The organism is Nesterenkonia sp. F, from assembly GCF_000220985.1.
Classification (GTDB): domain Bacteria; phylum Actinomycetota; class Actinomycetes; order Actinomycetales; family Micrococcaceae; genus Nesterenkonia.
Map to the genome: position 1 here is coordinate 1 of NZ_AFRW01000079.1, position 55,893 is coordinate 55,893.

Sequence of the window (55,893 nt, forward strand, 5' to 3'; positions counted from 1 at the left end):
CCGAGCACAGGATCAGGCACAGACCGATGGCGACGCGGCCGTTGTCCTCATGCTCCTGCGGGTGGCGGATGTAGCGCACGGCGGTGATGAACAGGATGACCGGCAGCACTGCGGCCGACCAGCCGAAGGTCCCGGCCACACCGCGATGGACGATCTCCACCGACCAGTGGTCGAGCTCGCGGGCTCCCCACCATTCGACGACGGCGGTGACCGCGGCCAGGAGGAGGAACACCAGGGCCGCGCCGTCGCGCCGGTCCTCGGGCTCGATGCGCACCTGACGTCCCAGGCCGCGGATCGCCGAGGCCGTGGGGGTCGCGAAGGCCATCCAGAGTCCGCGCAGAGCGGCGGCCAGCAGGTTGCCGCGCGGCGGCTCCTGCTGGGCCTTGGTGTTCTTCTTCGTCGACGTCGCGCGGCTTCCCGCACCCTTGGTGGTCTTCTTCTTGCCCGAGGTGCTGGCGGCGCGCGCGGGGGAAGTACGTGTCGCCATACCAGCCAACCTACCTCCACACGCGGAAGAACGCGCGCAGGGCCACACCTTCGGGGCGAATCGACGGCCCCGGAGGGCCGGCGCCGCGGTCGCGCGAGCAGGCGGACCGACGGCGGTCGGGCACCTCGGGCGCCCGACCGGAGAGGAGCCGGCGAGCGGATCAGGTCTCGACGACCACCGGCACGATCATCGGCTTGCGACGCAGCTTGCGGCTGACCCAGGAGCCGATGGTCCGCCGCACGATCTGCTGCAGCTGGTGGGTGGTGTGCTCCTTGGTGTCCTGGATGGCCTCGGTGAGGGCCTTGGCGATCTTCGGCTTGATGTCCTTGAAGACCTGGTCCTCCTCGGCCACGCCGCGGGCGTGGATGTCCGGGCCGGAGACGATCTGGCCGGTCTGGCGGTTGACCACCGTGACCACCGAGATGAAGCCCTCCTCGCCGAGCACGCGACGGTTCTTCAGGTCGGTCTCGGAGATCTCGCCGACCGAGGAGCCGTCGACATAGACGTAGCCGCACTCGATCTGGCCGGTCACCCGGGCGACGCCGTCGCGCAGGTCGACCACCGAGCCGTCCTCGCAGAGCAGCACGCGCTCCGGGTCGACGCCGGTCTCCTCGGCCAGCTTGCCGTTGGCGATCAGGTGCCGGGTCTCGCCGTGGACCGGCATCACGTTGTTCGGCCGGATGATGTTGTAGCAGTAGAGCAGCTCGCCGGCGGAGGCGTGTCCGGAGACGTGGACCTTGGCGGTGCCCTTGTGCACGACGTCGGCTCCGAGCTTCAGCAGACCGTTGATGACGCGGAAGACGGCGTTCTCGTTGCCAGGGATCATCGAGGAGGCGAGGATGACGGTGTCGCCGTCGCCGACCTGGATCTGGTGGTCGCCGTTGGCCATCCGGGACAGCGCGGCCATCGGCTCGCCCTGCGAGCCGGTGGACATCAGCACCACTTCATTGTCGGGGTAGTCGTCGACCTTCTTGATGTCGACAAGGATGCCCTCGGGCACGCTCAGGTAGCCCAGCTTCGCCGCGATGGACATGTTGCGCACCATCGATCGGCCCACGAAGGCGACCCGGCGGCCGTGCTTCTCGGCGGCGTCGAGGACCTGCTGGACGCGGTGGATGTGCGAGGAGAAGGAGGCCACGATGATCCGTCGCGTGGAGTTCGCGAAGTACTGGTCGATCGTCGGGCCGATCTCCTTCTCCGGCGTGGTGAAGCCCGGCACGTCGGCGTTGGTGGAGTCGGTCATGAACAGGTCCACGCCCTCCTCGCCGAGCTTGGCGAAGTGGCGCAGATCCGTGATCCGGCCGTCGAGCGGCAGCTGGTCCATCTTGAAGTCGCCGGTGTGCAGCACGCTGCCGGCCTCGGTGCGGATGTGCACCGCCAGCGCGTCCGGGATGGAGTGGTTGACCGCGACGAACTCGCATTCGAAGGGCGCGAGCTCCTCGATGTCGCCCTCCTTCACCGCCAGGGTGTAGGGCTTGATCTTGTGCTCGGCGAGCTTGGCCTCGACCAGCGCCAGCGTCAGCGTCGAGCCGATCAGCGGGATGTCGGGCTTGCGGCGCAGCAGGTAGGGCACCGCGCCGATGTGGTCCTCGTGCCCGTGGGTGAGCACCAGGCCGACGACGTCGTCGAGCCGGTCCTCGATGTAGCTGAAGTCCGGCAGGATCAGGTCGACGCCGGGCTGCTCCTCCTCCGGGAAGAGGACGCCGCAGTCGACGATGAGGATCTTGCCGTCGAGCTCGAACACCGCCATGTTGCGCCCGACCTCTCCCAGACCGCCGAGGGCCACGATGCGCATCGTGCCGTTCTTCAGCTTCGGCGGGGTCATCAGGCGCTGTGCAGCCAAGGGATAGTCCTCCTGTGTGGGGGTGTCATGCGATGCAGATCGTGCTTGTCTCAACCGTACTCGGTGCGTCGGGCGATCACCTAGACGATCGGAGCGGTGCGGGAGCGGCCACGACGCCACGTCGTCGGCCCCGCGTCCGCGAGCGTTCAGAGATCCCAGCCGGCCTCGCGGAGATCGGCGAGGATGAGCTCCTGCTCGGCGGCGTTGGCCCGCACCAGCGGCAGACGCACGTCGGTGCGGATGGGGAAGCTCAGCCAGTCCAGGACCAGCTTGGAGGAGACCGCGCCCTGCACGCGGGTCATCAGGGCGCGGATCACCGGGCCGAGCTCGCCGTGGACGATGCGGGCCTCCTTGAGGTCGTAGTCCAGCACCGCGTCGATCATCCGGCGGAAGTGCGGAGCGGCGACGTGGGAGGTGACCGAGACGACGCCCGCCGCGCCCATGGACATCCAGGCCAGGACGTTCTGGTCGTCGCCGGAGTAGACCTCCAGCTCGGTCTTGGTCAGCACCTCGGTGGTGGCGGTGATGTCGTTCTTGGCATCCTTCAGCGCCATGATCTTCGGGTGCTCGGCCAGCTGGAGCAGCGTGTCGGTGGCGATCGGGATGCCGGTCCGCCCCGGAATGTCATAGATCATCAGCGGCAGGTCCACCGCGTCGGCGACTGCGGTGTAGTGGGCCAGCACGCCGTCCTGGCTGGGCTTGTTGTAGTAGGGAGTGACCACCAGCTGGCCGTCGGCGCCGGCGCGCTCGGCGCGGCGGGCCATCTCCAGATCGTGGGAGGTGTGGTTCGTCGAGGTGCCGGCGATGATCTTCGCGCGGTCGCCGACGGCGGACTTCGCCGCGCGGACCAGCCCCTCCTTCTCGTGGTCCTCCAGCGTGGAGGTCTCACCGGTGGTGCCGGAGACGACCAGCGAGTCGTTGCCCTCGTCGACCAGCTTCTCGGCGAGCGCCTCGAAGGCCTCGTAGTCGACCCGGTCGTCCTCGGTGAACGGGGTGACCATCGCCGTGATCAGATGCCCGAAGTGCGGGTCGGTCTGGTCGGGGTGCTGGACCTCCCCCTCGGTGAGGTGCAGGTCGAACTCGTGTGTCAGCTCGGTGTCGCTCGCCATGGGCAGTAGCCTACCGCCCATGGACCCCGAGAGCACCGCCGCTTCCGCCTCGCGTCGCGGATCCGCACGCACGCGACCGACCGGCTCGGGGCGCCCCCGGCTGCGCGGCGTCGACGCCGCCCGCGGCCTGGCGCTGGTGGGCATGATGTCGGTGCACATCATCGACACGGTGGACTCCGGCGGGCAGGATCCCACCTGGGCAGGATGGCTGTTCACCGGACGGCCGTCGGCGCTCTTCGCGCTGCTGGCCGGCGTCGGACTGGTGCTGCTGGCCGGCGGACCGCGGCGACCGACGACGGCGGGCGCGCAGTGGGTGCGTTCAGTGGTGGCGGTGCGCGCCGGGCTTATCCTGCTCATCGGTCTGGCCTGCGGGTCGTTGGACGCCGGTGTGGCCGTGATCCTGGTGCACTACGGCGTGCTGTTCCTGCTGGCCCTGCCCTTCGTCCGGATGGGCGCGCGGGGACTGGGCGTGATCGCCGTCGGCTGGGTGGTGCTCGGACCGGTGGTCTATCGCGGCGTGTACCTCGGACTCTCCGGCGAGCTCGTCGACTTCGCGACGTCCTGGCGGCTGTGGCACTCCCCCGGCCTCGCGGATCTGGCCCAGCCGGAGCTGCTGGCGATGGATCTGGCGGTGACGGGCTACTACCCGCTGCTGATCTGGCCGGCTTACTTCTTCACCGGCATGGCGATCGCCCGTCTGGACCTCTCGCGCCGCACAGTCGCGGCCGCACTGACCGGCGTCGGCGCCGCCCTGGCGGCGGTGACCTACCTGATCGGCCGACTGACACTGGCGACGACGTCGATCGCCGCCGACGTCGCCGGCCCGTCCGGCGCGGGGGCCGCCCGGGCGGAACTGCTGACCGGCACGCTGCTGCCGATCATCGAGGACCCGCGCTGGTTCCTGCTGGCGACGCCGCATTCGGGGGCGACCGTGGATCTGCTGCACACCATCGGCTGCGCACTGCTGGTCCTGGGACTGTGCCTGCTGGCCGCGCCGGCGCTGCGCTGGCCGCTGGCGCCGCTGATCGGGGCTGGAGCGATGCCGCTGACGCTCTACGTGGGGCATCTGGTGGTGCTGCAGGACTGGCGTGCCGAGGACGGTCTGCTCACCGGGGCCTCTCCCGAGGCGATGTATCTGGGCCTGGTGATCGCGGTGCTGGCGGCCGGGCTGGTCAAGGAGCTGCTGAGCCGACGCGGGCCGCTGGAGTCGGCGATCCGCGCGGCCGGCGTGGCGGCGGCCGGGAAGCGGCCGGTCGAGCGCGGGTGAGGGCGTGCGTATCTGACCGGCCGACAGAGTAGCCCTGCACCCCGCCGTTCCCGTTGAGTTGGGAGGGAAACGAATCCGCCTCGTCCTGCTCCCTGCGCCCCGTCCAGTTGGAGAAGGCGAACGAAACACCCCGGGGCCGACCGCCGTGACGCACGACTGCTCCGCGCTGACCAGCCGTTTCCACAGCTCCACCATGGTCAGGTTGCAGTGTGGGCCACGCCATCTACACTGCTGACCCAGGCCGACGCTCTGCACTGCCGCGCACGTCGGCGACGACGACCTGCCGCCGACTGGATGGACACCTGTGCTCGCCGAATGCCGATCCCCCAATACCAACGTCCATACACATGGATCCGACCGCCCCCGAATCCTGTCGCTGGCCGGACTCACTCTCGCGGCGTCACTCGTCTTGACGGCATGTGGCGGGGACGCCGAAGAACCGGCCGGCGGCGATCCTACGGCCGCTGACGTGGCATCCGTTGACAAGTCGACCGACACATCCGGGGAGAATTCGCCGTCAGATGGACCCTCGACGAGCGAAGCCTCGGAAGAGACAGCCGAGACCTCGGAGAGCAGCGACGGCGAGTACGTTCCCGCGTCCGTCGACGGTCCGGCGAAGAACGTGCCTAAGCCTGAAGTGCCTGAAGGGATGACAGAGCAGACAGAGGAGGGAGTCAAGGCAGCGGTCGACTACTTCTGGCAAGCTATTTGGTACCTCAGCGTCACCGGAGACCCCTCAAACCTCAATAAGGTTGTCACAGACTCCTGCACATATTGCCAGGAAGAGGTCAACTACTTCACGACCATCTACCGCGAGGGGTCTTGGTACGTCACCACTCCCAGCACCGTCACAGATAGTTCGGCATCCCTCAGTGGTTCTTCTTCGGCAAATGCTTGGGTATCGCTGGATGCTCCTGCCACAACTATGTACTACTCTGATGGGTCGAAAGCTGGCTCTTCCTCCGGGACCAACGGCGCGGGATGGGAGATCCAGCTGAAGTTCGCTGACGGTCACTGGGTTATCGCAGAAGCCACGATTATCGGCGGCTCCGGCGCTCGCTCCAAGGACGGAGCAAGCGGATGAACAGAGGTAGGCACAACTTTGCCGCTCACACTCTCGGCTTCATCTTGCCGATGATCGTGGCGTCCATCGCGGGGCTCCCTGCTTCCGCCCATCCAGATCCTGCCCGAATCACCCTGGCTTCGCAGAGTGATAAGTCCGAATCACGGACAGGGTTCAGAGGCGACAACAACCAACGCGGATACGTTGTGTACGGGCACCGCCCCGATCGCTCAGAAGGATCGAGCGACCCTGGAGAATCAGACCCTTCAAGCGCGAACGAAGACCAGGATCGCACTGGTGGGGAGGCTTCAGAAGGAGATGACCCTCGGAAAAAACAATCCGATCCCCTAAAAATCTATATCGGAGATCCGATACTAGCGGAAAAGGGACAAGCCCCTGAGAACCTCTGTCGAGTTTCGCCAAATAGTGAGGAAATGGATCCTGGGTGCGCGCGAATTATGCGCACGACATGCGGCACAAGCGCCACAGTGTTCTCCTACGAACTTGGAAATGGCACAAGCACGGCCCGTTGCGTGAGCGAGGGCGACATCGAGCAGGCCATCCACGATCTGCAAGGCCAGGAAGAAGAGTCGCTGCCCGCTGCCGCATATAGAGCCTTCACGGACCTCACTCTCGAACCCGCGGTGGTGAAATTCGAGCCTGACCTGCTCGGGTTCGGATACGAGGGCCGAGACACGAACATGTATGCCGACGTTGACACGCAGACGGTCTCTCAGGAACTGCTGGGGGAGACCGTGGAACTTCGCGCCGCGCCGCAGGAGTTCCACTGGGACTATGGCGATGGGGCCACTCGTACGACCTACGAACCTGGCGAACCGCTCCCCGACTACGACGGAACCGGCCAGAAGATCGTCAAGACGGACTTCGAGACGGTGACCTCGCACGTCTACGAGGAGACCGGAATCTACCCGGTGACCGTCGAGACGGTCTACACCGGACAGTTCCGCGTGGGAGACGGGGGATGGCGCGACATCCCCGGCACGGTCGCGGTGGAATCCTCACCCGGTGAAGCCGACATCTGGACGCAGAACAGCCGCTGGGTCTCGGGAGCGTGCGAATCGACCGAGCAGTGGGGGTGCAACGGTCCCATCGAGTTCGACCCAGCCACCGATCGGCCGCCGAAGATCTATCAGGACCAGTACGACGAGAACGGCCGCTGGCTGGGCCCGGTCGAGTGATCGAGCCGACCGCCTGCTCTGAATCGTGAGCCGATTCAGAGCAGGTCGAAAGCCTTGTGCAGCCCTTCGTAGTGCACACGGCGCGCGACGACTGTGTCAGCGACGTGGTGGTCGAAGGCTCCGGTCCTGAACTGGTCGACCAACGTGATCGGCTCCGCCGCCCGCGCGGGATGGGGCGATGCCGCCAGCTCTTCGTCGAGGTCGAAGTACCGCAGGCCGAGCTCCTCGGCCAGCTCAGCGATCCCTGCTTTGAATGCCAGAGGCATCGCATTCTGCTCGTCCTCGGCCAGTACGTGCGGCCGCACCATGGGGACGACTTCCTTCCACGTCATGTCCCTGCGCTCGGTCACGATCCGTGACACGTACCGGAGGGTCTGCTGAAGGTCCAATATCTCACGCCGACAACGAAGTTCGCTTCGACTTCCGCACTGCCTTCAGCCGCCGCTTGAACTCGCGATCGGCCTTACGCCGCTCACGCACCCACTTCGGCGTCAGGAACGGCGGCATCGGAACTCCCAGGGTGGCGATGCAACCGATGAACAGCAGCAACGTGGCTGGAACGGCCAATCCATATGCGAGCCAATCCGGCCAGGGCATACCCATCGCTTCGAAGGAGGTGACTCCGCACGAGACGCCGGCGAAGAAGAAGAACGCCGGGAAGCAGTACAAATACAAGTACTCGCTGAACGTCCCATACCACCGCGCATCGTCGATGATCCGTGGATAGATGACGAACCACGCGGACAGCGGGAAGAACACGACCATGCCGATCAGTTTGAGAATTATCTCCAGCACACTTCCTCCTGCATCAGTTCGTTCATCTTCCCGGGTCTCCTCTGACTGTCAGAACAGTGACGTGACACTGTCCCAGGCCTTCTCCGCTCCATCAGACACGGCATCGGCAGCGTCTCCGGTGAAGTCTTTGAGCCCCTCTCCAAGGTCCTTACCTGCGGCGCTCCCCGCGATGCCTCCGATAAGGCCACCAGCGACGGCACCGATCGCCGTCCCCGGGCCGGGGAAGAACGACCCGATCGCCGCGCCTGCTGCGGCGCCGGCCTTCGCTCCGGCCCAACCACCGGCCATGGCAGAGAACCCGACGGTCCCGGCACGCGCGCCCTTCTCTTCCCACTCCATCCCTGGATGCGCCGCGGAATCTTCATTCCACTGTCCCACAGCACCTGTGGCGAAGCTCAGCACACCGCCGCCACCGGCCGCCCCCTTCGCGATCTTGCTCGCGACGTTGAACCGCCCGGACATCCCCGGCTTCGCCACGCGGTTCTGCTCCGACAGGGACGCGAAGAACCGTCCCCGCAGAGCCGAGGCCGTATCCTTGACTCCACGGGGCCGGCGGAATGGGTTCCGAGCATCGTCGGCGGCCAGGCGCCGGTCGGGAGAGGTCACCGAGGAGGCGTCCCACCCGGTCACCGCGGCCACCGCCCGACGGCTCCGGTCGCCCATCGCCGCCACGTCACGCAGCTTCGCAGGAGCCCACGCCTGCCGTGGCCGCATGGTCGACGCGCTCTTCGCCACCGCATCGGCCGTCGTGCCGACTGCGGACACGCCCTTCTGCACACCGAACGACACTGCATCGGCCGCCGACGCGCCGAACGCGCTACCCGTCGTCTGCGCGAGACGGCCCACCCGCTCCTGCAGAGTCGGCCCCGACGTCACGACGTCGTCGGCCTCGGCAGCCTCCGGCACCTGATGCCGACTCCCCCGAGCCGCCGAGACCGACGTCGTGATCGCCCCCAGCGCCGCGGCACACCGATTCTGCGCAGCATCCTTCTCTTCCGCGAGGAGCCGGCACTGCTGCTGCAGCTCGGTGATCTGCAGGTGGTGCGCCTCCCCGTCGTCCACGGCCGCGCCATCAGCACCCATCGTCCGGACGTCCTCGATGTCGGCCAGCAGCGCACGCCGGCGCCGGTGCAGGTCGCGCAGCTCAGCGGCATAGATCCGGACGGCGGACTCCGCCTCGTCCCCGGCTCGGGCCAGCTCTCCCGCCTTCTCGGCGGCCGGATCCAGTGCTGTCAGCAGCTCCCCGGTCTCCGGAGCCCGGTACGAGCTCTCCAACCTGCCCCAGGCGCTGACCGCCTCGCCCACCGTGCGTTCGACGTCGACGGTCGCAGTCGCCAGCGCCGTCGCCGATGTCTCGACGGTGTCGGGATCGTCCAGCTCCACCACGGTGAACAGTTCCTGGGACGTCGCCACGCTCATCGCCGCTCCCCTCCTCGGCCGCCTGCTCGACAATCTCCCGGGCGGTCGCTCGCCACATGTCCTGCCGGAAGCCTACGCAGATCCGCCCGGTCTCTGCAGACGTTCTCCACAAGCACCGCGAGCGGCACCGCGACCGATACCCTGGATCCATGAGTGATGCCGAAATTCGAGTCGCCGTGCTGGGCGCCCGCGGGCGCATGGGATCCGAGGCCGTGCAGGCCGTGACCGACGCCGAGGACATGCAGCTGGTGGCCGAGCTCGGCCGCGGCGATGCACGACAGACCGTCGTCGACGCCGGGGCGACCCACATCGTCGACCTCAGCGTCCCCGACGCCACCGAGGACAACGTCCGCTTCGCCGTCGAGCACGGGATCCACGCCGTCGTCGGCGCTACCGGCTGGGATGACGAGAAGCTCGCCCGGCTGCAGGCGCTGCTGGCCGAGCACCCGGAGGCCGGGGTGCTCATCGCTCCGAACTTCGCCCTCGGATCCGTGCTGGCCACCGCCTTCGCCGCCAAGGCGGCCCAGTACTTCGAGTCCGCCGAAGTCGTCGAGCTGCACCACCCGAACAAGGTGGACGCTCCCTCGGGCACCGCCGCGCGCACCGCCCAGCTGATGGGCCGCGCCCGGCGCGAGGCCGGCGTCGCCCCCAGCCCGGACGCCACGCAGAAGGACCCCGACGGCGCCCGCGGCGCCGTCGTCGAGGACATCCACGTCCACGCCGTGCGACTGCGCGGACTGGTCGCCCACCAGGAGGTGCTGCTGGGCTCGGCCGGCGAGCAGCTGACCATCCGCCACGACTCCTTCGACCGCACCTCCTTCATGCCCGGCGTGCTGCTGGGTCTGCGCACCGCCGCCTCCCGGCCGGGGCTGACCCACGGGCTGGACGGCTACCTGGACCTGGGGCTCTGAGCCGGTGCGCGGCAAACTCTTCGCCGGCGCCGTCGTCGCGCTGCTGCTGATCTTCCTCTCCGGCGCGGCGATCAGCGGGATCCGCTTCCTCACCGTCGACGACCTCGTCGCCCGACTGATCGGCGTCGGCACTCTGCTGCTGGTCGCCGTCGGCGTCTGGGTGCTGGTCCGCGAGCTGTGGTTCGGTTACCGCTCCGAGCAGCTGGGCCGCGAGCTCGACGCCGAAGGCGGGCTGCCCGAAGACACCGTCGACCGGTCCCCCGGCGGCCGCCCGGACCGCGAGCAGGCCGATGCCCAGTTCGCCCGGATCGCCGCCGAGACCGAGGAGAACCCCGACGACTGGCGCAGCTGGTTCCGGCTGTCGATCGGCTACGACGTCGCCTCCGACCGCAGTCGTGCACGCAAGACCATGCGCCGAGCGATAAGGATGCACAGCGCCGAGCGCCGCGCCGCGCGACGCGGCTGAGACCCGGCGGCTGGGAGGCGGTCCGGCGAGAGACCTGCTCAACGTCCGGCGGCGTAGCCCTGCGCCCCGCGCGGATTCGCCGCCGCGCCGAGCCGCCCGGTCGCCGGATCCCGCGTCACGCAGGACAGCCGGCCCAGCGCCCAGTCGCCGGCGCGGGTGATCCGGTGGCCGCGGGCGGTCAGTCCGGCGATGACCTCCTCGCCGAGTCGGTCCTCCACCACGGCCCCGCCGGGCTCCCAGGTGCGCGGGAAGAACGATCCGGGCATCGAGGTGGTGTGCAGCGTCGGCGCATCGATGGCCTGCTGCGGGGTGTGCCCGCCGACCAGCACGCGCAGCAGCATCGGCAGCTGCCACTGCTCCTGCTGATCACCTCCGGGAGTGCCCAGAGCCATGACCGGCTCGCCGTCCCGCAGCACCAGCGTCGGCGTCAGAGTGGTCCGCGGCCGACGTCCTGGGCGCAGCGCCGACGGCGAGGCCTCGTCCAGCCAGGTCATCTGCAGCCGGGTGCCCAAGCAGAAGCCCAGCCCCGGGATCGTCGGCGACGACTGCAGCCAGCCGCCCGAGGGCGTCGCGGAGATCATGGTGCCCCAGCGGTCGACGACGTCGAGGTGGCAGGTGTCCCCGCGGGGCTCGCCATCCCCGCGCACAGTCGGCTCGCCGGTCCCCGCGGCCGCGGCGTCGCCGTCAGAACCGGGCTCGTCCAGCGGCGGCGTCGCCGGCTCGACGCCGTCGACGACGCCGGGGCGGAAGGCGTGCGAGGCGGCCTCGGCGAGCTGCGCGCGGCGTGCGGCGGCGTACTCCTCCGAGAGCAGCACCTCCATCCGCCGGGCGGCCTCGGCCGGCTCGAGATCGCCGTAATAGGCGTCGCGGTCGGCCATCGCCAGCTTCAGCGCCTCCAGGATGAGATGCGCGCCGCGCTCGGTGCCGGGGTCGAGCTCGGCGTCGTCGAAGCCGGCGAGGATCATCAGCGCCTGCAGCAGCACCGGCCCCTGGCCCCAGGGGCCGATCTTGGCGATCGTGTGCCCGCGGAAGGTGATGGTCACCGGGTCCTCGACGCCGGCGGCCGGGGAGGCGAAGTCCTCCGCCCTGATCACTCCGGCATGGTCCCGCCCATCGGAGTGCCGATGCGGCACGGCCAGGAACTCGGTCGCGAGCCGCGCGACGTCGCCGGTGCGCCACTCATGCCGGGCCGCCTCGATGGCCGCCTCCCGGCTCGCGGCCCCCTCGCCGGCGGCGACCAGCGACCGCAGCACCCCGGCGTAGTCCGGGTTGGTCATCAGCGAGCCGGTCGCAGGGACCTGGCCGTCGGGCATCCACTGCGCGGCCGAGCTCGGCCAGTGCTCGCGGAAGAGCTCGGCGACGCCGCCGATGGTCGCCGCGATCGACGGCAGCACCGGCACGCCGGATTCGGCGTGGTGGATCGCGGCCTCCAGGACGTAGGCCAGCGGCCAGGTGCCGTGCTCGGCCAGCAGCAGCAACCAGGCGTCGACGGCGGCCGGCACCGCGGCGGCCAGTCCTCCGGCGCCGGGGACGCGCTGAAGTCCGAGTCGGCGGTACGCCTCGACCGAGGCTCCCTGCGGCGCTGCCCCCTGCCCCATGAGCACCTGCGGCTCCCCCGGCGCGTCAGCCGTGGCGAAGATAGCAGTCATGTCGCCGCCGGGACCGTTGAGGTGGGGCTCGGCCACGTGCAGGACGAAGGCCCCGGCGACGGCGGCGTCGACGGCGTTGCCGCCGCGCTCGAGCACCGACTGGGCGGCGCCGGTGGCCAGCCAGTGGGTCGAGGCGCTCATGCCGACGTCGCCGGTGAGCGTCGGCCGGGTAGTGACGTCCTCAGCGTGGGTGAACACGGGGCTCAGGGGATGCTCCTCTCCTCGGGGACGACGACGCTCAGCCGATGCCGACCCATTCGCGGGTGCCGTCGGCGAAGAACTGCTCCTTCCAGATCGGCACCTCGGCCTTGATGCGCTCGACGAGCGCGGCGCAGGCGGCGAAGGCCTCCTGCCGGTGCGCCGCCGCGGCGGCGGCGACCAGCGCGTGATCGCCGATCACCAGCGGGCCGGTCCGGTGGGCGGCCCAGAGCCGCACTCCCGGATGGTCCTCGGCCACGGCGCGGGCCGTCTCGGCCAGCATCCGCTCGGCGTCGGGATGGGCGGTGTAGCTCAGTCGCTCGACCGCCGTGCCGCCGTCGTGATCGCGGACGATCCCGGCGAAGTCGACCACCGCCCCCGCGGTGCTCGCCCAGACCTCGGCGTGGGCGGCGGCCACATCCAGCGGCTCGGCGGAGAGCCGGGCGTGGACCACCCGTTCGCCGGCGGGCGCCTCGGCCGCGTCCTGCGGTCTCCCGTCGCGGGTCAGCGGCGCCGACGCCTCGGCCCGGCCAGCATCCTGGACGCTCGACTCAGGCATCGTCGACGCTCCCCCATTCGTGCGAGGGCCGCAGGTCGGCGACCTGATCGCAGAGATGCGGCAGGATCTCCTCGAGCACCTCCATGCCCTCGCGCACGGCCTTCGGCGACCCGGGCAGGTTGATGATCACCGTGCCGCCCTCGGCGACGCCGGCCACTCCGCGGGAGAGCACCGCCAGCGGGCTCCGCTCCCGGCCGTGGGCGCGCAGCGCCTCCATGACGCCGGGGATCTCCTTGTCCAGCAGCGGCAGCGTGTACTCCGGGGTGAGATCGTCGGGCGTCATGCCCGTGCCGCCGGAGGTGATGATCACATTCGGCGAGATCTGGACGACCAGCTCGGAGAGCGCGGCCAGCACGCCCTCGCCGTCGGGGATGATCACCGGCGGACGGCAGGCGAAGCCGATGCGCTCGGCGGCCTCGGCGATCACCGGCGCGCTCTGGTCGGCGCGCCGGCCGTGGGCCGCGCGCGTGGAGACGATCACCGGGGCGATCACCCGGTCTCGCCACGGATGGTCGCCGCCCGTCCCGCCGTGATGGTGCGCGTGGTCGTCGGCGCCGTGCTCGGCATGATCATGAGTCTCAGGCATGTCTGCTCCATTCTCCGCTCCGGCCGCCGCTCTTGTGAACGACCCGCTGGTCGGTGATCTCGGCCGCGCGGTCGACGCCCTTGATCATGTCGTAGAGGGTCAGCGCGGCCACCGAGACCGCCGTGAGCGCCTCCATCTCCACTCCGGTGCGCGAGGTGGTCTTCACCTGTGCGGTCAGTCGCACCGCGCCGGGCTGAGGATCGTCGAGGGCGAGGTCGACGGTCACCGAGCTGATGTCCAGGGGATGGCACAGCGGCACGAGCTCGGAGGTCCGCTTGGCGCCCATGATGCCGGCGATCCGAGCGGTGGCCAGGGCGTCGCCCTTGGGCAGTGCGTCATCGGTCAGCATCGCGGTGACCTCGGCGGTGGTGCGCAGCACCGCCTCGGCCTCGGCGATCCGGGAAGTGACATCTTTCTGCGAGACGTCGACCATATGGGCGCTGCCGTCGGCCCGGACATGGGTCAGCCCGGCGTCGCCGGCGGGCTCCGACGCGGCCGCGGCCTCGTGATCTGCAGGGGTCATAGGTGCTCGGTCCTTCCGGCAGGGGGATCGGGTGCGGCGGTCCCCGGCAGCAGCACCGCCTCGCGGACGGTGTCGGCGGGGACCTCGACGTCGTCCTCGGTCAGCTGCAGCAGAGCCTCGGCGCGGGCCAGGTGCCCGAGCAGATGCGATCCCGGCCCGCCGACCAGCTCGACGTCGACGACGCCGGCCCCGTCCGGCGCGCCGGCCAGGCGCACGCGACGGTGCTGGCGCAGGCCCGACGGCGAGCTGCAGCTCTGACGCAGCCGCGCGCGGATCCGGCGCGGAGCCGGGCAGGCCGGGTCGACGGCGGCCAGCGGCTCGCGGAGGAGGGTCTCCAGGCTCACTGCCGTGCTCACCGGGTTGCCGGGCAGGCAGACGACGGCGACGACGCCGGCCTCTCCCCCGGCGGGGCTGTGCTCCCCGGCGACGCTCCGAGTGCCGGGCCCGCCGGAGAGCACGCCCACGCCCTGCGGGCCGCCCGGCTGCTGGGCCACCGGGCCGAAGCGCACGCCGCGGGCGGAGAGCACCTCGCGCACGACCTCGAAGGCGCCCGCGCTGATCCCGCCGGAGGTGACCACCAGCTGCGGGGACGTCGCGGCCAGCTGCGCGTCCAGGGCCGCGGCGAAGCGCGCGACGTCGTCGGTCGAGGCCGCCGCCGTGGTCACGCCGCAGCCGGCCTCGCGCAGCCAGGCGGCGATCAGCGGAGCGTTGGCATCGTGGATCTGCCCAGGAGCGAGCTCCTCGTCGGGGGCGCGCAGCTCATCGCCGGCGGTGAGCACCAGCGCGCGCAGCCGGGCGAAGACCTGGACCCGCGGGGCCCCGCAGGCGGCGGCCAGTCCGAGTCGCGCCGGGGTGAGCACCTGCCCGAGAGTCAGCACCGTCTCTCCGGCGGCGACGTCGTCGCCGGCCCGCCGGATGAAACGGCCGACGGCGACGTCCTGCGGCGTCAGCCCGGTGAAGACGACGTCCTCCCCCGCCGCGGCGCGCAGCTGCTCGGCGCCGGCGAAGGCTCCGGCGGCGGTCTTCTCCACCGGGAGGATGAGGTCCGCGCCCTCCGGGACGACGGCGCCGGTCATGATCGCCCGGCAGGTGCCCGGAGGCAGGGGCCCCGGGGAGGACCCGGCCGGGACCACGCCGTCGCAGGGCAGCCGCGCGACGTCGTCGCCGTCGTGCTCGGCCAGGGCGGCGGCCACGTCCGCGGCGCGCACCGCGTAGCCGTCCATCTGGGAGTCGTCGTGGCCGGGCAGCGGCCCCGGGGCGGTGACCTCGGCGGCGACCACCCGGCCGACCGCCTCGGCCTCGCCGACGGCGACGGCCTCTACCGCCCGCGCCGTCGTCGCGGTCTGCAGCGCCTCGCCGATCAGTGATCGGTGCTCCTCGACGGAGCGTCGGGCGGTGGTCTGGGTCATGCCCGCCAGTCTACTGACGGCCGGATCACCGCCGCATGCCGGGCGCCGGTGCGTCCGAGGCGGCGGGCGCATCGAGGATCAGCGGAGCCTCCCGGCTGGCCGGACATGTCCGCGGGCCGAGACCGGCCGCCCATGTGATGTGGACGAAACGCCGGACTACTACCCTGGAGACATGCAGGAAGCCGACCCCGCGCCGAGCACCTCGGCGCCGCGCGGAGGCTCGGCCCCGGTGTCGCTGGGCATGCCGAGCCTCTCCCGACCTGACGCCTCGGCGGGACTGATGGACACCTTCGGTCGCCGCGCCACCGATCTGCGCATCTCGCTGATCGACAAGTGCAATCTGCGCTGCACCTACTGCATGCCCGCCGAAGGTCTGCCGTGGCTGAAGAAGGAGTCGCTGCTCGGCGTCGAGGAGATCCGTCGACTGGTGCGCATCGGCGTAGAGACCCTGGGCATCCGCGAGCTGCGGCTGACCGGCGGCGAGCCGCTGGTCCGGGTCGACCTGGTCGACATCATCGCCGGCATCCGCGCCGACCACCCGCAACTGCCGATCTCGATGACGACCAACGCGATCGGCCTGGAGAAGAAGGCCGCGGCGCTGGCCGATGCCGGTCTGGACCGGATCAACGTCTCGCTCGACTCGCTGCATCGTGAGACTTTCGCGCAGCTGACCCGCCGGGACTCGCTGGACAAGGTGCTCACCGGTGTCTCTGCCGCCGCGGAGGCCGGGCTGACGCCGCTGAAGATCAATGCGGTGCTGATGCGCGGGATCAACGATCAGGAGGCCCCGCAGCTGCTCGACTGGGCGCTGCGGCAGGGCTTCGAGCTGCGCTTCATCGAGCAGATGCCGCTGGACGGCGACCAGAACTGGCGGCGCGACGGCACCGTCTCCGCCGCCGAGACCCGTGAGCTGCTCTCCGAGCACGTCACGCTGCGGGCCGCCGACGAGGACCGCGACGGCGCCCCGGCCGAACGCTTCGACGTCCTCGACGCCGAAGGAAGCCTCCGCGGCCGGGTCGGCGTCATCGCCTCGGTGACCGAGCCGTTCTGCGCGGACTGCCGGCGCACCCGGATCACCGCCGAGGGGCGGGTGATGAGCTGCCTGTTCTCCGCCGAGGAGGTGGATCTGGCCGATCTGCTCCGCGACCCGGAGGCCGACGACGACGCGGTCGCCCAGCGCTGGGCGGAGGCGATGTGGGCCAAACCGGCCGCCCACGGCACCGACAGGCCGGGCTTCGAGCTCGACAGCTTCCACCGACCCGGCCGGTCGATGTCGGCCATCGGCGGCTGAGCCGGCCCGGATGAGAGTCGAGACGACTGCCAGGACAACGGCCAGGACGACGGCAGGGAGGACAGGAGGACAGGTCCGATGAGCCCGGGGATCACGCTGCGGTTCTTCGCCGCCGCGGCCGAGGCGGCCGGCGTCGAGTCGCTGCGCCTGCCGCTGGAGGACGCGATCAGCCTGCCGGCGCTGCGCGACGAGCTGCCGCGGCTGCTGGCCGAGCGCACCGAGCGCGAGGCGGTCGCCGCGCCGTCGTCGGACGCGCCGTCGCTGGAGACGGTCCTGCCGCGGTGCTCGTTCCTGGTCGACGGCGTCCGGGCCGGGACCACGGAGGGCGCCGGAGCGACCGTGCTGCGCGGCGGCGAGACGGTGGACGTGCTGCCGCCCTTCGCCGGAGGCTGAGCAGGCGCCCCGGCACTCGCGGCGGACCGTGCGGACCTGGGTTGTCCCTGAGGCTCGGCTGCTCAGCCGGCGAGGCCGACGTTCTCCTCCTCCATCGGCACGACGTCCCGGTCGCCGAGAGGCTGCTCCAGCTCGACCACGAGCGAGACCATCCGGCCTTCGGCCGTGCAGGCGTCCAGCGTGTCCTGCAGGACGCCGCGGATGGTGGCCACGCGGACGGTCTGATCGTCCTCATCCACCTCGGCCCGGACGCCGAAGCAGTTCTCATTGCCGCTGACCAGCAGGAACTCCAGCTCGGTGGCCTGCTCCGGGCGTTCGCCCTCCTCGGTGACGGCGCGGTAGTCCTGCCAGCCGATCAGTCGCTCGGAGTTCATCCCGGCGCTGGGCTCGACGATGTGGGTGCGCTCCCAGGGGTCCTGCGGCATCTCCGAGGGATCGACCGACTCGGCGGTGGTCCCGTCGGGGATCGGAGAGTCGGGCTCGCCGGAGGCGTCGGAGGACTGGTCAGTGTCATCCGCGGCGTCGGCCGAGACATCGGCCGGCGCGTCCGTCGAGTCGTCGGCGGTCGCCTCGGACGATCCGGAGGCCGGGCCGGTGGGGTCGGCGTCCTCGGGCGGGTAGGTGCATCCCGCCCCGAGCGTCGCGGCCGTCAGCAACGCCACGGTCAGTGCCCCGAGCCGGTGCCGACGCTGGGGCAGACTCCGCCGTGCGAGGCCGCCGTTCGGTCGTTCCGGTCTCATCGTGTCCTCCTGGTCTGCTCAGCCGCGGCGGGGCAGACTCCGCCGGGGTTCTCTCCATCCTGGGGTCGAGACGACCGGGCGTCCAGTCGCCGCGCCCACCTCAGCCTGCCATACCGGCCGGTGACGCCGCGGACGGCCGTGGCGTCGCTCACGGTCCGACGACGGTCGTCGCCCGCGGCGAGTCGGCGAGTCGGCGCGCCACGCGGGCGACGTCGTCGGCGGTGACGGCCTCGATCTCGGCGAGCGTGTCGGAGATGTCGACGAACTCGCCGCGGACGAGCTCCGCGCGGCCCAGCCGGGACATCCGCGAGGAGGTCTCCTCCATGCCCAGCACCGTCGCGCCGCGCAGCTGGCCCTTCGCCCGGGCGAGTTCCTCGGCGTCGAGCGGCTCGGAGGCGATGCGCTCCAGCTCGGCGCTCATCACCTCGACGACGGTGTCGACCTTGTCCGGCAGGCAGCCGGCGTAGAGGCCGTAGGCGCCGGCGTCGGTGTAGGCCGCGGAGAAGGAGTAGGTCGAGTAGGCCAGCCCGCGCCGCTCGCGGATCTCCTGGAACAGCCGCGAGGACATCCCGCCGCCGAGGGCGGCGTGCATCACCGACAGCGCGAAGCGGTCCTCGTCGGAGGCCGACATTCCGCGGCCGCCGAGGATCACCTGCGTCTGTTCCACGGACTTGCGATGGTGCTCGACGCCGGTGCGCACCGGGATCTGCTCGTGGCCGCCGACGCGGAGCGCGGCCGGGTCGCGGCGGGAGGTCACGTCCCAGGAGGACTCGGCCAGCGCCGCGGAGATCATCCGGCACAGCTCGTCGTGGTCCAGCCCGCCGGCGGCGGTGATCACCAGCTCCTCGGGCCGGTACCAGCGGCGGAAGTGGTCGGCGACGTCGTCGCGGCTCGCCGCCCGGATGTCGTCGACCGTGCCGCCGATGGGCCGGCCGAGCGGGTGACCGTCCATGACCTGCTCGTGGAAGCGCTCCAGGGCGACGTCCATGGGGTCGTCCTCGGCCATCGCCAGCTCCTCGAGGATGACCCCGCGCTCGGTCTCCATCTCCTCGGGGTCCAGCGTCGCGGAGGTGACCATGTCGGTGAGCACGTCGACGGCCATGGGCAGGTCGCTGTCCAGCACGCGGGCGTAGTAGCAGGTGTGCTCCTTGCCGGTCAGCGCGTTGGACTCACCGCCGACGGCGTCGAAGGCCGCGGCGATGTCCAGCGGCGAGCGCTTCGCGGTGCCCTTGAACAGCAGGTGCTCGAGGAAGTGGGTGGAGCCGTGCTGGTGGTCGGCCTCGTCGCGGGAGCCGACGGCGATCCAGAAGCCGAGGGTCACCGAACGCTGGGCGGGCATGGACTCGGTGATGACGCGCACGCCGGAGGGCAGCACGCTGCGGCGCACCGTGGTGCCCTCGTCGGCGTTCAGCACGCCCTGGGTCCGGGGATCGATGGTCACGCGCATAGCTGGCGGCACTCCTGGAGTCGAGGCACTGGGGTCCGGGTCGAGTCGATTCGCCCGGCTCGTCAGCCTACCGTCTCGTCGGACGGCCCGCGCTGGTCGGTGCCGCCGTCGTCACGTGGTCCGGCGCCTCACCAGTCGGGCCCGCTCGCCCTACAGTCGCCCTACAGCTGGAGGGGGGGGGTCATCGACCCAGCACATGCCGCAGCGCCTCCTCCAGCGTCCGGTGCCTGAAGGCGTAACCGAGGCTCTCTGCCGTCGAGGAACTGACGCGCTGATCGGCCAGGGCCAGTTCACGCACTCCTTCGGCGCCCAGCAGAGCACGAGGTCCGACCGTCGGAACGGGCACCGCAGCCGGGCGGTGCAGCACCGCACCCAGGGTGGCGGCGTAACGCCGTGCGGTGACCGGCTCCGGGCCCACGGCGTTGACCGGCCCGGCCGCCTGGTCGGAGAGGGCCAGGTGGACGATGAGGGCCGCGACGTCGTCCAGGCTGATCCAGCTCTGGACCTGGTCGTCGCCGAGTCGACCGCCGACGCCTGCGACGAACAGCGGCGGCATCTGGGCGAGCACTCCCCCGGCGGGAGACTGGACGATGCCCGTGCGGACGGTGGCCACGCGCACCTCCGCCTCCGCGGCCCGACCGGCGGCCTCCTCCCATTCGGCGCAGACCTCCGCGAGGAAGTCCTCGCCGGCGGGGAGGTCCTCGGTGAGGATCTCCTGGTCGTGGGGGCGATCAGCCGCGGAGGCCCCATACCATCCGATCGCCGATCCGCTGATCAGCGCCCGGGCCCGCGGGGTGCGACGCTGTGCCTCGGAGAGCCCGCGGACGATGAGCTGAGTTCCGTCCCTGCGAGATGTCCGGATCCGCCGCTTGTGCTCCGCGGTGAACCGGCCGAACAGCGGGTGGCCGGCCAGGTGGATCACGGCGTCGACGTCGTCGAAGGCGTCCTCCGGCAGTCGGCCGGAGCTCGGGTCCCAGGGGATCCGGCCCGGCCCCTCCGCGTTGCGGTCGACGTCCTCGGGGCTGCGACGCACCAGGCGGCGCACGTCGATGCCGGCGCCGCCGAGCAGGGCGCAGACCTGGGTGCCGATCATCCCGGTGGCGCCGGAGACGGCCACCACCCTCGTCCGCGCCGACTCCCCGGTGCTCGACGTCTCGTCGGACAGCTGGGAGGCCAGTCGTCCGTGCTGGTGGTGGAAGGCCATGTCCGCCAGGGCCTGCCGCTCACGGTGCGCGACGACACGACGCATCTGCTGCGCGATCTGCCGATGGACGAGCCCGAGCACTCCGCGGGGAAGCCGGTGCTCGCCGGGCAGCCGATACGTGATCGTCTCGTCCAGCCGGGTTCCGGCCCCGTCGTCGGAGAGCACCCTGTCATGCCGCCAGGATCGGAGGGGTCCGGAGACCATGATGTCGGAGAAGCCCACGCCCGGACGATGGTCCACGTGGCGCGCCGTCCATCGCGTCCGACCGCTCACCGGCAGCCCGAGCTGGGACTTCAGCAGCCCTGCCGACGCCGCCAGCCCGGTGCCGAGCACCCCGGGCAGGGTGATCTCCAGGACCGACTCGGACCCGTCGACCGGTCCTTCGGGCGGCTCCTGGACCACAGCACCGGCGAACGCCGGGTGCAGCCGCGTCAGCGCGCCGGGACGCGTCAGCCAGTCGAAGACGTCCTCGCGTCGGAACGGCAGGTGGGTGGTGAATTCGAGGCTCGGCATCGGAGCTCCTCACGAGGATGGACGCGGTCGCGCTCCACGCTAGGCGGTCGATGCCGGGAGGGCCAGAGGGCGGCCCCCGATGCGTCGTCACTGTGGCAGAGTGTCCGGGATGACGATTCCTGACACCCACGGCCCCGAGGGGTCTGCGACGCCGCCCCCCGAGGTCTCCGCGACCTTCCGCGCCGAGGCCCAGGAGCGGCTCGCCGCGCTGACCGGCGGGGTGACCTCCTTCCGCGACGGGCAGCTGGAGGCGATCTCCGCACTCGTCGAGCAGCGCCGCCGGGTGCTGGTGGTCCAGCGCACCGGGTGGGGCAAGTCGGCGGTCTACTTCCTCGCCGCCCATCTGCTGCGCGCCCGCGGGCGCGGGGTCAGTCTGATCGTCTCGCCGCTGATCGCCCTGATGCGCGACCAGATCGCCGCCGCCGAGCGCGCCGGGGTCCGCGCGCGAGCGGTGAATTCGGCCAATGCCCATGCCTGGGACGAGGTGCTGGCCGAGCTGGCCGCCGATGAACTCGACGTGCTGCTGATCTCGCCGGAGCGGCTGGCCAACCCTCGCTTCCGCGATGAGGTGCTGCCCGGGCTGCTGTCCCGGCTGGGGATGCTGGTGGTCGACGAGGCGCACTGCATCTCCGACTGGGGCCATGACTTCCGGCCCGACTACCGGCGCATCGGCGAGATCGTCCACGCGTTGCCCGACGAGGTGCCGGTGCTGGCCACCACGGCGACGGCGAACGGCAGGGTGGTCGAGGACGTCGCCGCGCAGCTGGCCCCGGACGGCTCGTCGGGCCCCGAATCGGGCAGCGCATCGGGCAGCGATGACGTGATGATCCTGCGCGGACAGCTCAGCCGCGCCTCGCTGCGGCTGGGCGTGCTGACCCTGCCCGACGCCGCCGCACGCATCGCCTGGCTGTCCCAGCATCTGGGCGCGATGACCGGCAGCGGGATCGTCTATACGCTGACCGTCTCGCAGGCCGAGGACGTCGCCGCCCATCTGCGCGAGCAGGGCCACCAGGTGCTGGCCTACACCGGCCGCACCGACGCCGACGAGCGCGCCGAGCTGGAGCAGAAGCTCAAGGACAACCAGGTCAAGGCGCTCATCGCGACCTCGGCGCTGGGCATGGGCTTCGACAAGCCGGACCTGGGCTTCGTGATCCACCTGGGCGCACCGTCGTCGCCGGTCTCCTACTATCAGCAGATCGGCCGTGCCGGCCGTGCGGTGGACACCGCCGACGTGCTGCTGCTCCCCGGCGCGGAGGATGTGCGCATCTGGGAGCACTTCGCCCAGGCGTCGATGCCGACCCAGGACCGGGCCGACGCCGTGCTGTCAGCACTGTCGACCGAGGAGCCGATGTCTGTGGCGCGGCTGGAGGCGCTGGTCGAGATCCGCCGCTCCCCGCTGGAGCTGCTGCTGAAGGTCCTGGAGGTCGACGGCGCGGCCTCCCGCGTGCGCGGCGGCTGGCTGTCCACCGGACGCGGATGGACCTACGACGCCGACAGATATGACCGCATCCTGGCGCTGCGCCGGGCCGAGCAGCAGGCCATGCTCGACTACGAGGCGCTGCCGGTCGGCCCGGGCCGCCAGGACTCCTGCCGCATGATGGCCCTGGCGCAAGCCCTCGACGACGTCGACGCCGAGCCCTGCGGCCGATGCGACGCCTGCGCCGGCCCGTGGTATCCCACCGGCGTCGACCAGAGCTCGGTCGGCCAGGCGAAGGCCAGCCTGGACGCCGTCGGCGTGGAGATCCCGGCCCGCAAGCAGTGGCCCACCGGACTCGATGCTCTGGGCGTCGGCCTGAAGGGCAAGCTGAGCGCTGACGAGACGGCCGAGGACGGCCGGGTGCTCGCCCGGCTCAGCGACCTGGGCTGGGGCACCTCCGTACGTCAGGCGCTCTCCGGCGAGGACGGCCCCATCAGCCGCGAGCTGGTCCAGGCGGCAGTGCGAGTGCTCGCCGACTGGGACTGGCCGAAGCGTCCGGAGGCCGTCGTCGCCGTGCCCTCGCGCAGCAGGCCTCAGCTGGTGGAGTCGCTGGCCTCGGGCCTGGCCGAGATCGGCCGGCTGCCCTATGCCGGCGCTCTGGAGCTGGTCGGCTCGGGTCCGACGTCGACCCCGGAGTCCAACAGCGCCTTCCGCGTCTCGGGGCTGCTGGGCAGCTTCGCGGTGCCCGATCAGCTCGCCGAGCGGCTTCCCGGCCATTCGGTGCTGCTCGTCGACGACGAGGTCGTCTCGCGCTGGACGCTGACCCTCGCCGCCCGCGAGCTGCGCCGGGCCGGCGCGGAGTCGGTGCTGCCCTTCGCGCTGGGACTGCGCGGCTGAGCGAGCCCGGCGGACCGACAGTCCCGCCGCCTGGCTCGGCCGTCACACCTCGCGCACGGCGACGTCGGCGACCTGCCCGCGACCGAAGGCCCGGAGCGCCAGCTCGCCGGGCGCGCCCTCGACGATCTGCAGCGGATCGCGGCGCCGACCGTGGGTCACCGCGCCGAACCCGGGGCTGACCCAGGTCACCCGGCGGTGCTGCGAGCGCGCGGCGGCCAGGAACAGCGTCTTCGACGCGAAGGACCACAGCCGGGCCTCTACAGCCGGTGCGAGGTCACGCCGGGGCGAGGGTTCTTCAGGCCCGGCCCGCAGCACATCCTCGGCGTGGACGAAGAACTCCAGCGTGTTCATCGCATCGTCGACGACGCCGACGCGGGCCGGCGACCAGCGCGGCGCCCCGGCGGCGAATCGTTCGAGAAGCTCGGTGAAGTCCAGCACGCCCTCGGCCGGCGCCTCGCCGCGGAAGTGTGTGCCGGGCGTCGGAATGCGACGGCGAGCCAGCAGGTCCAGGTGGCCGTCGCGCATGACCAGGTGGGCGGCGAGGTCGTGGGCGTCCCAGCCGGCGCAGAGCGTGGGCGCATACGGGCCCGCCTCGCTCAGGGCTTGCACCAGAGCCTCACGTTCGACGGCGGCGGCGGAGGTCGTGCGAGCGGCGGGCGCCATGGGGGCTCCTCAGAGGTCGGGGCAGGTGTCGGACACTCTCGCCGGAGAGCCTAGCCCCCGCCGACACCACGACCGAGCCGTCACGGCCGGCGCATCCTGTCGCCGCATGATCCCCTCATGACCTCGACTACCTTGACACCTCACTGAATACGATGCGTATATAGAGGCATGGTCGACGATCCGAGTCCCGACTGGCCGGCGCCCTGGGTCCGCGCCGCACTGTCGACGGCCGTGCTGGCCGCGCTCCAGGAAGAGCCGCAGCACGGCTACGGGATCGCCGTCGCCCTCGAACGCCGCGGCTTCGGACGACCGCGCGGCGGGTCGCTGTATCCGCTGCTCGGCGGCCTGGAGGACGAGGGGCTCATCGCCGCGTCCTGGGCAGACGGGGCCGGCGGACCGCGCCGACGGGTGTACCGCCTCACCGACCCGGGGCATCGACGCCTGCAGGAGGATCGAGACCGCTGGCGCGCCCTCGTCGACGCGCTGGGCGATCACCCGCCGGCCCCAGCCGATGCCGACGAGCCGACCGACTCCGACGAGCCCAGGAGCCCGACACCCCGATGATGCAGACCGAACGCACCTCGCCCCGCCAGCTGGAGGACCTCCACCGTCGTTTCCGCAGCGCGCGTGGGCTGGCCAGAGACGAAAAGTGGGCTCAGGCCGCCGCGACCGTGCTGATCCTCGACGACGTCGCCGAATCGGCCGTCGTCGATCAGCTGGAGCAGCTCCTCGGCACGCTCCGAGCCTCCGAGGAACCCATCGAGGAGCTCTACGGCCCGGCCCGGCGCTGGGCGGAGGAGCAGCTGCCCCGGCTGCGTGAGGAGGGTACTGTCACCCCCGAGATCGCGCGACCGCGCAACTTCCGGGAAGCGGCAGTGATCACGCTGATCGGCACCTCGGGGTTCTCCGTGCTGCTGCTCGTCGTCGTCCTGGTCGCCGGCACCGCCACGATCTCGTTGCTTCCGCTGGTGACGCCGCCGACCCTCGCGCTGGCCATCGTGCTGCTCCAAGCACTGTTCGCGGCCGTGCTGCGCCGCCGACCCTTCGTCGTCGCCGTCGGCATCACCGCCGTGGCGTTGGGCGCGCTCAGCACCGCCGCTGGCTGGAGCCTGGTCACGCTCGCGGATCAGGCGACGCGCTCCCTCAGCGTCTGGTGGCACCTGCCCATCGCCGGGATCGCCGGACTCCTCGCCTGGGGCCTCGACCGCGCGACAGATCGTGCAACCTCCGTACGTGGTGACGCGACGCCGCCGGAGTCCGCCGCAGCGGACGCGCCGCTCGACGATGATCAGTGGCTCGACCAGGCAGCCGAAGCCCTGCGGATGCGCGGCGACATCTCCGATCGACGCATCCGACGACTGCTCGCCGAGGCCCGGACCCATGCCGACGACGCCGACGCCTCGCTGGTCGAGGAGTTCGGCTCCCCGCAGGACTACGCCCGGCGGCACCGCCCGCAGGCCGGCCTCCGCGCCCGGCGTCGTGCGTGGTGGATGGCCGGCGTTGCGCTGGTGGCGACGGTTCCGCTCGTCGACGATCTGGTCACCGAGGGAATCAGCTGGCGGGCAGACTCGATGATGCGCGCTGCACTGGTGGCGTTCCTCGCACTGGCCGCCGTCCTGGCCTGGCGGACGAGCCGCCGTGAGCAGCAGGCGACCCGGACCGCCTGACTCTCACCACGCGTCCGGATCGCCCCGCGGCTCAGGGCTTCAGAACAGCTGCCGGGCGTTGTTCCGGGCCAGGTCGATCAGCTCGTCGCCGCGGCCGGACATCACTGTGCGGATCGCGTAGAGCGTGAAGCCCTTGGCCTGCTCGGCGGTGATCGTCGGCGGCATGGACAGCTCCTGCCGCTCCGTGGTCACGTCCAGCAGCGCCGGTCCATCGTGGGCGAGGAACTCCTCGACCGCGGACGGCAGCTCCGCCGAGCTCTCCACCCGGATGCCGCGGATGCCGGTGGCCTCGGCGACGTCGGCGAAGTTCGGGTTCGCCAGCTCGGTGCCGTAGTTGACGAAGCCGGCGGCCTTCATCTCCACCTCGACGAAGTTCAGCGAGGAGTTGTTGAACACCACCGTCTTCACCGGCAGATCGTGCTGGGTCAGGCTCATCAGTTCGCCCATGAGCATCGCCAGCCCGCCGTCGCCGGCCATGGCGATGACCTGCCGGTTCGTGTCCACCGACTGCACGCCGATCGCCTGCGAGACCGCGTTGGCCATCGACCCGTGCGCGAAGGAGCCGATGAGCCGACGGCGGCCGTTCATGGTCAGATAGCGAGAGGCCCAGACCACCGGCGATCCGACGTCGGGCAGGAAGACCGCGTCGTCGTCGGCCTCCTCGTCGATCAGTCGCGCGAGGTACTGCGGGTGGATGGTGCGCTTCGACGGGCTGGCCAGCGAGTCCAGGTCCTTGCGGGCACGACGGTAGTGCTTGGTCATCGCGTCCAGGTGCTTGGAGCTGCGGTGCTCGCTCAGCCGCGGCAGCAGTGCATCGAGAGTCTCGGCCACTCCCCCGACCAGGCCGACATCGACGGCGGTGCGGCGGCCGATCTGCTCGCCGCGGATGTCCACCTGGACGACCTTCGCGTCCGGGTAGAACTGCTGGTACGGCAGGTCCGAGCCGAGCACCAGCAGCGTCTCGGCGTCCTCCATGGCGTGATAGCCGGAGGAGAAGCCGAGCAGCCCGGTCATGCCGACGTCGTAGGGGTTGTCGTACTCGATGTGCTCCTTGCCGCGCATGGCGTGGACGATCGGCGCCTGCAGCCGCTCGGCGGTCGCCAGGAGCTGGTCGTGGGCGTCGGCAGCGCCCGCCCCGGCGAGGATGGTGACCTTGCTGCGCTCGTTGAGGATCTCGGCGGCGGATTCCAGCTCGGTCTCGGCGGGGACCGTGGTGGAGAGTGCCGGCCGGATGGTCTCCGGCTCGGCCTCGATCTCCTGCAGGGCGACGTCGCCGGGGATGACCAGCACGGCCACGCCGCGCTTCTGGATGGCTTCGCGCATGGCCACGCGCAGCAGCCGCGGCATCTGCGCGGCGGTGGAGACGTGCTCGACGTAGACGCTGCACTCGCGGAAGAGCTCCTGCGGGTGGGTCTCCTGGAAGTAGCCGGAGCCGATCTCCTCGCTGGGGATGTGGGCGGCGATGGCCAGCACCGGGGTCCGCGAGCGCTGGGCGTCGTAGAGGCCGTTGATCAGGTGCAGGTTGCCCGGGCCGCAGCTGCCGGCGCAGACGGCGAGCTCGCCGGTGGTCTGCGCCTCGGCGCTGGCGGCGAAGGCGGCGGCCTCTTCGTGGCGGGTCTGGACCCAGTCGAGGGTGCCGGCGACGCGCAGCGCATCGGTGAAGCCGTTGAGCGAGTCGCCGGGGATCCCATAGACCCGCTGGACTCCCGAAGCGTGCAGTGTGTCGACGATGTTCCGCGCGACTGTGGGCATGACATCTCCTCTTCTGGAAAGACTCGCGGCCGTCGCGCCCGTGCTGCGACACGGCGGTCGCCTGCTGGCGAGTCTATGCCCGGGCCGCTGAGTTAGCCATGAAGTGCCTCACCGGGCGGGGAGAGTTCTGCCACGTGGAGGGGTGACGCGACATTGCGGAGCTCAAGTCCCGGCAGCGTCGACTCCTCAGGAGCGAGTCGTGGGGCTCACTGACGGCGATCTGTTGGAGTCACGACGTGCCGCACCCCTCGTCGTCTCCTCGATTGCACAGGTGGCCCAGATCCTCAGCGATCCAACGACCGTCGACGTAGGTGAGCTCAGCTTCCCATTGTTGGCCCGGAGTTCCTTCGTTCGACTGCACGGAGCCATCATCCGTGTAGCTCGTGAACGAACCGCCGTCCAGCTCGAAGGATCCCCGATAGGTTCCATCGCTCTGCTTCGCCAGGTCGATCCCCGAGAGGGTGTGGTTCTCCTGCCGCCACCGATCCCCCTGATCGTAGACGTCCGCAGTGTGTTCGACACGCTCCCTGCAGAACGTGCACGTAGACATCGACATACTCGCCTGTTTCACCGTATCCCCGGTGTTCCGGGCGTAGACGTCCAACTCCCACCAGTACTCGAGCGCTGCTTCAGCCCCTGCCTGACTCTTCTCCGCGATCCGCTCCGGCGCCTCTGGCTCAGGCAGGTTCTGTGCCGGCCCCTCGGCCGACGCTGAGACCGGCGCGCCCGAGCCATCGCTCCCGGATACCCCCTCCCTCTCGGACCCGTCGGACGACGCGTTGCTCGAGGGAGGCTCGCCTGTCGGAGCGCTGCATGCACCGAGTATCAGCACCCCAGCCAGCGTCGCTGCTAGATAAGACGCCCAGCTCACGCGGGATACGTCATCGTTCATGCTTGTCGATTCGGACATGGCGGACGCCGCTCCCCACCTTGTTCAATCGCTGCCGCATTCCCTGAGGAATGATCCAGTCGACAACTTTCCGGACTGCTTCATAGGTCGCCATCGACAAGTCGCTATCGTTCCCGAGCTGGCGAATCGTTCCACCTGAAGACGAGAGGTCCCGCCCCGTCGGATCACACCAAGCAACGAGTGAATTCAGTCAATCGGCCCCAACCACCGACCGTTCTCGTCGTACTGGTCCTGATAGATCTTCGGCGGACGGTCGGTCGACGGGTCGAACTGGACCGGCCCGTTGCATCCCCACTGGTCCCGTGACTCGCACGCGCCGGAGACCCAGCGGGAGTTCTGCGTCCAGATGTCGGCTTCGCCAGGCGACGATTCCACGCTGATGCTGCCCGGGATGCCGGTCCACTCGCCGCCGTCGAAGCGGTACTGACCGATGAACTCGGTGGTCACGGTGACCTCGAAGATCCCGGTCTCCTCATAGACGTGGGAGGTCGGAGTCTTGAAGTCCATCTTGTTGATCTCTTCGCCGGTGCCGTCATAGTCGGAGAGAGGCTCCCCGGGCTCATAGGTGGTCCGCGAGGTCCCGTCCCCGTAGTCCCAGTGGTAGGCCACCGGAATGGCGCGCAGCTCCATGGTGGCGTCGAGGACATCACCAGAAGTCGCCTGGGTGCGAACGTCGGCGTAGATGTTCGTATGCCGGCCTTTGTAGCCGAAGCCCAGCAGATCAGGTTCGAACTGAACCTCGGCCGGCTCGAGCGACATCTCGACGAACTCTTCCCGAGCGACAGTGGAAGGCTCAGGATCAGCCGACTGTTCGTCTTGCTCAGGTTCCGATTCGGAACCCGTCGCGCAGACTCGCCTCGGGACATCCAGCGACTCGTTCGGCGCTGTACACCCCGGCCCTCCGCTCAACTCGATGCATGCCGAATCGGGCATCGCGCCGGACAAGCACGTATTGCTGGGTTCATAGGTGACCTCCTCTTCCGAAGATCCCCCCGTCTCTGCGCCGCCGGTATCTGGTTCGTTGACAGGTCCGTGGACGTCACCGGCCTCCTCGGGCTGTTCACGGCCCTGGTCACTGGAGCCGTCCCCACCGTCTGATTCCTCTTCGCCCGAGTCCACGAAACCCTCAGTCGGCGGTGCTTTACACTCCTGCGCGCCTCCGGTGAGAGAGTCAGCAGAGTCGTCCTTGCCAGCGGTCTGCTTGTACTCACATTTACCTGCAGCGTCAGAGGCCGATACCCCCTGCAAGGCGATAGGTGCCACGAAGCATAGAAGAATCGCCAGCGCGATGCTGAGAAAGCCAGGAACTAGCCGAATCAGGAGAGATCGCATCCTTCATCCTCACCCTCTGTACAGAGGTGGCTCAGATCCTCCGCGACCCACCGACCATCTGCATACGCGAACTTCGCACCCCACCTCTGGACACTGGAGTCCTCTTCGACCTGCGCGGGAGAGTCTTCCGAGTAGCTGACGAACGTCCCCCCACCCAGGATGAAGTACCCCTTGTACGAACCATCCTCCTGCTCGACGAGCGCCATGTCCTTGATCTCGTACTCGTCTTGACGCCACCATCCGCCTTGGTCAAAGACGCCTACGGTGTGCTCGACCCGAGCCTTGCAGTAATCGCATGTCGACATCGACATGCTGGCCAACGACGACGTGTCACCGGTATTCCGGGCGTACGCATACAGCTCCCACCAGTACTTCAGGGCCGCCTCGGCTCCATCTTCGCTCTTCTCGGTGATCTCCTCCGGAGCCTCCGGTTCGGGCCAGTTCTGGGCCGGCCCATCCGACGACGCCGGAATCGGCTCACCCGAGCCGTCGGAATCGCCTTCGCCGCCACCGCTCGAGTCGCTCGATGAGCCGTCGGACGACCCGTCACTCGACGAGGTCTCCTCACCAGAGCCGCCGTCGGGGCTCTCGCTCGCCGAGGCGCTTGCGCTCGGCTCTTCGGAACCGGCCTGAGCGTCCTCCTCGGGCGAACCTCCGCAGGCGCTGAGCAGCAACGCGCCAGCCAGCAGCACCCCGAGCAGAGGAAGACGGCGCGCACCGCGGGCGGTGCCGCCGTCGGTCGTCGGGTCGGTCTCGGCAGACACAGGCGTCATGGGGCTCCCCCGTCGTTCCGGCATTGTCAGTGCCCACCGTCAGGACGGTGGGCACTCGGCTCGCCAGTCTAGAGACCACACGAGGCGCTGCAACTCGCCCTGATCAGACTGTGGAGAACCCGACCTCCGCAGACGGGAACCGTCCTGCCTCGTCGTGTTTCTCCGTCCCCGTCCAGTTGGGCCAGGACGGCGAAACACGACGGGGCCGAGCGGTGACCCCGCCCAACGGGACGGGGCAGACCGGCCAGCTCCGCCCGCCCTGGTCAGCGCCGCCGCGGTGGCTCAGCACCACGCGCCGTGGCCCAGCACCGCTCACTGTGACCCAGCACCGCCCGACACCCGCCCGGACCACACCCCACCCACAGCCCGGTGTTCCGTCGCTCACGAAAGTTTTAGACTGACCAGTCAGTTCAGTACTATCGAAGCATGCTCGATGTGCGCTCGATGAGCTTCCATGACCGGCACGCTCTCATCGTGCCGCCCACCAGCTTCCGGATCGCCGCCGGGGAGCTGGTCTTCCTCGAGATCCCCACCCCGGCGGGCCGCACCGCCGCCTCGCTGATCCTCTCCGGCCGCATGGCGCCCGGGGACGGTGAGCTGCTCCTCGACGACGACCCCCGCCTGCGGGCTCGCCGTCGCGCCGCCGCCGTCGTCGACGCCGAGGGGATCACCTCCCCGGAACACTTCATGAGCGTGCGCCGCGTCGTCGCCGAGTCGCTCGGCCTGCGCCCGCTGCGGGCGCGGCTGCCGCATCGTCGCGACAGGATCCCCTCGTCGCCGCGGGCCTGGATGCAGGCCCACGACTGGAGCGGGGTCGCCGGCGACCACGTCGACGCACTGCCGGCCCCCGAGCGGATCGAGCTGCTCACGATGCTGGCCTTCGCCGATCCGCAGGTCCGTCTCGCGGCGCTCGACTCCCCCGACCGTCATGACATCACCGGCGAAGCCCTCGAGGACACCCTCTCCGCCCTGGTCGACGAGGAATCGGAGACCAGCGTGATCGCCGTCGTCGATCGCGCCCCGGCCGGCACGGACCACCGGGTCGTCTCCGCCGGAGAGCCGCCGGCCGAGGACCCAGAGGACGCCGACGACGAGACCACCCACGACTCCCCCGCGGAGGACCGATGACCTTCCTGCGCCTGATCCGCTCCGAGCTGTCCCGGCTGACCGACAGCATCCTGCCGATCCTCACCGTCCTCGCCCTGGCGGTGGTCCCGGTGATCTACGGCGGCATCTACCTCTACGCGAACTGGGATCCCACCGGGAACCTGGAGGACGTCGACGCCGCGCTGGTCAATCTGGACGAGGGCGCGGACTTCGACGGCGAGTCGCAGACCATCGGCGACGACGTCGCCGAAGAGCTCACCGACGATGCCTCCTTCCACTGGGTCGACGTCGACTCGGTCAAGCAGGCCGAGGCGAACGTCGCCGCCGGGGACCAGCAGTTCGCCCTGGTGATCCCGCAGGACTTCTCCGCGGCACTGGCCTCCCCCGGCGACTTCGAGTCTGCCGAGCAGGCCCAGCTGCAGGTGGTCACCAACGACGCCAACAACTACCTGCTCTCCAGCATCGTCGACTCGCTGGCCTCCGAGGTCCACGCCTCAGTGGCCGCGCAGGTCGGCGAGGAGACCGCGGACCAGCTGCTGACCGGCTTCGGGCGGATCCATCAGCAGATGCTGAAGGCCGCCGACGGCGCCGACGAGCTCACCGACGGCGCCTCCGACCTCGACGACGGCCTGGTCACGCTGCATTCCGGCGCCTCCGACCTCGCCGACGGCGCGGCGGATCTGGACGACGGGGTCGACGAGCTCTCCACCGGGCTGGGCGATCTCAAAGAGGGCACTGGCCAGCTCGACGACGGCGCCGCCACACTCTCCTCCGGCGCCGACGACCTCTCCACCGGCGCGAGCGACCTCTCCTCCGGGCTGGGCGACCTCGTCGACGGCGCCGCGGCCGCCGAGTCCGGCGCCGGCGAGCTCTCCACCGGCGCCGAGGATCTGCACACCGGGCTCGGCTCGCTGACCGAGGGCGCCGAGCAGGTCGCCGACGGCAACGAGAAGCTCTCGGCCGCCTCCCACGAGGCCACTGACGTGATCCAGCAGTTCGAGTCCGACGCCGAGGGCCGGGTGGACGAGACCGTCGAGCAGCTGGTCGCCGCCGGGGTGATCACCGAGGACGACGTCGCCTCGGCCCGCGAGGCGCTGGCCTCCACCGCCGCGGACTCGCAGCTGCTGGACCGGGCCGAGCAGACCCGCACCGAGCTGACCGAGGCGCAGGAGCAGATCGACCAGCTCGCCGCCGGCTCCCGCGACGTCGCCGACGGCGCGGCCGAACTGGAGTCGGGCAGCTCGGATCTGGCCGACGGTGCGGCGTCGCTGGCTGAGCAGCTGCCGGACCTCACCGCCGGCGCCCAGTCGGCGAAGGACGGCGCGGACACGCTGTCCTCCGGCGCCGACGACCTCTCCACCGGCGCGAGCGACCTCTCCGAGGGCGCGACCGCCGTCGACTCCGGCGTCGACGAGCTGATCACCGGCGCCGACCAGCTCGACACCGGCGCCACCGACCTCTCCGAGGGCGCCGTCTCGCTGCGCGACGGACTCTCCGACGCCCAGGACGGCTCCACCCAGCTGGTCGACGGCGCCGGCGAGCTCGCCGGCAAACTCTCCTCCGGCGCGGAGGATGTCCCGGACCCCGACGCCGAGCAGCGCGACGAGCTCTCCTCGGTGATGGGCGATCCGCTGCGCGTCGCCGAGACCGCCCAGACCGAGGCCGGCAGCTACGGCGCCGGCATGGCGCCGTACTTCCTCGGGCTGTCGCTGTGGATCGGCGCGCTCGTGATGATCCAGGTGCTGCGGCCGGTCTCGCCGCGGGCGCTGGCCTCCAACGCGCCGTCGGCGGCGATCGTGATCGGTTCCTGGCTGCCGTTCCTGCTGCTCTCGCTGGTCCAGGCCGGGCTGGTCTACACGGCGGTGGTCTTCGGGCTCGGGCTGGAGCCGGTGCATCCTTGGATGTCCTTCGGCCTGCTCACCGTGGCCTCGCTGGCGTTCACCGCACTGATCCAGGGAGTGGTCACGCTGCTGGGCAATCCGGGGAAGATGCTGATGATCGTGCTGCTGGTGCTGCAGCTGGTCGCCTCCGGCGGCACCTATCCGGCGGAGACGCTGCCGGACGGGCTGTCCGCGCTGCATCGATGGCTGCCGATGAGCTATGTGGTCGACGGACTGCGGCACGCCATATACGGCGGGCAGCTGTCCTCGGCGACGACGGCGGCCGCGGCGCTGGTGCTCACCGCGGTGGTGGGGCTGTCCATCATGACCTTCGCAGTGCAGCGGAAGAAGACGTGGTCGCTGAAGCGGCTGCAGCCGCCCTTCGCCGAGGCCGCCTGAGCCGCGAGTGCACGGCACGACGAGCATCGGCCGGGCCGGGCAGAACGAGCAGACCCGCATCACAAGGAGCAGCATGAGTGACGACGCCGGCGCCGCGCCGGGCCCGAAGCGCCCCGCCCGGGTGCGGATCCTGGAGGCGATGATGGCCCTGGACGACCATCGCAGCGTCCATGAGCACACCGTCGACGAGCTCGCCGCCGTCGCCGGGGTGGCCAAGGGCTCGGTCTACTACCAGTTCGGCTCCAAGGACCGGCTGGTGCGCGAGATGCTCGTCCACGGCGGCGAGGAGCTGCGCGTGATGATGGACGCCACCGCCGAGGAGCGGACTGAGACCGGCGACGACGAGCGGGCCGGCTTCGCCGCGCGGCTGCGGGCGGCGGTGGAGTTCCTCGACGCCCACCCGTCCTTCACTGGACTGGTCGCCTTCGCCCTGGCTCGCCGCCGCGACGACGAGTCCCAGCAGCTGCGATCGGAGAAGGAGTCGATCATCGCGCTGCTGGCCGACCGGCTCGCCGCCCTCGACGCCGCCGTCGTCGCCGACGACCCCGCACGGGCTCCGGCGACCCGGGCCCGACTGGAGATCACCGCCACGGGGCTGCTCTCGGCGGCGGTGACGCTGACCATCGACCGGCACACCACCCATCCGGAGTGGAGCGTGGCCGACTGCGTCGACGCGCTGGTGGCGATGGTCCCGCGGGCCTGAATCTCGGCACCGCCGTGGGCTACTGGGGATTCTCCGCGGGAGCCGGCTCCAGCTCGGCCTCACCGTCGTCGATCATGATCTGCTGCTCCGGGCAGATCGGACCCGGCAGAGTCTGTTCCGCGCGGGAACCGAGCTCCACAGTGACATCGCCCGCCGTGCAGCCGGAGTCGAGCAGCTCCACCGCGCCGTCGGAGGAGACGTCGAGCACCTGGTCCCCCACGTCCACGGCGACATCCTCCGAGCCTTCGTTGACGACGCTGAGGTCGCCGGTGTCGGCACAGGCGGTCAACGCCAGCCCGGCGAGGCCGACCAGCAGAAGGCCTCCGTGTCGCATCGTACGCGTCCTGCTGACCATTCGTTCCCCTCTCCTCGGTCAGTGGCACGGTAGCTCCGACCGGTGTGTTGTGGCAACGGCCTCAGGGCCGCCACCCCTCACCCGCCGAAGGGGTTCTGCTCGGCGAGCCAGGTCTGCACCCACCAGGCGCCGCCGGCGAGGATGATCAGCATCGGCACCACCGCGATCGCCAGCGTCCGCCGGCGCAGCGCACGGCGGCGGTGCCGCAGCGCCGTCTCATCGAGCAGCGGATCGGCGGCACCGGTGGTCAGCACCGCATAGCCGACGCCCCAGGCGGCGAGCACCACCAGGACTGAGATCAGCATCGGCGCGCCCGGCGCCAGCGTGGCCAGCACCTGCGGCAGCACGAGCACCGGCAGCGCGATGACCGCGCCGGCCAGCAGGATCGCGACGATCAGCGGGGCGGGCCGCTCGGCCAGCCCGCGCAGGATCCGCGGGCCGAGCCCGACGACGACGGCCCCGGCGGCGACGAACAGCACCGCGGTGAAGACGCCCCCGAGGGTGATCCGCGCGCCGTGGTCGGAGAGCAGCGCGGCGGTGCTCCAGGCCAGTCCCAGCGTCGCCAGCACTTCCACCACGACGACGGCGACGGTCCGGCGGGCCCCGGGCATCGGCTCGGGCGCCGGGGGCAGGTTCGTCACGCCACCGCCGTCGGGCGTCTCCCCCGACTCGGGCGTAGACGTCTGGTCCTTCTGGTCAGTGCTGGGCATGGGCTCTCCTCCTCGCCTGCTGCGTGGCTGATGTGCCTGACATGTCGGGAGGATAGGACTCTCGGCTGAACGTCGGCGCAGAGCGACATGCCGTCGGTCCTCGTCGCACCAGATCCCGCCCGGGCAGTCTCAGGGTGCCGGTGCTACTCTGCGCCAGGACGCCGATACCTGTGATATCCGCCACGATTCCAGTGGGCCGCCACCCCTCCGACGCCGCCCGCCCGACCCTCAGGAGGAACACCCATGTCCGACGACCACACCACCGGGACTTCCGACTCCGCCAGTACCTCCGATGACCAGGAGACCGTCCGCCGCCACGGCGAGAAGTCCCGCTTCGAGGTGCACGTCGGCGAGGAGCTCGCCGGCTTCTCGATGTACAAGGAACTGCCCGACGACGACCAGCGGATCTTCTACCACACCGAAATCTTCGACGCCTTCGGAGGCCGCGGTCTGGCCAGCACGCTGACCCGCTCGGCCCTGGAGACCAGCGCGGCCGAGGGGTGGCGGATCGTGCCCGTCTGCCCGTACGTGAAGAAGTGGCTCGAGTCCCACCACGAGGTCGACGACGCCGTGGACGCGGTGCGCCCGGCGCATCTGGAGGCGCTGCGCTGACCTGAGCCGCGCGCACTCGGCGAAGCCGAGTCGCCCGGACCCGCTCGAGGACCCCGGCTCCGATTCTGAAAGGACCACGGCGGCATGAAGACCCCGATCCCCGATTACCTCGAGGAAGTCCTCGCCGCGCTGCGTGACGTCGACGACGGCGCGACGGCCGACTACATCCCGGAGCTGGCCTCGGCCTATCCTGAACGCAGCGCCCTGGCCATCACCTCCGCCGACGGCAGCACCTACTCCGCCGGCGACGCGGAGGTCGCTTTCACCATCCAGTCCATCTCCAAGCCGTTCGCCTATGCGGCGGCCATCATGGACCGCGGCCTGGACCGGGTCCTGGAGGCCGTGGGCGTCGAACCCTCCGGCGAGGCGTTCGACGAGCTCTCCCTGGAGGGAGAGACGCATCGGCCCAGGAACCCGATGATCAACGCCGGCGCGATCACCGCCCATGCGCTGCTGGTCGGGCCGACGACTACGGCGGCCGACCGGGTCGAGCGGATCCGGACGCTGTGCTCGCGGCTGGCCGACCGGGAGCTGGCGGTCGACGAACGCGTCGCCGCCTCAGAGCTGGAGACGGCGGACCGCAATCTGGCCATCGCCCATATGCTCCGCACTTACGGCATCGTCGACGCCCCGGCCCATGAGCTCGTCGAGGGCTATGTCCGGCAGTGCTCGCTGCTGGTGACGGTCGAGGACCTGTCGATGATGGGCGCGACGCTCGCCTCCGGTGGAGTCCAGCCGCGCACCGGCGAGCAGCTCATGCCGCCGGAGGTGGCCCGGCAGGTCATGGCCGTGATGGCCGCCGCCGGCATGTACGACGCGGCCGGGGACTGGCTGACGCGGGTGGGCATCCCCGCCAAGAGCGGAGTCGCCGGCGGGATGCTCGGCGTGCTGCCCGACCGTGCCGGCATCAGCGCCTTCTCCCCGCGCCTGGACGCGCGCGGGAACAGCGTCCGCGGGCGCATGGCCTTCGAACGGCTCTCCGCGGACATGGGGATGCACCTGTTCGCCTCGGACCGCGGACTGCCGGACCGGACGGAGCTGACCGACGACGGCGAGACCGCCACGCTGGTGCTGCGCGGGAACGTGGAGTTCACCGCCGCCGCCCAGCTGCTGGACCTGATGACCACTCTCCGCCGAGACACCGTGCTGCTGGACGTCTCGCGGGTGCACACTGTCAGCGACGTCGGCCGCCGGATGACGCTGGAAGGGCTGCGGCGGCTGCGGCTCGACGGCGTCCGCGTCCAGCTGCACGACCCGGGCGGGGTGCTGCCCGACCCGGATCTCGGCGACGGCAGTCGCCCCGAGCTGCGGTGACGCCCCGCCATCCCCCATCGACCATCCGTCACCGAACCCCGTGAGGTGCCCCATGACATCGACCGATCACGACACCCAGACCGCCGGTCGGCGCTCCGCCGCGGCGACCGCCCCGGACTTCAGCCACCTGCGCGCGACGTTCTTCAACTGCACGCTGAAGCCCTCTCCGGAGGTCAGCCACACCGAAGCTCTGGTGGAGGCCAGCGCACGGCTGATGCGCGATCACGGAGTGAGCGTGGAGATCATCCGCCCGGTGGACCATGACATCGCGCCCGGCGTGCAGCCGGATATGACCCAGCACGGCTGGCAGACCGACGAGTGGCCGCAGCTGCACCGGACGGTCATGGCCTCCGACATCCTGGTGCTGGCCGGCCCGATCTGGTTGGGCGACAACAGCTCGGTGATGCGGCGGGTCATCGAGCGGCTGTACTCGAACTCCGGCGACCTCAACGACGCCGGCCAGTCTTCCTACTACGGCCGGGTCGGCGGAGCGCTGTTCACCGGCAACGAGGACGGGATCAAGCACTGCGCGATGAACGTGCTCTACAGCCTGCAGCACCTCGGCTGCACTATCCCGCCGCAGGCCGACGCCGGCTGGGTCGGCGAGGCCGGTCCCGGCCCGTCCTACGCGGATCCGGGCTCCGGCGGCCCGGAGAACGACTTCACCACCCGCAACACCACGTTCATGACCTACAACCTGATGCATCTGGCGGCGATGCTCCGCGCCGCCGGCGGGATCCCCTCCTACGGCAATGACCGCCGCGCCTGGGACGCCGGCACCGGGGCGGAGCATGTGAACCCCGAGTACCGCTGACCGCGGGGAGTCCGCGACCGGCTGCCGTCAGTCGAACAGCAGGAACACTGCGGCCATGACCGCTGTGGCCGTCGGGATCATCAGCAGCCGGATCCGCTCGGCCCAGGCGACGCCGCGCCGTCGGCGATCGCGCTCCGCGGCACCGTCCCACGGAGTCAGCAGCATGTCCTGCTCCGGGTCGCGGGCCTCGCGCCGGACCAGGATCAAGTCCCAGAGCACCCCGGCGAGCAGCACGACGACGCCGACGGCGATGCTCGGCCCGGCCGGTGCGGCGAGCAGCTCCTGGCGCACCAGGATCGTCGGCGCGACGATCAGCGCCACCGACAGCGGGGCGATCACGGCGGCCTTCCACCGCGGCCCGGCCAGCGCGCCGAGCGTCTTCTCCGGCCAGAGCCCCAGCGCGAGGATCACTGCCACCAGCACGACCGCGCTGACCAGCGCACCGACGGTCACCGTCATGGCCTCCCCTGCCGCCAGTGCCGGAGCGGCGGTGACGACGGCGAGCATGCCGGCCAGCTGCACCAAGGTGGGCAGCGTCCGGCGCAGCACGGCCGCCGTCGCCTGCTGCTCGGTCTCCGGCAGGCCCATGCTGCGCGCATACTCGGCGGCCTCGCCGAAGGACGCGGCGGCCGATTCGCCGCTCTCGGCACAGTGGGAGTCGACTTCGGCGAGCGCGGCGCCGATGTCCTCGCCGGCGACGCCGCGCAGCCGCAGCTCGACGATGAAGTCGCCGACCCACTGGCGGTCGACGTGCGGTGCCAGCGTCTCCTCCAGGGGACGTGCGTCGGCGGAGCGGGAGCGGGTCATGGCGTCTCCTCCTGCGGGGCGAGGATGTCTGCGGTGGTGGCGACGAACTGGTGCCAGTGCGCGCGGCGGGCGGCGAGGTCGGCGCGGCCGGCATCGGTGAGCAGGTAGTACTTCCGCCCCGGGCCGCCGTCGCCGGGGCGCCAGTCGACGTCGACCCGGCCGGACTGCTCGAAGCGCGTCAGCAGCGGATAGAGCGTGCCGCCCTTGACCGTGCCCAGCCCCTCGTCGGCCAGGCGCGCGGCGATCTCATAGCCGTAGGTCGGGCCGTCGGCGAGGATGCGCAGCACGCAGAGCTCGAGGACGGCGCGCAACCACTCGGAAGGCCATTCCGACGGCCGTTCCTCCGGCTCGTGAGGCGTCGAGGTCATGACTAGATCGTACGACTGACTAGTCAGTCTGGCAACCTAGTCGCGCGAGGCCGGGAACATTCGGGACGCCACCCGTGTTGATGGTTGTTGCAACAACCATTCGGCGGGGACATCCCCGCCAGACCCAGCGAGGCCCGCCATGTCACACACCTCCCCCGCCTTCGACCGCCCCGACGCCGAGCGCGTCATCAACCCGGCGACGGCGATGGACGCGGTCACCCTGCACGTGGGTGACCTGGAAGTCATGTCCGAGTACTACGCCACAGCCCTGGCGATGGTGCCGCTGCAGGAACGCAGCCGCGGCCGCGAAGTCCACCGGGTGCTGGGGCGCGGCACCACTCCGATGGTCCGGCTGGGCCACACTCCGGAGCTGGATGCTGTGGATCCGCGCGAGGCCGGACTGTTCCACACTGCGTTCCTGGTCGAGGACGAGGCGAGCCTGGCCGCGACCGTATACCGCGCCGCACAGCACCCGCTCTCGCAGTTCGTCGGCTCGGCGGATCACCTGGTCAGCGAGGCCTTCTACTTCACCGACCCGGAGGGCAACGGGATCGAGATCTACCGGGACCGGCCGCGCGAGGCCTGGGAGGTCCACGACGGGCGGGTCGCCATGGACAATCTGCGGCTGGATCCGCAGCAGTATCTGCGCGATCACCTGGATCAGGGCGTCCTCGACGCCGGGGCTGAGCGGGCTGGAGTGGTCGGCCACGTCCATCTGCAGGTCGGCGACGTGGAGCGGGCACGGGAGTTCTATATCGGCGCGCTGGGCTTCGACCCGACGGCGGACTGGCCCGAAGTACTCTTCGCCTCGGCTGGCGGGTACCACCATCACGTAGCCATGAACACTTGGAACAGCCGCGGCGCCGGGCCGCGCGCCTCGCGACTGGGGCTGGGCGATCTGGCGATCACCGTGCCGCAGCGCGAGGACCTGGACGCGCTGGTCGCCCGCTACCGCGCGGCCGAGCTGGACTTCGACGACGACGGCCGCCGCGTGGTCACTCGCGACCCCTGGGGCACCCAGGTCTCAGTGGCGGTGCCCGGCACCGAGACCGAGGAGCTGCTCGAACGGTGACCAGACGGCACACCGGCGCGCTCACTGCGCTTGGCCGGCCAGCCAGCCCTCGACTGAGGGACCGATGAGCTCGGCACCTTCGGGCGCGAGCAGCGCTCCTTCGGCCAGCGCGGGCATCGCAGTCTCGACAGTCCGCACTGGCCGATCGTCACCGCGGGCGGCGAGGTAGCGCTGCGTGAGCTCCGGCAGTCGCAGGGTCTCCGGCCCGGCCAGCGAACGGCGCGGCAGACGCGAGTGGGCGGCGTCGTGCAGGGCCTCAGCGACGGCGGCGACGGCGATCGGCTGGATCAGCCAGTCCTGGACGGTGACCTCGTAGTCGCCGGTCGTCACTGCGGCGGGATTCATCGCGAACTCGTGCCACTGGGTGGTGGCGATGATGGTCGCCGGGAAGCCGCTGTCGTGGATGACCTGCTCCTGGGCGCGCTTGGCCAGGTAGTAGGGGAACTCGTCGAAGGCCGGGTCGTGGATGGCGCTGATCGACAGGTAGACCAGGTGCTCGACGCCGGCGCTGCGGCAGGCCTCGATCAGCCGACTCGTCGCCTGAGCGTAGACTTCGACGAGATCAGCCTCGGGATCCGGCAAGCGCGGGTTGGAAGCATCGATGGCGACGTCGACGCCGGCCAGCGCGGTGGTGAGCCGTTCACCGGTGAGCAGGTCCACGCCGGCGGAGCGGGAGACCTCGACGACGTGGTGGCCGCGTTCTCTGGCCAGCGCGACGGTCGGCACCCCGGCAGTGCCGGTGGCTCCGGCGACGGCGATCCGCATGGTGGCTCCCTCCCCGATGATGTGGCTGATCGACAAGCCGATCCGCTCAGCGCGTCCTGCGGCCACGCTAATGCGCGCAGGTCGTTACCGGCCAGAGTTCCGGTCGGGCCGAGGACCGCCGGCCACCACTATCGACGTGTCAGAGGCCGCGCGTACTGTGACATCCACGACTCATCGGCCACCAGCCGGCGCTTCGCACCCGGCGGCCGAGAGTGCCGACGAGTCGCCGCAGATCACCACGCGCACCTGGATGAGGAGCTTGGAATGTCCCACGACGACGAGCCGACCCGCCCGATCCCGCCACAGTCTCCCCCGCCCGACGCCGGCGGGGGACCCGGACAGCCCGCCGGACCTCCACCGGCCGGCGGGCCGCCCCCGCCCGGACAGCCGCCCGGCCCGCCGGCGCAGATGCCTCCGCCTCCTGGGCCGGGCGGACCCGCCGGACCACCTCCCGGGCCTCCCGGTCCTCCCGCTCCGATGGGACCGCCGCCGCCCATGCCGCCGCAGCCGCCGATGGGTCCGCCGCCCGGCTCGGCGCCAGAAACGAAGAAGCGCCGCCGGTGGCCGTGGGTCGTCGGCGTGGTCGTGGCCTTCATCGTGGGCACCACGCTGGGCGGCGCGGCGTCCGCGGATCCAGAGCCTGAAGTCGTCACCAAGACCGAGACGATCACGGAGACCGAGACTGAAGAGGTCGAGGTCCCGCCTGCTGATCTCGAAGAGCAGCAGCAGGCTGCCGACGAGCGTGGCTCGGAGCTGGACACTCGCGAAGAGGAGCTCGACACCCGTGCCTCCGACCTCGACTCCCGCAGCTCCGACCTCGATACCCGGGAAGAGGACCTGGACACCCGCGAGGAGGAGATCTCGACGCAGGAGACCGAGGTCGAGGAGAACACGATTCCGGGGACAGGCGTGTACATCGTCGGCGAGGACATCGAAGCCGGCACGTACAGCACCGACGTCACCGGTATCAACTGCTATTGGGCCCGCCTCTCCGGAACGGGCGGAGATTTCGACGACATCATCACCAACAACAACGTCTCCGAGGGGCAGGCTCTGGTGACAATCGCCGAGTCCGATGTAGCGTTCGAGACGAGTGGATGCGGTGAGTGGACTCTGCGGTGAGTGGACTCTGCGGTGAGTGGACTCTGCGGTGAGGCGGCAACACGGTGCGGCCGGGGCCCGGAGGCTGGGCGCCAGGTCTCTGCCGCACCGCATCCCCGCAGGCATCCGACGGCCTCGCTGCCCGGGGCGCTTTGCGCCTCGGCCGGCGGGTATCACCACCACGTGGCGATGAACACCTGGAACAGCCGGGCCGCGCGCCTCGCGGCTGGGGCTGGGTGATCTGACGATCACGGTGCCGCAGCGCGAGGACCTGGATGCGCTGGTTGCCCGCTACCGCGCGGCCGGGCTGAGCTTCGACGACGACGGCCGCCGCATGGTCACCCGCGATCCCTGGGGCACCCAGGGCTCCGTGACCGTGCCCGGCACCGAGACGGAGAGCTGCTCGAGCGGTGACGGCTGTGGCGGGCCGGGCGCTCACCGCGCCTGGCCGGCCAGCCATTCCTCGACCGACGGGCCGACGAGCTCGGCGCCTTCCGGCGCGAGCATCCCGCCCTCGGCGAGGGCGGGCATCACAGCCTCGACGGTGCGCACCGGCCGATCGTCGCCGCGGGCAGCGAGGTAACGCTCGGTGAGCTCGGGCAGCCAAAGGGTCTCCGGTCCGGCCAGCGAGCGGCGCGGCAGGCGCGAGTGCACGGCGTCGTGCTGGTCGAGTCACTTGGCCACGCGTCGGCGCGAAATCCCATCGCCACGGCGATATCCGCCAGCAACCAGCCCTGCTAGTGTCGCTTGACGATCCTCCAGCGAGCGTAGACGGTGGTGCGGGCCTTACGGTGGGACACGAGAGCCACTTGTTCACGGATGCCTTTACGCGTCACATCCCACCCAGGGAACTCTCACCGCGCCAACCCCATGGCGCGAAGGTCACCAATGTCCTGGCTCAGTACATCTAGACTAGACTGACACGATCCGACAGTCGGACGAACGGCGGGGAGGGGAGACCGAAATGAACAACATTGACTTTGCAGCCTTGACTCGACTGTTCTCCCCAACCGTCTATCGAGAGCTTGCTCAGTCTGGCACCTCGGCGCTCTTTAGCCGCTTGACCAAGCGTTCTGGTCTGCTAGGTCAACGCAATCGCCCCACAACGGTTGGACAGACTTTTGATACCGCCTTCAAAATGCTCCAAAATACTGGATATCGCGACGATTACGTTTATCGATCCGCGCTCGTTAGACGCATACTGCTTGGGCGACATTCACTAAGAACCGCTACGCTTATTCAGGAAATGCGCGTCGAGACGTCAAAAGCAGATGCTGTCGTACTTAACGGAACTTCGACCGCATACGAAATTAAATCTGATCGCGACTCACTTGGACGACTAGGAAGCCAACTCGACAGCTACCGAAAAGTATTTGCTTCCGTTTGCGTTGTCACAAGCGAACTTCATCTTGACCAGGTTCAGAATATCGCACCGGAGGATGTCGGAATCCAGCTCCTGACGAGACGCCAACATCTCCACACTGTCAGGCGACCCACCAACGCCCCGGAACGTCTCACACCGACAGCCATACTCGAAAGTCTTCGCGCAGACGAAGCGGCAGCAATTCTCAGAAACTTGGGGATAGAAGTACCTGACGTCCCGAACACGAGACTCAGGACGACGCTGCAGGATCTATTCAGTAGTCTCGAGCCAGCCACCTTGCATAGAGAGATGGTTGCGACTCTCAGAACAACTCGATCGCAAGCGCACCTAGCCGAGTATGTAGACAGCATTCCGAGCTCGCTGAAGGCGATCGCCCTAACCGTAGAACTGAAGGAGAACGCTCGGGCTCGCTTCGCCGAAGCGCTTCACACACCCACTGAATCCGCTCTAGCATGGAGTTGAGAGAAAGAGTGTATTACCCCTACTTCCGAGGCAAACAGTTCGAACTGCTGGCTGTACGTGAGCTGGCCCCGCTGATGGCCGCAGCTAACTTTGTGCCGATCATCGAGCCTGTACGCGAATCCCTGACAGGTCTGCGCCGGTCCCTCGACGCCATAAAAGATAAGGGCGGGCGCGCTTTTGTCGTCACGAATCCACGCCACGGACACTTCAGCGACGACCGCGGTACGATCAAGTCCTTGACTGACAGCTATCAGGAATCTGGATCTATTCTGCCTGGAGTGATCCTCCACTCCGATCTTGACACCGACGAAGCTGTTCATCTCACCCAGAATGTCCAAGAAGGTGGCGCCATCATCCATGATGGCTTCACAGACGGGCGCGCCATCAAGGACCACCTCGCCGGACACCGCGGGCACCTGACGAATATTTTCCAAGACCGGCAGGTGGGGCTTCTTTACCGAAGTCAGTTTCAGAACATGGAGAGCAAACTTGTAATCCTCCAGGATGGATTTAATCAACAGAGAAACGCCGACTATCCAGCTGTAGAACTCTTTTCGGACCTTCACGCCACCTATCAGGACCGAGGACTTTCTGGATACGGCGATTACCTGACCGTCGGGAATCAATATACTGAAGGCGGTGGCCCTGCTTATGCTGTGGCTATCCACCTCACATATATCGACAGAGCCGGTCTCAACGAGATGCAAGTTCTCCACTTTAAGTCTGACTCTAACGATACGCCCACTGACCCCGCCGGAAAGTTCGCGCAAGCTCTCACGAAGCTTGCGGACTATGTGACCAGTCAAGAGTCTCAGGTGACCCGCACCAGTGCAGTAGAGGAGTTCCTCGACCTCCACCAGAGGCGGCATTTCCCCGGACTGGGATACGTTAAGAAGCTATCCATGAAACACCACGTTGAAACTCTCGCTCAATTTCACGGCAGCTCCTCGTGACAGGCCGTTTCTGCTGTGCTGACTGCTTTGGAGACAAGGGACTAAGAGACGATATAATCCCATCTCGCTCCGAAAAAGTTGGCTACTGCAACTATTGCGGCACTGAGAACACACTTGTCATCTCCCCCGTCACGCTCCGCGTCTGGTTCGAGATGGTCCTGGATGTATACGAAGAGGATCCTGCAGGTTCTCCAATGCTGCAGCTTCTACGATGCGACTGGGGCCTGTTCGATGAATCGACGATTGACGAGGCTTCCGCTACTGAACTCCTTAAGGATATACTGCAGGACCAACGCCTGCATCAACGGCTATACTCTCCCGCGAATAGGTCGGCAAGTGAAGGCCTTGAGCAATGGAAACGACTCCGCGAGGAGATGCTTCACCGAAACAGATGGTTCCTCCCCAATCCACTCGACCCTGACCGAATTCGAGAGTGGCTTGGGCATCTAATTGCCGACCCTTCCCTCCTGGATCGGTCCTGGTTCCGCGCCCGCCTGTTGGACCGCAGCTCCGCTTTCACGGCGGACGAAATGGGAGCCCCACCCCCGCAGCTTGCCCAGCACGGTCGAGCGAATCCGGCCGGCATCCCCTATCTCTATCTTGGCTCCACCCCAGACACGGGCGTTGCGGAAATTCGTCCCCACAGAGGCGAACGAGTCTGTGTTGCAAAGTTTGAGCTGAGAGGCGCGGGTAACTTTATTGATCTAAGGGACCCACGGCCGACGGCCTCTCCCTTTATCGTGGAAGATTCCGATCAAGTGCAAAGGCTTTATGACGATCTGCCGCTTTTGGAGCATCTAGGACAGGAGCTCACCAGGCCTGTGCTCCGACAAAGTACTGATTTCGACTACACGCCAAGCCAGTTCCTTTGCGAACTCATAAAGAGCACTGGGTTCGATGGGGTCCTTTATGGAAGCTCCGTGAGTAACGGAATTAATCTCGCCGTTTTTGACCCGGAGAAAGCTTCAGCTATTGGAGTCGAAGTACGAGAAGTATCCAAGGTGCAAGTAGAGACATCGAAGTATATACCTTTGGCGAATGGTTAGTCTCCGCTATGGCGCGATTTCAGAACTCGACGACCCGCATCTATTCGAGATGCGAATATTCACCATGAAATGGGCGCAAAAAGGCCTCATCACCCTTGCTTTGAAGCCTGTCCGCACGAAACTTCTGTATCGCCACCCGAGGAACATACCGTGCCATGTAATCACGTAGGTGAGGATCGCACACGTAGATTAGCGTGCCCTTGATCCCCCTAGTCAGCAGGACACGGTATATGTTCTGCACGTAGTCGAGGATATCCTCGTCGGTGTATTGGATACCCAGCTTCTTGTTGTTCTCTTTGCCTTTGGTGTCGAAGTAGTTCGAGCGGTCGAAGTAGACCTGTCCCGTCGCGGGGTCGTAGCGCAGGTCTGGCCCAATGATCACACCGGCGTAGTTGAGATCGTACCCCTGGAGCGTATGGATAGATCCGACTTCTTCCAAGGCGTTCGGGGAGTTCACCCAGTCGACGTCGGTGCTGTTCCAACAGAACTTCACCCCGTCGAGTTCGAAGTCGTAGGCGGCGCCGTCGCTCTTTGTCACCCAGTCCCAGGCGTAGCCGGCAGCCATACGCGCCAGACCGTGTTCAGCGTCAAGCTGGCGAATCCGGGCGTACATATGGGAAACATCGGTATACATGCAGAACTCGTAGTCGCCGACAGGAGCTGGAGCTCGTTCTTCTCCTCGGAGCAGTCGACGGATATGGGGCATGTACTCGTCGCCGGCGTTAAGCCGAAGCTGGGACGCCAGCGTCACGTGCTTCCCCGTTGTCTTCGCTTCGTTCACGAGCCCATCGATTCTCTCGCGGGAGAGATCCGCGGGACGCACGGTCTGTTCCGCATCCAGGAGAAGGACCTGGTGGTCACTCTTCTGCCGAACCCAGTCGAGCTGAGTGTAGCTCGGCGAGTCCTCTCCGAAGAGCTTCTCATTGATATCGCCGAAGTCGCGGTTCCGAATTCCTGAGGATTGATTGGCCCGCTGATTGAGCCGATGAGTCTCGTCGACGATGAGGAGCGAATAGTGCTGGTCGCTCTTGCCCAAGGAGAAGGGGTCGAGAACCATCTCCTTCGACAGCTGAGGCGTTCTCTTGAAGACGGCTTGGATGGACTTCCGAAGTGCCTGCTGCGGCACGACTAGGCCGATGGTGAAGTCTTGCAGCGCCTCCCGGAACTCCGGGGTGAAGAACTCGGAGAACCGACTGTCCCCTTCGAGGTCTTCCGCGATCTCCTCATCAGTGACGGTCGCAATGTCGCTCAACAGCTTCATCAGGTATACAGCAACCACCGTCTTGCCAGTGCCAGGGTCTCCCTGGATGACCAACGAACCTGGGTCAGTGCCTGACTCCACATTCGAGCGCAAGGCCCGCAGCAGGTCCTCAACAGCGAGCGCCTGCTCGGGCGTCAGCGTCTTGAAGGGAGACAGTTTGAAGAGGTCCGAGTTCTCGATCTCCGGGATGCTTCGTTCGAAGATCTCCGCTTCACGGAGTGCTTCGAAGATCTCGGGGAACTCGCCTCGATACGTCTCACGGTCGTGGTAATCGGCATCGACGATGCCGTGGTTCCGATTGATGACCTCATACTTGCCATCGCCGGCGAGCCATCGGATCAGATGAGACTCGAGGTCTAGAGCCGCCGACTTGTTGAAGTGCTCGTGCAGGAGGAGACGCACCAGTCGCATTTCGCGTTTGCTCTCAGATGCTTGATGCTGGCGGATGCGACTAGTCGCACTGAGAGTCTCGCCTACGTAGATCTTCTTCCCGCCGTTCAGCGCGTAGACGACCGGCCAGTTCTTGAGTCGGGCATCGTCGTTCTCAGGGAGCGGTTCCCGCATGGAGAACTTGCGAATCTCAAAGGCGGTCATATTTGGTGCTCCGCCCACGTGACTTGTCGGCCGGGTACTTCTCTCTGGTCCGCTGAAGCTTCTGCCGCACGATCTCTTCCGGGTCCAGGCGGAGACGGTCGGCGAGCAGCAGGCAATAGGTCAGCACATCTGCGAGCTCGTCCCGGACCTCGGCAGATGAATAGTCGGTGCCCGACCATTGGAAGCACTCGAGCAGCTCACCAGACTCAATGGAGATGCTCTTCGCCAAGTTCTCTGGAGAATGGAACTGGCTCCAGTCGCGTTCGGCGACGAAGTCTCTGAGCTGGTGCGTGACGTCATCCACGCGATTCACGCTATCAGCAGGGACAGCCGACCTGTCCGGACCATGAACTTGGACGCCAGATTGGCTCCGTCCGTCCTACCCCACCTCGTCAGCCAGCACCCACGCCTGCTGCAGCGGGATCTCTCGACGCACCCACTCAGGCAACTGCGGGTAGACGTCGAACAGCTCGTCCAGCAGATTCTCCGCATCCCAGACGCGCATCGTCAGCCGGTCGGTGCGAATCTCTCGCTGCGCGTCCTTGGTGATGCCGCCCCAGGCCATCAGCAGCCCTTGATCCGAGCGGTTCTGCAGCATCGCGCCCTGCAGACCACGCACCACCGGAGCTGCCACCTGGGTCTCCTCGGACTTCACCTCCACAATGAGCGTCGGCGAATCGAGTCCCAGGGGTCCTGATCCAGCCAGGATGTCGACTCCCTGATCGGCACCTTCCGGAGAAACGTCGCAGACGAAGCCGCGGACTTCGAGGATTGCGGCCACCAGATGCGTCAGTCGGTGTCCCTTGAAGTTCTCCGAGACATGCACTCGCACGCGGTCGCGAATGGTCTCCAACGTCGGCCCCAAGTTCTCCGGCGCCACGTCGGAGACTTCGTCGTCGGTCTGCGCGTCTGACGGTGACGCGGCGACCGGCGCAGCCTTCTGGGACCCAGGATCGGGGTGCCCGTCCATCATGGCGCGCAGTCGAGCCTCGGCGCTGTTCCGCGACGCTCGGAAGATGGTCATGCTGCCGCCCAAGGTGAAGAGCAGATCGCCCTTGAACTGGGCGCGCGGCACGTCATCGCGCACCCACTCGACCGACGCTGTATGCGGCAGGATTGAGCCAGAATGGTGCTCATATCCACGGATGCACCGACCGATGGCCACTGTCTTGGTGATCTTGCGCGGCAGGATGATCAGATCGCCAGGCTCGACTTGGCGGAGTCCCCAGAGCTGGGCCGCGTGATTGGCGATCGTGCCGGCACTCGACTGCGGCATGGACTGCGTGACCACGTCGCGGACTTCGTCCCGCGAGGAGCACTCGCTCAAGTCGGGCACCTCGCCCCAACCACCGCCGGCGACGCCTTCCTCCAAACACCACTGCTCCGCCTCGCCGTGACGTCCAGCCCGCATCACCCAAGCCGTCATCGATCCTCGCTCTCGGTCCATCGATCAGTGCTGGTCAGCACCTGCCGTCGGCGCCAGTCTATGGGCGAGTGATGACACCGCGACGCTTCAAGACACCTGGGTCCGTTGACTCGACGAGCAGTGACCACGACTGTCCGCTCCACGTCAGAGCCACTTCTCCCTCACCTCCCGGACACTTTCCCGTCGCCTCGCTCCCCTAGACTCCGCCAGGATCATCCGCCTGCCCGGGCCGCGCGCCGTCGTGCCGTCGTGCCGCCCGCCGACAGGATCCGCGCACCCTGACCCGAGACTGTGAGGAGCCCTGTGGGACACCCCTTGCGCAGCACCGCGGCGATGGCCGCCGCCGTCGTCATGACCGGCACCGGCGTGGCCGCCGCCTCCGCCCAGAGCACCGAGGAACCGCCCGTAGCCGCCGATGCGGCGTCGTCGCTGGTGTTCAACGAGATCGAGTCCAACGGCGACACCACCGACTGGGCCGAGCTGTACAACACCGGCGAGGAGCCGATCGACCTGTCCGGATTCCACTTCCGCGACGACGATGACGACCACGACTACGTGCTGCCCGAGGGCTCGGTGATCGAGCCGGGCGGGTTCTTCGTCATCGACCAGCCGCTGGACGGCGAGGCCGGCTTCGACTTCGGCCTCGGCGACCCCGACGCCGCCCGGCTCTTCGCCGCCGACGGCTCCACGCTGCTGGCCTCGACCAGCTGGCAGGAGCACGCCGAGGTCACCTACGCCCGCTGCCCCGACGGCGCCGGCGAGCTCCGCCAGACCACCGCCTCCACCAAGGGCGAGGCCAACGACTGCAGCCTGCCGCTGGCCATCAACGAGGTCTCCGCCGGCGAAGAGGGCTTCGTCGAGCTGATCAACATCGGCAGCTGGGACGCCGAGCTGGAGGGCACCGAGCTGAACAGCCTCGCCACCGGCGAGACCGTCGACTCCCAGAACCTCTCCGGCACACTGGCCGCCGGCGAGCGCACTGTGGTCGAGGGCCTGGAGGTCGCCTCCGCCGAGGCGGTCGAGCTCGTCCAGGATGGCGAGACCGCGCTGGATGCCGCCGACTGGTCCGAGGCCGGTTCCGCCGCGGTCACCGAGACCAGCTGGGGCCGCTGCCCCGACGGCGACGGCGCCTTCGAGCAGACGCGGGAGGCCACCGTCGGCGCGATCAACTCCTGCGCTGGCATCGCCCCGGTGGAGTCCTGGCCGGGAGGCGCCGACGTCGCCGTCGCCGATGAGGCCGACCTGGTCGGCGAGGACCTCAGCGGGCTGTACCACCAGTCCGGCGAGGACGACTCCACCGGCACCCTGTGGGCGGTGGAGAACGACGGCGGCACGCTCTTCCAGCTCACCGAGCACGAGGACGGCACCTGGCGGCCGGTCGAGGGCTGGGCCGCAGGCCGCACGCTGGGCTACCCGGACCACGAGGGCACGGTCGATGCCGAAGGCGTGACCATGGACGGCGAGGGCGCGGTCTACGCGGCCAGCGAGCGCGACAACGACGCCGGGTCGGTCAGCCGCCCCTCGGTGCTGCGCTACGAGCTCGGCGGCGGCGACGGCGAGACGCTGACGGCCACCGACGAGTGGAACCTCGCCGAGGACTTCGAGGGCCTGGGCGCGAACCAGGGCCTGGAGGGCGTGACCTGGGTGCCCGACGAGTGGCTGACCGAGGCCGGCTTCGTCGATCAGAGCACGGGAGCGGCCTACGACCCGGCGGCCTACCCCGACCACAACGACGGACTGTTTGTCGTCGGCGTCGAGGGCACCGGCTCGATCTACGCCTACGCGCTGGGTGTGGACGGCTCCGCCGAGCGGATCGCGACGATCGAGCCCTCGCTGGACGTCGTCGCCGAGGTGCAGTTCGACGCCGAGCGCGACCAGCTCTGGGCGGCCTGCGACGACGCCTGCGACGGGCGGATCACCACCCTGACCGTCGACGACACCGGGGCCTTCGCCGAGGAGTCCTCCTACCAGCGGCCGGAGGGCATGGAGAACCTGGCCAACGAAGGCTTCGCGATCGCGGCGGCCGACCAGTGCACCGACGGGACGGTGCCGACCTTCTACGCCGACGACGGCGATGAAGGCGACCACTCGTTGCGCACCGGTACGTTCCCGTGCCCGGATTCGGATGACTCGGACGACTCCGACGACTCCGGAAAGCCGGAGTCCCCGGGCCGCTCGGGCCAGGCGCCCGGCCACACCGGTGAGGCTCCGGGGCACTCGGGTGACGCGCCGGGCCGCTCCGGCGATGCGCCCGGCCGCTCGGGCGAGGCTCCGGGCCGGTCCGGCCAGGCGCCCGGCCACGCCCGCGACTGAACGACTGCGGCGTCGGTGGTGTGCGGGACTCGACCCCGCGCACCACCGACGCCGCTCACTGCGCCGGACTCACCGATTCCCCGATGGACTCGGCGTCGAGCGCCTCGGCGATGCCGCGCAGCTGGGCGGCGGTCACCGCGCCGAAGGCCGCCAGATCCAGCAGAGTGACCCCGCCGGGGACGTTCACCGTCTCAGTGCGCACCAGATCCGGAGCCCAGGCCTCCACGGCCCGCGCGCCCTCCGGGACGGCCAGCAGCTCCGGCAGCGGCCGGCGCGCGACGACGTCGGGCAGCGCCTCGGCGGCCGGCAGCGGTTCGGCCACCGACGCCGCGCGCTCGGCATGCTCGGCGACCAGCAGATGCTCGGCGGTCACCTCGCCCTCGGCCGGGATACCGAGCCGTTCGAACTGGCTGCGCGGCGCCTCGGAGGCGCGCAGGGCCTCGACCAGCATCCGCGCCATGCGCAGCTCGAGCTCATCGTCCTGCAGCGGATGCTCCTGCCGCGGGTCGGCCTCCAGGTCGTAAAGCAGCGTGCCGTGTCGCCAGGAGTTCAGCCAGCCGGCCGCCGTCGGGATCCGCATAGTGCGCACCTGCTTGGTGAAGCTGAACGGTTCGGCCGGCTCCCAGTCGGTGAGCTCCTCCGGGGCGAAGCGCGAGCGCATATGGGTGGGCATCAGCGTGAACTCCTCCAGCGGCTGGTTCTCCGCGGAGACGCTGGAGCGCATATAGACGAAGCGGCCATCGGTGATGTTCACGTGCCCGCCGTGGATGCCGAAGAGGGCGGCCTCCCGGCCGGCGTCGACACCCCGACCTGCGCCGGCGTCGTCGCCCGCGCCGTCGTCGTCGGACTGCCTGGCTCCACCCCCGGCGTCCGGGCCGACGACGGCGAGGTCACGGCCCTGCATGTCCTCAGTCGGCTCCAGGTCGAAATAGCGCAGCATCGTCGGGGCGATGTCGATGGTCTGGGCCAGGTCCCCGCGGCGGGTGTCGGCACCGCCGGTGCGCGGATCCCAGAGGAACATCGGCAGGTGCACCAGCTCGTTGAACCACGGCTGGACGGACTTCGCCCACCAGCCGTGCTCGCCGAGCAGGAAGCCGTGATCGGTGTTGACGATCAGCAGCGTGTCCTTCCAGAGGTCATGGGCGTCCATCGCGTCGAGCACGCGGCCCAGGGTGTCGTCGCACATCGACACCAGCGAGGCGTACTCGCGACGGGCGCGCTCGGCCTGATCCTCGGACTCGGTGACCTTCTGGTACCCCGGCCAGTCGAAGCGCTCGGCGCGCATCTGCTCGGCGTCCAGGTGCTGGGAGCGGTAATCGTCATGGGTGAAGAACGGCTCATGCGGGTCGAAGAGCTCGATCTGCAGCATCCAGTCGTCGTCGGCAGCGTTGACGTCGAGGAAGTGCAGTCCGGCGTCGACGGTGCGGGTCTGGGTGTGCTCGGCAGTGGTGGGCATGTAGGTCCGGTTGACGGCATCCTGGCCGCGAATCGCCGTCTTGAAGTCCGCCCCGGCGACGCCGGCGGAGACCACGCCCTTCCATGGGTCGCCCTCCTGCCCGCGGAAGCACTCCCAGGTGGTGTACCGAGTGTGGAAGGTCCCGCCGCCGTCCTCCCAGTAGTGGGGGTGGTCCGAGACCAGGTGCGTGTGGATGCCCGCATCGCGCAGCATCTGCGGCATCGAGTCGTCGAAGGGCTCCAGCGGGCCCCAGCTGCGATGCAGGAAGTTGTACCGGCCGGTGTGCATCTCTCGGCGGGCGGGCATGCACGGCATCGAGCCGGCGTAGAAGTTCTCGAACGTCGCCGCCGAGGACGCCAGCCGCGCGAAGTTCGGCGCGTCGACCATCGTGCCCCGGTAGGCCGGCAGCGCGTGCCGATTGAGGCTGTCGAACATCAGGATGATCGCCTTCACGAGTCCACCTCCACTGTGTAGTGCTCCGGGACCAGGCTTTCTCGCGCGGCCTCCAGATCGTCGGCAGTGGCCAGGACCTCGCGCAGCCGGGCGAGCCGGGCGACGTAGGAGTCTTTGGCCACGGAGTTGGTGTAGTGCACCGCGTCGTTCATGAAGTCGGCCAGCGCGACGTCGAAGTCCGTGGCCGGCTCGCGGTGCTCGGTGCGGTCGCGATGGCGGAAGGTCCGGATCTCCTCGGTGCGCACCGAGATCTCGGTGTCGAGCAGGTGCAGCAGCTGCTCGCGGGTCATGAAGCCGGCGAAGGCCAGCCGCGCGTGGAACTCCGGATCCTCATAGCGCGTCGGCGGGGTGTACGGACCCGTCAGCCAGTCGAGGAAGACCGTCACGCCTTCCTCGGTGAGGGCGTAGCGCTTCGCATCCGTGGCTCCCGGCCGCGGCTCGACGGTGTGCTCGGCCCACCCGCGGTCCTCCATGGCCCCGAGCGTCCGGTAGACCTGGCTCATCTGGGTGTTCGACCGCAGGAAGCGCAGCTGGGTGTCGATGACCTTCTTCAGGTCGTAGCCCGTCCTCGGCCGCGTGGCCAGCACGCCCATGAGCAGATGCTCGAGTTTCATCGCAGACCTCTTCGGCGTCGAATGATGCACGTCACGCACCACAGCATGACACAAGTGTCATGCGCTGGCGAAACGTCGGCGAGTCGAACTGCTCGCCGCCGGCGCCGCTCACACAGGACGCCCGCCCGTGATGCTCTTCACAGAATCGCGTTGACGAAGGATGCGACTTGTGACATGGTCTCGTGCCATAGCCATGAAACTTGTGTCATGGATCACCGCGATGAGTCAAGATCCCTGAGGGAGGAGCGCCCGTCATGAGCGTGGAGACGACCCCGAGAACCAGCAGCGCCCCAGTGCCCCACCGATGGCGGAACCTGTTCACCCTGACCGGCTCCACCGCCATCGACAGCACTGAGCAGAGCGCTATCAGCACGATCTTCCCCACGATCGCCTCCGCGCTGGGACTCAACAGCGGTCACCTGGGCATCATGACCGCCGCCGGCAAGATCGCCTCGGCTCCCGCCGGCCCGGCCTGGACCTGGCTGGCCGCCCGAACCTCGCGGAAGTTCGTACTGGTGACGACGTCACTGGTCGGCGGTCTCTTCGGCGTCGCGGCCGGCTTGAGCCACGAGTTCTGGATGCTGCTCGTCTTCAACACCCTCATGGCGGCTTCGCTCGTCGGAGGATCACCCGTCGCCAACGCCTTCATCATGGACTGCTTCGAGGACCGGCGTCGCGGTCAGGCCATGTCGGTCCTCTACGGCGTCGCAGCAGCGATCGGCTCGTTCACCGGGCCATTGCTCGGACTGTTCACCCAGCTCGACGACGGCTGGCGGATCGGCCTGTTCACGATGGGCGCGATCGCCATCGCCGCCGGCCTGGCACAGTGGGTCCTGATCCGCGACCCGGGGATCGGCGCCTCCGAACCCGAGCTGGGAGACCTCGACCAGACGAAGCGCGGGTCCGAGCGAGCCGATCTGGCCTCGATCCTGAGCCTCTTCCGGGTGCCGACGTTCTCGATCATGATGCTCTCGCGGATGCTCTCCGGCCACCTGCTGATCACCGTCTTCGGCGTGACCTTCCTGGTCGACGAGCGCGGCTTCGACAACGCGACCGCCTCCATCGTGCTGGTCCCGTTCGGGCTGGGATACCTGGCCGGCATCTTCGGCGGCGGCGCCGTGCTCGCCCGGCTCGACGACGTCCTCCCCCACCGCGGCCGGGTCTGGTACATCCAGGCCGCCCAGGTGCTCTTCGCCGTCGCCGCACTGATCGGCACCCAGTCCGAGGCGACGTCGATCTGGTACTACGCCACCTTCTGGGCGCTGATGGGCGCCTGCCAGGGCATGAACCCGCCGGTGAACCGGCCGATCATCTCCTCGGTGATCTCACCGCACCAGCGCGGCCAGGCGATGGCCATCTTCATCACCGTCTTCGAGACGCTCGCCTGGGCGGCCTTCTCGCTGGGCGCCGGCCAGCTGGCCGAGGTGCTGAGCATCGAGGGC

Annotated in this window: 52 protein-coding genes and 2 pseudogenes (1 of these 54 only partly in view); 24 read left to right on the forward strand and 30 right to left on the reverse strand. The window is 69.1% G+C overall.

Annotated elements, in window-relative coordinates:
* The 3 genes and pseudogenes from GU5_RS14335 to dapA all read right to left on the reverse strand — a co-directional run.
* Positions 1 to 487, reverse strand: a pseudogene (locus GU5_RS14335) (DNA translocase FtsK); the annotation flags it as partial.
* A 160-nt stretch (positions 488 to 647) separates the two neighbouring features.
* Positions 648 to 2,312: a ribonuclease J gene (locus tag GU5_RS0106355; RefSeq protein ID WP_033227935.1), complete on the reverse strand. Its 1,665-nt coding sequence runs from the start codon at positions 2,310 to 2,312 to the stop codon at positions 648 to 650.
* A 164-nt stretch (positions 2,313 to 2,476) separates the two neighbouring features.
* Positions 2,477 to 3,439 carry a 4-hydroxy-tetrahydrodipicolinate synthase gene (gene dapA, locus GU5_RS0106360; protein WP_010524745.1) on the reverse strand — a complete coding sequence of 321 codons (963 nt, stop codon included), beginning with the start codon at positions 3,437 to 3,439 and terminating at the stop codon, positions 2,477 to 2,479.
* Between the two features lie 19 nt (positions 3,440 to 3,458).
* Between dapA and GU5_RS14340 the strand changes: the two genes are divergently transcribed.
* The 3 genes from GU5_RS14340 (at position 3,459) to GU5_RS14345 (ending at position 6,968) form a co-directional block, all read left to right on the forward strand.
* Complete coding sequence (locus tag GU5_RS14340) at positions 3,459 to 4,706, forward strand: heparan-alpha-glucosaminide N-acetyltransferase domain-containing protein (RefSeq protein ID WP_010524746.1); 1,248 nt, start codon at positions 3,459 to 3,461, stop codon at positions 4,704 to 4,706.
* Between the two features lie 469 nt (positions 4,707 to 5,175).
* The gene (locus GU5_RS17005; protein ID WP_139084346.1) at positions 5,176 to 5,790 is read left to right on the forward strand and encodes a DUF6318 family protein; all 615 of its coding nucleotides are present in this window, start codon (positions 5,176 to 5,178) and stop codon (positions 5,788 to 5,790) included.
* A gap of 512 nt (positions 5,791 to 6,302) precedes the next feature.
* Positions 6,303 to 6,968: a hypothetical protein gene (locus GU5_RS14345; protein WP_010524748.1), complete on the forward strand. Its 666-nt coding sequence runs from the start codon at positions 6,303 to 6,305 to the stop codon at positions 6,966 to 6,968.
* 35 nt (positions 6,969 to 7,003) lie between these two features.
* On the opposite strand, the gene GU5_RS0106375 is transcribed toward GU5_RS14345, so the two are convergent.
* From GU5_RS0106375 to GU5_RS0106385, 3 genes are read right to left on the reverse strand one after another with little or no spacing between them, the layout of a single operon-like run.
* Positions 7,004 to 7,330 carry a hypothetical protein gene (locus GU5_RS0106375; protein WP_139084347.1) on the reverse strand — a complete coding sequence of 109 codons (327 nt, stop codon included), beginning with the start codon at positions 7,328 to 7,330 and terminating at the stop codon, positions 7,004 to 7,006.
* 31 nt (positions 7,331 to 7,361) lie between these two features.
* Positions 7,362 to 7,763, reverse strand: coding sequence for a hypothetical protein (locus GU5_RS0106380; RefSeq protein ID WP_010524750.1), 402 nt, complete (start codon positions 7,761 to 7,763; stop codon positions 7,362 to 7,364).
* A 48-nt stretch (positions 7,764 to 7,811) separates the two neighbouring features.
* Positions 7,812 to 9,182, reverse strand: coding sequence for a hypothetical protein (locus GU5_RS0106385; protein WP_010524751.1), 1,371 nt, complete (start codon positions 9,180 to 9,182; stop codon positions 7,812 to 7,814).
* 149 nt (positions 9,183 to 9,331) lie between these two features.
* On the opposite strand from GU5_RS0106385, the gene dapB reads away from it, so the two are divergent.
* Complete coding sequence (gene dapB / locus GU5_RS0106390; RefSeq protein WP_029514073.1) at positions 9,332 to 10,093, forward strand: 4-hydroxy-tetrahydrodipicolinate reductase; 762 nt, start codon at positions 9,332 to 9,334, stop codon at positions 10,091 to 10,093.
* Positions 10,094 to 10,097: 4 nt separating this feature from the next.
* Complete coding sequence (locus GU5_RS0106395) at positions 10,098 to 10,559, forward strand: hypothetical protein (RefSeq protein WP_010524753.1); 462 nt, start codon at positions 10,098 to 10,100, stop codon at positions 10,557 to 10,559.
* A gap of 38 nt (positions 10,560 to 10,597) precedes the next feature.
* On the opposite strand, the gene GU5_RS0106400 is transcribed toward GU5_RS0106395, so the two are convergent.
* From GU5_RS0106400 to glp, 5 genes are all read right to left on the reverse strand, one after another.
* Entirely contained in the window at positions 10,598 to 12,349 is a 1,752-nt protein-coding gene (locus tag GU5_RS0106400) for a gamma-glutamyltransferase family protein (protein WP_083830345.1), read from the reverse strand.
* Between the two features lie 97 nt (positions 12,350 to 12,446).
* Positions 12,447 to 12,965 carry a molybdenum cofactor biosynthesis protein MoaE gene (locus tag GU5_RS0106405; protein WP_010524755.1) on the reverse strand — a complete coding sequence of 173 codons (519 nt, stop codon included), beginning with the start codon at positions 12,963 to 12,965 and terminating at the stop codon, positions 12,447 to 12,449.
* Positions 12,958 to 13,551 carry a molybdenum cofactor biosynthesis protein B gene (locus GU5_RS0106410; RefSeq protein ID WP_010524756.1) on the reverse strand — a complete coding sequence of 198 codons (594 nt, stop codon included), beginning with the start codon at positions 13,549 to 13,551 and terminating at the stop codon, positions 12,958 to 12,960. The genes GU5_RS0106405 and GU5_RS0106410 overlap by 8 nt, the downstream gene beginning before the upstream one ends.
* Complete coding sequence (gene moaC / locus GU5_RS0106415) at positions 13,544 to 14,074, reverse strand: cyclic pyranopterin monophosphate synthase MoaC (RefSeq protein WP_010524757.1); 531 nt, start codon at positions 14,072 to 14,074, stop codon at positions 13,544 to 13,546. Before moaC ends, GU5_RS0106410 begins: the two co-directional genes overlap by 8 nt.
* The gene (gene glp, locus GU5_RS14350) at positions 14,071 to 15,483 is read right to left on the reverse strand and encodes a gephyrin-like molybdotransferase Glp (RefSeq protein WP_010524758.1); all 1,413 of its coding nucleotides are present in this window, start codon (positions 15,481 to 15,483) and stop codon (positions 14,071 to 14,073) included. Before glp ends, moaC begins: the two co-directional genes overlap by 4 nt.
* 172 nt (positions 15,484 to 15,655) lie before the next feature.
* Between glp and moaA the strand changes: the two genes are divergently transcribed.
* Positions 15,656 to 16,774 carry a GTP 3',8-cyclase MoaA gene (gene moaA / locus GU5_RS0106425; protein ID WP_010524759.1) on the forward strand — a complete coding sequence of 373 codons (1,119 nt, stop codon included), beginning with the start codon at positions 15,656 to 15,658 and terminating at the stop codon, positions 16,772 to 16,774.
* Between the two features lie 78 nt (positions 16,775 to 16,852).
* On the forward strand, positions 16,853 to 17,167 hold the full coding sequence (locus tag GU5_RS0106430) for a MoaD/ThiS family protein (RefSeq protein ID WP_010524760.1): 315 nt from the start codon (positions 16,853 to 16,855) through the stop codon (positions 17,165 to 17,167).
* 62 nt (positions 17,168 to 17,229) lie between these two features.
* On the opposite strand, the gene GU5_RS16285 is transcribed toward GU5_RS0106430, so the two are convergent.
* The 3 genes from GU5_RS16285 to GU5_RS0106445 all read right to left on the reverse strand — a co-directional run bounded on the left by GU5_RS16285 (position 17,230) and on the right by GU5_RS0106445 (position 21,071).
* The gene (locus GU5_RS16285; RefSeq protein ID WP_010524761.1) at positions 17,230 to 17,907 is read right to left on the reverse strand and encodes a hypothetical protein; all 678 of its coding nucleotides are present in this window, start codon (positions 17,905 to 17,907) and stop codon (positions 17,230 to 17,232) included.
* A gap of 148 nt (positions 17,908 to 18,055) precedes the next feature.
* A complete protein-coding gene (locus GU5_RS0106440) occupies positions 18,056 to 19,354 on the reverse strand; it encodes a pitrilysin family protein (protein WP_010524762.1) in 1,299 nt (432 codons plus the stop codon).
* Positions 19,355 to 19,535: 181 nt separating this feature from the next.
* Positions 19,536 to 21,071: a TIGR01777 family oxidoreductase gene (locus tag GU5_RS0106445; protein WP_010524763.1), complete on the reverse strand. Its 1,536-nt coding sequence runs from the start codon at positions 21,069 to 21,071 to the stop codon at positions 19,536 to 19,538.
* Between the two features lie 109 nt (positions 21,072 to 21,180).
* Here GU5_RS0106445 and GU5_RS0106450 point away from each other — a divergent pair, with 109 nt between their 5' ends.
* Positions 21,181 to 23,385, forward strand: a complete 2,205-nt coding sequence (locus tag GU5_RS0106450; RefSeq protein WP_010524764.1) for a RecQ family ATP-dependent DNA helicase — start codon at positions 21,181 to 21,183, stop codon at positions 23,383 to 23,385.
* 42 nt (positions 23,386 to 23,427) lie between these two features.
* Here the strand turns inward: GU5_RS0106450 and GU5_RS0106455 are convergent, their stop codons facing one another.
* Entirely contained in the window at positions 23,428 to 24,048 is a 621-nt protein-coding gene (locus GU5_RS0106455; protein ID WP_010524765.1) for a TIGR03085 family metal-binding protein, read from the reverse strand.
* A 168-nt stretch (positions 24,049 to 24,216) separates the two neighbouring features.
* Here GU5_RS0106455 and GU5_RS0106460 point away from each other — a divergent pair, with 168 nt between their 5' ends.
* Positions 24,217 to 24,612 (forward strand): PadR family transcriptional regulator, encoded by a 396-nt coding sequence (locus tag GU5_RS0106460; protein ID WP_010524766.1) that lies wholly within the window; start codon positions 24,217 to 24,219, stop codon positions 24,610 to 24,612.
* A complete protein-coding gene (locus GU5_RS0106465) occupies positions 24,609 to 25,715 on the forward strand; it encodes a hypothetical protein (RefSeq protein WP_010524767.1) in 1,107 nt (368 codons plus the stop codon). Before GU5_RS0106460 ends, GU5_RS0106465 begins: the two co-directional genes overlap by 4 nt.
* A 39-nt stretch (positions 25,716 to 25,754) precedes the next feature.
* Here the strand turns inward: GU5_RS0106465 and poxB are convergent, their stop codons facing one another.
* The 4 genes from poxB to GU5_RS0106485 form a co-directional block, all read right to left on the reverse strand.
* Positions 25,755 to 27,467, reverse strand: coding sequence for a ubiquinone-dependent pyruvate dehydrogenase (gene poxB, locus GU5_RS0106470; protein ID WP_010524768.1), 1,713 nt, complete (start codon positions 27,465 to 27,467; stop codon positions 25,755 to 25,757).
* 229 nt (positions 27,468 to 27,696) lie between these two features.
* A complete protein-coding gene (locus GU5_RS16290; RefSeq protein ID WP_010524769.1) occupies positions 27,697 to 28,377 on the reverse strand; it encodes a DUF6318 family protein in 681 nt (226 codons plus the stop codon).
* Positions 28,378 to 28,563: 186 nt separating this feature from the next.
* Complete coding sequence (locus GU5_RS14365) at positions 28,564 to 29,136, reverse strand: PKD domain-containing protein (protein ID WP_010524770.1); 573 nt, start codon at positions 29,134 to 29,136, stop codon at positions 28,564 to 28,566.
* Positions 29,137 to 29,693: 557 nt separating this feature from the next.
* Positions 29,694 to 30,482 (reverse strand): DUF6318 family protein, encoded by a 789-nt coding sequence (locus GU5_RS0106485; protein ID WP_010524771.1) that lies wholly within the window; start codon positions 30,480 to 30,482, stop codon positions 29,694 to 29,696.
* A 426-nt stretch (positions 30,483 to 30,908) separates the two neighbouring features.
* Here GU5_RS0106485 and GU5_RS14370 point away from each other — a divergent pair, with 426 nt between their 5' ends.
* From GU5_RS14370 to GU5_RS16295, 3 genes are all read left to right on the forward strand, one after another.
* Positions 30,909 to 31,610 carry a hypothetical protein gene (locus GU5_RS14370; RefSeq protein WP_010524772.1) on the forward strand — a complete coding sequence of 234 codons (702 nt, stop codon included), beginning with the start codon at positions 30,909 to 30,911 and terminating at the stop codon, positions 31,608 to 31,610.
* Positions 31,607 to 33,868, forward strand: a complete 2,262-nt coding sequence (locus GU5_RS0106495) for a YhgE/Pip domain-containing protein (protein WP_010524773.1) — start codon at positions 31,607 to 31,609, stop codon at positions 33,866 to 33,868. The genes GU5_RS14370 and GU5_RS0106495 overlap by 4 nt, the downstream gene beginning before the upstream one ends.
* Positions 33,869 to 33,941: 73 nt before the next feature.
* Positions 33,942 to 34,571, forward strand: a complete 630-nt coding sequence (locus GU5_RS16295) for a TetR/AcrR family transcriptional regulator (RefSeq protein WP_010524774.1) — start codon at positions 33,942 to 33,944, stop codon at positions 34,569 to 34,571.
* 19 nt (positions 34,572 to 34,590) lie between these two features.
* On the opposite strand, the gene GU5_RS0106505 is transcribed toward GU5_RS16295, so the two are convergent.
* Positions 34,591 to 34,905, reverse strand: coding sequence for a hypothetical protein (locus tag GU5_RS0106505; protein WP_010524775.1), 315 nt, complete (start codon positions 34,903 to 34,905; stop codon positions 34,591 to 34,593).
* A gap of 98 nt (positions 34,906 to 35,003) precedes the next feature.
* On the reverse strand, positions 35,004 to 35,636 hold the full coding sequence (locus GU5_RS0106510) for a hypothetical protein (protein WP_010524776.1): 633 nt from the start codon (positions 35,634 to 35,636) through the stop codon (positions 35,004 to 35,006).
* A 243-nt stretch (positions 35,637 to 35,879) separates the two neighbouring features.
* Between GU5_RS0106510 and GU5_RS14380 the strand changes: the two genes are divergently transcribed.
* The 3 genes from GU5_RS14380 to GU5_RS0106525 all read left to right on the forward strand — a co-directional run bounded on the left by GU5_RS14380 (position 35,880) and on the right by GU5_RS0106525 (position 38,376).
* Positions 35,880 to 36,248 (forward strand): GNAT family N-acetyltransferase, encoded by a 369-nt coding sequence (locus GU5_RS14380; protein WP_010524777.1) that lies wholly within the window; start codon positions 35,880 to 35,882, stop codon positions 36,246 to 36,248.
* Positions 36,249 to 36,332: 84 nt separating this feature from the next.
* Positions 36,333 to 37,562: a glutaminase gene (locus GU5_RS0106520; RefSeq protein ID WP_010524778.1), complete on the forward strand. Its 1,230-nt coding sequence runs from the start codon at positions 36,333 to 36,335 to the stop codon at positions 37,560 to 37,562.
* A 52-nt stretch (positions 37,563 to 37,614) separates the two neighbouring features.
* Positions 37,615 to 38,376, forward strand: coding sequence for a flavodoxin family protein (locus GU5_RS0106525; RefSeq protein ID WP_010524779.1), 762 nt, complete (start codon positions 37,615 to 37,617; stop codon positions 38,374 to 38,376).
* Between the two features lie 27 nt (positions 38,377 to 38,403).
* Here GU5_RS0106525 and GU5_RS0106530 read toward each other — a convergent pair whose 3' ends face one another.
* Together GU5_RS0106530 and GU5_RS0106535 are read right to left on the reverse strand one after the other, a co-directional pair.
* The gene (locus GU5_RS0106530; protein WP_010524780.1) at positions 38,404 to 39,183 is read right to left on the reverse strand and encodes a hypothetical protein; all 780 of its coding nucleotides are present in this window, start codon (positions 39,181 to 39,183) and stop codon (positions 38,404 to 38,406) included.
* Complete coding sequence (locus tag GU5_RS0106535) at positions 39,180 to 39,551, reverse strand: PadR family transcriptional regulator (protein WP_010524781.1); 372 nt, start codon at positions 39,549 to 39,551, stop codon at positions 39,180 to 39,182. The genes GU5_RS0106530 and GU5_RS0106535 overlap by 4 nt, the downstream gene beginning before the upstream one ends.
* 139 nt (positions 39,552 to 39,690) lie before the next feature.
* On the opposite strand from GU5_RS0106535, the gene GU5_RS0106540 reads away from it, so the two are divergent.
* Positions 39,691 to 40,623 (forward strand): VOC family protein, encoded by a 933-nt coding sequence (locus GU5_RS0106540; RefSeq protein WP_010524782.1) that lies wholly within the window; start codon positions 39,691 to 39,693, stop codon positions 40,621 to 40,623.
* A gap of 21 nt (positions 40,624 to 40,644) precedes the next feature.
* On the opposite strand, the gene GU5_RS0106545 is transcribed toward GU5_RS0106540, so the two are convergent.
* Positions 40,645 to 41,424 carry an SDR family oxidoreductase gene (locus GU5_RS0106545; RefSeq protein WP_010524783.1) on the reverse strand — a complete coding sequence of 260 codons (780 nt, stop codon included), beginning with the start codon at positions 41,422 to 41,424 and terminating at the stop codon, positions 40,645 to 40,647.
* 543 nt (positions 41,425 to 41,967) lie between these two features.
* Here GU5_RS0106545 and GU5_RS17010 point away from each other — a divergent pair.
* Together GU5_RS17010 and GU5_RS17580 are read left to right on the forward strand one after the other, a co-directional pair.
* Positions 41,968 to 42,510, forward strand: a complete 543-nt coding sequence (locus tag GU5_RS17010) for a hypothetical protein (protein WP_010524784.1) — start codon at positions 41,968 to 41,970, stop codon at positions 42,508 to 42,510.
* 120 nt (positions 42,511 to 42,630) lie between these two features.
* Positions 42,631 to 42,886: pseudogene (locus tag GU5_RS17580) on the forward strand (VOC family protein); the annotation flags it as partial.
* A 38-nt stretch (positions 42,887 to 42,924) separates the two neighbouring features.
* Here the strand turns inward: GU5_RS17580 and GU5_RS17250 are convergent.
* Positions 42,925 to 43,143 (reverse strand): hypothetical protein, encoded by a 219-nt coding sequence (locus GU5_RS17250; protein ID WP_010524785.1) that lies wholly within the window; start codon positions 43,141 to 43,143, stop codon positions 42,925 to 42,927.
* Positions 43,144 to 43,627: 484 nt separating this feature from the next.
* Here GU5_RS17250 and GU5_RS17860 point away from each other — a divergent pair, with 484 nt between their 5' ends.
* From GU5_RS17860 to GU5_RS17865, 3 genes are all read left to right on the forward strand, one after another.
* On the forward strand, positions 43,628 to 44,335 hold the full coding sequence (locus GU5_RS17860; protein ID WP_369750461.1) for a sce7726 family protein: 708 nt from the start codon (positions 43,628 to 43,630) through the stop codon (positions 44,333 to 44,335).
* Positions 44,336 to 44,343: 8 nt separating this feature from the next.
* Entirely contained in the window at positions 44,344 to 45,288 is a 945-nt protein-coding gene (locus tag GU5_RS16715; protein WP_083830343.1) for a sce7725 family protein, read from the forward strand.
* Between the two features lie 374 nt (positions 45,289 to 45,662).
* Entirely contained in the window at positions 45,663 to 46,334 is a 672-nt protein-coding gene (locus tag GU5_RS17865; RefSeq protein ID WP_369750463.1) for an RES family NAD+ phosphorylase, read from the forward strand.
* Positions 46,335 to 46,374: 40 nt separating this feature from the next.
* Here GU5_RS17865 and GU5_RS0106565 read toward each other — a convergent pair whose 3' ends face one another.
* The 3 genes from GU5_RS0106565 to GU5_RS0106575 all read right to left on the reverse strand — a co-directional run bounded on the left by GU5_RS0106565 (position 46,375) and on the right by GU5_RS0106575 (position 49,615).
* Positions 46,375 to 48,189, reverse strand: coding sequence for a DUF2075 domain-containing protein (locus GU5_RS0106565; protein ID WP_010524787.1), 1,815 nt, complete (start codon positions 48,187 to 48,189; stop codon positions 46,375 to 46,377).
* The gene (locus tag GU5_RS0106570; RefSeq protein ID WP_010524788.1) at positions 48,176 to 48,493 is read right to left on the reverse strand and encodes a nucleotide pyrophosphohydrolase; all 318 of its coding nucleotides are present in this window, start codon (positions 48,491 to 48,493) and stop codon (positions 48,176 to 48,178) included. Before GU5_RS0106570 ends, GU5_RS0106565 begins: the two co-directional genes overlap by 14 nt.
* A gap of 75 nt (positions 48,494 to 48,568) precedes the next feature.
* Positions 48,569 to 49,615: a restriction endonuclease gene (locus GU5_RS0106575; protein ID WP_010524789.1), complete on the reverse strand. Its 1,047-nt coding sequence runs from the start codon at positions 49,613 to 49,615 to the stop codon at positions 48,569 to 48,571.
* Positions 49,616 to 49,918: 303 nt separating this feature from the next.
* On the opposite strand from GU5_RS0106575, the gene GU5_RS14390 reads away from it, so the two are divergent.
* Positions 49,919 to 51,928 (forward strand): lamin tail domain-containing protein, encoded by a 2,010-nt coding sequence (locus GU5_RS14390; protein WP_139084350.1) that lies wholly within the window; start codon positions 49,919 to 49,921, stop codon positions 51,926 to 51,928.
* A 55-nt stretch (positions 51,929 to 51,983) separates the two neighbouring features.
* Here the strand turns inward: GU5_RS14390 and GU5_RS0106585 are convergent, their stop codons facing one another.
* Together GU5_RS0106585 and GU5_RS0106590 are read right to left on the reverse strand one after the other, a co-directional pair.
* Complete coding sequence (locus GU5_RS0106585; RefSeq protein ID WP_010524791.1) at positions 51,984 to 53,837, reverse strand: sulfatase; 1,854 nt, start codon at positions 53,835 to 53,837, stop codon at positions 51,984 to 51,986.
* Entirely contained in the window at positions 53,834 to 54,451 is a 618-nt protein-coding gene (locus GU5_RS0106590; protein ID WP_010524792.1) for a PadR family transcriptional regulator, read from the reverse strand. The genes GU5_RS0106585 and GU5_RS0106590 overlap by 4 nt, the downstream gene beginning before the upstream one ends.
* 254 nt (positions 54,452 to 54,705) lie before the next feature.
* Between GU5_RS0106590 and GU5_RS0106595 the strand changes: the two genes are divergently transcribed.
* Positions 54,706 to 55,893 carry the 5' portion of an MFS transporter gene (locus GU5_RS0106595; protein WP_139084351.1) on the forward strand. Its footprint extends 162 nt past the window's final position, so 1,188 of the gene's 1,350 nt are visible here — the first part of the coding sequence; the start codon lies at positions 54,706 to 54,708; its stop codon lies beyond the right edge, outside the window.

What these genes read in the sequence shown, in the direction of transcription:
- GU5_RS0106405 (WP_010524755.1), bottom strand. Translation starts at nt 12,965, where the DNA reads ATGCCTGAGTCGAGCGTCCAGGATGCTGGCCGGGCCGAGGCGTCGGCG.
- GU5_RS16285 (WP_010524761.1), bottom strand. Translation starts at nt 17,907, where the DNA reads ATGAGACCGGAACGACCGAACGGCGGCCTCGCACGGCGGAGTCTGCCC.
- GU5_RS0106535 (WP_010524781.1), bottom strand. Translation starts at nt 39,551, where the DNA reads ATGACCTCGACGCCTCACGAGCCGGAGGAACGGCCGTCGGAATGGCCT.
- poxB (WP_010524768.1), bottom strand. Translation starts at nt 27,467, where the DNA reads ATGCCCACAGTCGCGCGGAACATCGTCGACACACTGCACGCTTCGGGA.
- GU5_RS0106510 (WP_010524776.1), bottom strand. Translation starts at nt 35,636, where the DNA reads ATGCCCAGCACTGACCAGAAGGACCAGACGTCTACGCCCGAGTCGGGG.
- GU5_RS14380 (WP_010524777.1), top strand. Translation starts at nt 35,880, where the DNA reads ATGTCCGACGACCACACCACCGGGACTTCCGACTCCGCCAGTACCTCC.
- GU5_RS0106455 (WP_010524765.1), bottom strand. Translation starts at nt 24,048, where the DNA reads ATGGCGCCCGCCGCTCGCACGACCTCCGCCGCCGCCGTCGAACGTGAG.
- GU5_RS0106485 (WP_010524771.1), bottom strand. Translation starts at nt 30,482, where the DNA reads ATGACGCCTGTGTCTGCCGAGACCGACCCGACGACCGACGGCGGCACC.
- GU5_RS0106540 (WP_010524782.1), top strand. Translation starts at nt 39,691, where the DNA reads ATGTCACACACCTCCCCCGCCTTCGACCGCCCCGACGCCGAGCGCGTC.
- dapA (WP_010524745.1), bottom strand. Translation starts at nt 3,439, where the DNA reads ATGGCGAGCGACACCGAGCTGACACACGAGTTCGACCTGCACCTCACC.
- GU5_RS0106400 (WP_083830345.1), bottom strand. Translation starts at nt 12,349, where the DNA reads ATGAGCGCCTCGACCCACTGGCTGGCCACCGGCGCCGCCCAGTCGGTG.
- moaA (WP_010524759.1), top strand. Translation starts at nt 15,656, where the DNA reads ATGCAGGAAGCCGACCCCGCGCCGAGCACCTCGGCGCCGCGCGGAGGC.
- GU5_RS14370 (WP_010524772.1), top strand. Translation starts at nt 30,909, where the DNA reads ATGCTCGATGTGCGCTCGATGAGCTTCCATGACCGGCACGCTCTCATC.
- GU5_RS0106450 (WP_010524764.1), top strand. Translation starts at nt 21,181, where the DNA reads ATGACGATTCCTGACACCCACGGCCCCGAGGGGTCTGCGACGCCGCCC.
- GU5_RS16290 (WP_010524769.1), bottom strand. Translation starts at nt 28,377, where the DNA reads ATGTCCGAATCGACAAGCATGAACGATGACGTATCCCGCGTGAGCTGG.
- GU5_RS0106355 (WP_033227935.1), bottom strand. Translation starts at nt 2,312, where the DNA reads ATGACCCCGCCGAAGCTGAAGAACGGCACGATGCGCATCGTGGCCCTC.
- GU5_RS16295 (WP_010524774.1), top strand. Translation starts at nt 33,942, where the DNA reads ATGAGTGACGACGCCGGCGCCGCGCCGGGCCCGAAGCGCCCCGCCCGG.
- GU5_RS0106445 (WP_010524763.1), bottom strand. Translation starts at nt 21,071, where the DNA reads ATGCCGAGCCTCGAATTCACCACCCACCTGCCGTTCCGACGCGAGGAC.
- GU5_RS0106520 (WP_010524778.1), top strand. Translation starts at nt 36,333, where the DNA reads ATGAAGACCCCGATCCCCGATTACCTCGAGGAAGTCCTCGCCGCGCTG.
- GU5_RS0106410 (WP_010524756.1), bottom strand. Translation starts at nt 13,551, where the DNA reads ATGCCTGAGACTCATGATCATGCCGAGCACGGCGCCGACGACCACGCG.
- GU5_RS0106460 (WP_010524766.1), top strand. Translation starts at nt 24,217, where the DNA reads ATGGTCGACGATCCGAGTCCCGACTGGCCGGCGCCCTGGGTCCGCGCC.
- GU5_RS0106505 (WP_010524775.1), bottom strand. Translation starts at nt 34,905, where the DNA reads ATGCGACACGGAGGCCTTCTGCTGGTCGGCCTCGCCGGGCTGGCGTTG.
- GU5_RS17865 (WP_369750463.1), top strand. Translation starts at nt 45,663, where the DNA reads ATGCTTCACCGAAACAGATGGTTCCTCCCCAATCCACTCGACCCTGAC.
- GU5_RS0106530 (WP_010524780.1), bottom strand. Translation starts at nt 39,183, where the DNA reads ATGACCCGCTCCCGCTCCGCCGACGCACGTCCCCTGGAGGAGACGCTG.
- GU5_RS0106590 (WP_010524792.1), bottom strand. Translation starts at nt 54,451, where the DNA reads ATGAAACTCGAGCATCTGCTCATGGGCGTGCTGGCCACGCGGCCGAGG.
- GU5_RS0106430 (WP_010524760.1), top strand. Translation starts at nt 16,853, where the DNA reads ATGAGCCCGGGGATCACGCTGCGGTTCTTCGCCGCCGCGGCCGAGGCG.
- GU5_RS0106565 (WP_010524787.1), bottom strand. Translation starts at nt 48,189, where the DNA reads ATGACCGCCTTTGAGATTCGCAAGTTCTCCATGCGGGAACCGCTCCCT.
- GU5_RS0106440 (WP_010524762.1), bottom strand. Translation starts at nt 19,354, where the DNA reads ATGCGCGTGACCATCGATCCCCGGACCCAGGGCGTGCTGAACGCCGAC.
- glp (WP_010524758.1), bottom strand. Translation starts at nt 15,483, where the DNA reads ATGACCCAGACCACCGCCCGACGCTCCGTCGAGGAGCACCGATCACTG.
- GU5_RS0106385 (WP_010524751.1), bottom strand. Translation starts at nt 9,182, where the DNA reads ATGAGCGTGGCGACGTCCCAGGAACTGTTCACCGTGGTGGAGCTGGAC.
- GU5_RS0106495 (WP_010524773.1), top strand. Translation starts at nt 31,607, where the DNA reads ATGACCTTCCTGCGCCTGATCCGCTCCGAGCTGTCCCGGCTGACCGAC.
- GU5_RS14365 (WP_010524770.1), bottom strand. Translation starts at nt 29,136, where the DNA reads ATGTCGCTCGAGCCGGCCGAGGTTCAGTTCGAACCTGATCTGCTGGGC.
- GU5_RS0106465 (WP_010524767.1), top strand. Translation starts at nt 24,609, where the DNA reads ATGATGCAGACCGAACGCACCTCGCCCCGCCAGCTGGAGGACCTCCAC.
- GU5_RS17860 (WP_369750461.1), top strand. Translation starts at nt 43,628, where the DNA reads ATGCTCCAAAATACTGGATATCGCGACGATTACGTTTATCGATCCGCG.
- dapB (WP_029514073.1), top strand. Translation starts at nt 9,332, where the DNA reads ATGAGTGATGCCGAAATTCGAGTCGCCGTGCTGGGCGCCCGCGGGCGC.
- GU5_RS0106575 (WP_010524789.1), bottom strand. Translation starts at nt 49,615, where the DNA reads ATGACGGCTTGGGTGATGCGGGCTGGACGTCACGGCGAGGCGGAGCAG.
- GU5_RS0106525 (WP_010524779.1), top strand. Translation starts at nt 37,615, where the DNA reads ATGACATCGACCGATCACGACACCCAGACCGCCGGTCGGCGCTCCGCC.
- GU5_RS14340 (WP_010524746.1), top strand. Translation starts at nt 3,459, where the DNA reads ATGGACCCCGAGAGCACCGCCGCTTCCGCCTCGCGTCGCGGATCCGCA.
- moaC (WP_010524757.1), bottom strand. Translation starts at nt 14,074, where the DNA reads ATGACCCCTGCAGATCACGAGGCCGCGGCCGCGTCGGAGCCCGCCGGC.